The organism is Streptomyces sp. NPDC086554, assembly GCF_040686095.1.
Classification (GTDB): domain Bacteria; phylum Actinomycetota; class Actinomycetes; order Streptomycetales; family Streptomycetaceae; genus Streptomyces.
On sequence record NZ_JBFBJK010000020.1, the window covers coordinates 114,097 to 170,982 of the forward strand.

Annotated in this window: 53 protein-coding genes and 4 tRNA genes (2 of these 57 cut by a window edge); 24 read left to right on the forward strand and 33 right to left on the reverse strand. The window is 70.5% G+C overall.

Going from position 1 to position 56,886, the window contains the following annotated elements:
• The 10 genes from AB0O76_RS30040 to AB0O76_RS30085 form a co-directional block, all read right to left on the reverse strand.
• A protein-coding gene (locus tag AB0O76_RS30040) for a response regulator transcription factor (RefSeq protein ID WP_365497294.1) crosses the window boundary here: on the reverse strand, positions 1–253 show its 5' end (the start). It extends 509 nt beyond the left edge of the window; only the first 253 of its 762 coding nucleotides appear in the window; the start codon lies at positions 251–253; its stop codon lies beyond the left edge, outside the window.
• A gap of 72 nt (positions 254–325) precedes the next feature.
• Positions 326–1,222 (reverse strand): amidohydrolase family protein, encoded by an 897-nt coding sequence (locus tag AB0O76_RS30045; protein WP_365497296.1) that lies wholly within the window; start codon positions 1,220–1,222, stop codon positions 326–328.
• A complete protein-coding gene (locus AB0O76_RS30050) occupies positions 1,209–1,553 on the reverse strand; it encodes an antibiotic biosynthesis monooxygenase (RefSeq protein WP_365497298.1) in 345 nt (114 codons plus the stop codon). Before AB0O76_RS30050 ends, AB0O76_RS30045 begins: the two co-directional genes overlap by 14 nt.
• Positions 1,554–1,674: 121 nt before the next feature.
• Positions 1,675–2,529, reverse strand: coding sequence for a DUF2797 domain-containing protein (locus AB0O76_RS30055; protein WP_365497300.1), 855 nt, complete (start codon positions 2,527–2,529; stop codon positions 1,675–1,677).
• 102 nt (positions 2,530–2,631) lie between these two features.
• Positions 2,632–3,300, reverse strand: coding sequence for a hypothetical protein (locus AB0O76_RS30060; RefSeq protein WP_365497302.1), 669 nt, complete (start codon positions 3,298–3,300; stop codon positions 2,632–2,634).
• A complete protein-coding gene (locus AB0O76_RS30065; RefSeq protein WP_365497304.1) occupies positions 3,297–4,601 on the reverse strand; it encodes a hypothetical protein in 1,305 nt (434 codons plus the stop codon). Before AB0O76_RS30065 ends, AB0O76_RS30060 begins: the two co-directional genes overlap by 4 nt.
• Positions 4,601–5,413, reverse strand: a complete 813-nt coding sequence (locus tag AB0O76_RS30070; RefSeq protein WP_365497306.1) for an ATP-binding cassette domain-containing protein — start codon at positions 5,411–5,413, stop codon at positions 4,601–4,603. The genes AB0O76_RS30065 and AB0O76_RS30070 overlap by 1 nt, the downstream gene beginning before the upstream one ends.
• A gap of 38 nt (positions 5,414–5,451) precedes the next feature.
• On the reverse strand, positions 5,452–5,871 hold the full coding sequence (locus AB0O76_RS30075) for a hypothetical protein (protein ID WP_365497308.1): 420 nt from the start codon (positions 5,869–5,871) through the stop codon (positions 5,452–5,454).
• A gap of 194 nt (positions 5,872–6,065) precedes the next feature.
• A tRNA-Arg gene (locus AB0O76_RS30080) sits at positions 6,066–6,138 on the reverse strand.
• A 191-nt stretch (positions 6,139–6,329) separates the two neighbouring features.
• Positions 6,330–6,420: transfer RNA gene (locus tag AB0O76_RS30085), tRNA-Ser, on the reverse strand.
• A 212-nt stretch (positions 6,421–6,632) separates the two neighbouring features.
• On the opposite strand from AB0O76_RS30085, the gene AB0O76_RS30090 reads away from it, so the two are divergent.
• Together AB0O76_RS30090 and AB0O76_RS30095 are read left to right on the forward strand one after the other, a co-directional pair.
• Positions 6,633–7,076, forward strand: a complete 444-nt coding sequence (locus AB0O76_RS30090; RefSeq protein WP_365497310.1) for an SSI family serine proteinase inhibitor — start codon at positions 6,633–6,635, stop codon at positions 7,074–7,076.
• Positions 7,077–7,264: 188 nt separating this feature from the next.
• A complete protein-coding gene (locus AB0O76_RS30095; protein WP_365497312.1) occupies positions 7,265–11,692 on the forward strand; it encodes a PAS domain-containing protein in 4,428 nt (1,475 codons plus the stop codon).
• Positions 11,693–11,710: 18 nt separating this feature from the next.
• Here AB0O76_RS30095 and AB0O76_RS30100 read toward each other — a convergent pair whose 3' ends face one another.
• A complete protein-coding gene (locus AB0O76_RS30100) occupies positions 11,711–12,286 on the reverse strand; it encodes a TetR family transcriptional regulator (protein WP_365497314.1) in 576 nt (191 codons plus the stop codon).
• 128 nt (positions 12,287–12,414) lie between these two features.
• On the opposite strand from AB0O76_RS30100, the gene AB0O76_RS30105 reads away from it, so the two are divergent.
• Entirely contained in the window at positions 12,415–13,641 is a 1,227-nt protein-coding gene (locus AB0O76_RS30105) for an MFS transporter (RefSeq protein WP_365497316.1), read from the forward strand.
• Between the two features lie 44 nt (positions 13,642–13,685).
• Here the strand turns inward: AB0O76_RS30105 and AB0O76_RS30110 are convergent, their stop codons facing one another.
• From AB0O76_RS30110 to AB0O76_RS30150, 9 genes are all read right to left on the reverse strand, one after another.
• Positions 13,686–15,335 (reverse strand): long-chain fatty acid--CoA ligase, encoded by a 1,650-nt coding sequence (locus AB0O76_RS30110; RefSeq protein ID WP_365497318.1) that lies wholly within the window; start codon positions 15,333–15,335, stop codon positions 13,686–13,688.
• Between the two features lie 144 nt (positions 15,336–15,479).
• Positions 15,480–16,022: a SigE family RNA polymerase sigma factor gene (locus tag AB0O76_RS30115; RefSeq protein WP_365497430.1), complete on the reverse strand. Its 543-nt coding sequence runs from the start codon at positions 16,020–16,022 to the stop codon at positions 15,480–15,482.
• 172 nt (positions 16,023–16,194) lie between these two features.
• Complete coding sequence (locus tag AB0O76_RS30120) at positions 16,195–17,037, reverse strand: glycoside hydrolase domain-containing protein (protein ID WP_365497320.1); 843 nt, start codon at positions 17,035–17,037, stop codon at positions 16,195–16,197.
• Positions 17,038–17,088: 51 nt separating this feature from the next.
• Complete coding sequence (locus AB0O76_RS30125) at positions 17,089–18,255, reverse strand: lipid-transfer protein (protein WP_365497322.1); 1,167 nt, start codon at positions 18,253–18,255, stop codon at positions 17,089–17,091.
• Positions 18,252–18,689, reverse strand: a complete 438-nt coding sequence (locus AB0O76_RS30130) for a MaoC/PaaZ C-terminal domain-containing protein (protein ID WP_365497432.1) — start codon at positions 18,687–18,689, stop codon at positions 18,252–18,254. Before AB0O76_RS30130 ends, AB0O76_RS30125 begins: the two co-directional genes overlap by 4 nt.
• An 86-nt stretch (positions 18,690–18,775) precedes the next feature.
• On the reverse strand, positions 18,776–19,843 hold the full coding sequence (locus AB0O76_RS30135) for an acyl-CoA dehydrogenase family protein (protein WP_365497324.1): 1,068 nt from the start codon (positions 19,841–19,843) through the stop codon (positions 18,776–18,778).
• Position 19,844: 1 nt separating this feature from the next.
• Complete coding sequence (locus AB0O76_RS30140) at positions 19,845–20,753, reverse strand: bifunctional MaoC family dehydratase N-terminal/OB-fold nucleic acid binding domain-containing protein (protein ID WP_365497326.1); 909 nt, start codon at positions 20,751–20,753, stop codon at positions 19,845–19,847.
• Positions 20,750–21,940 carry an acyl-CoA dehydrogenase family protein gene (locus AB0O76_RS30145; RefSeq protein ID WP_365497328.1) on the reverse strand — a complete coding sequence of 397 codons (1,191 nt, stop codon included), beginning with the start codon at positions 21,938–21,940 and terminating at the stop codon, positions 20,750–20,752. The genes AB0O76_RS30140 and AB0O76_RS30145 overlap by 4 nt, the downstream gene beginning before the upstream one ends.
• Positions 21,941–22,165: 225 nt before the next feature.
• Positions 22,166–22,477, reverse strand: coding sequence for a hypothetical protein (locus tag AB0O76_RS30150; protein WP_365497330.1), 312 nt, complete (start codon positions 22,475–22,477; stop codon positions 22,166–22,168).
• Positions 22,478–22,848: 371 nt separating this feature from the next.
• On the opposite strand from AB0O76_RS30150, the gene AB0O76_RS30155 reads away from it, so the two are divergent.
• Entirely contained in the window at positions 22,849–23,715 is an 867-nt protein-coding gene (locus AB0O76_RS30155; RefSeq protein ID WP_365497332.1) for a bifunctional DNA primase/polymerase, read from the forward strand.
• Between the two features lie 211 nt (positions 23,716–23,926).
• On the opposite strand, the gene AB0O76_RS30160 is transcribed toward AB0O76_RS30155, so the two are convergent.
• The 3 genes from AB0O76_RS30160 to AB0O76_RS30170 all read right to left on the reverse strand — a co-directional run bounded on the left by AB0O76_RS30160 (position 23,927) and on the right by AB0O76_RS30170 (position 26,364).
• Positions 23,927–24,661 carry a sensor domain-containing protein gene (locus AB0O76_RS30160; protein WP_365497334.1) on the reverse strand — a complete coding sequence of 245 codons (735 nt, stop codon included), beginning with the start codon at positions 24,659–24,661 and terminating at the stop codon, positions 23,927–23,929.
• 199 nt (positions 24,662–24,860) lie between these two features.
• Positions 24,861–24,945 (reverse strand) — tRNA-Ser (locus tag AB0O76_RS30165).
• 42 nt (positions 24,946–24,987) lie between these two features.
• Entirely contained in the window at positions 24,988–26,364 is a 1,377-nt protein-coding gene (locus tag AB0O76_RS30170; RefSeq protein WP_365497336.1) for a trypsin-like peptidase domain-containing protein, read from the reverse strand.
• 185 nt (positions 26,365–26,549) lie between these two features.
• Here AB0O76_RS30170 and AB0O76_RS30175 point away from each other — a divergent pair, with 185 nt between their 5' ends.
• From AB0O76_RS30175 to AB0O76_RS30185, 3 genes are all read left to right on the forward strand, one after another.
• Positions 26,550–27,362, forward strand: a complete 813-nt coding sequence (locus AB0O76_RS30175) for a glycerophosphodiester phosphodiesterase (RefSeq protein WP_365497338.1) — start codon at positions 26,550–26,552, stop codon at positions 27,360–27,362.
• Between the two features lie 62 nt (positions 27,363–27,424).
• Positions 27,425–28,042, forward strand: coding sequence for an ATP-binding protein (locus AB0O76_RS30180; RefSeq protein ID WP_365497340.1), 618 nt, complete (start codon positions 27,425–27,427; stop codon positions 28,040–28,042).
• Positions 28,043–28,189: 147 nt separating this feature from the next.
• Positions 28,190–29,158, forward strand: coding sequence for a DUF5926 family protein (locus AB0O76_RS30185; RefSeq protein ID WP_365497342.1), 969 nt, complete (start codon positions 28,190–28,192; stop codon positions 29,156–29,158).
• Positions 29,159–29,363: 205 nt separating this feature from the next.
• Here AB0O76_RS30185 and AB0O76_RS30190 read toward each other — a convergent pair whose 3' ends face one another.
• Positions 29,364–29,912 (reverse strand): hypothetical protein, encoded by a 549-nt coding sequence (locus AB0O76_RS30190; RefSeq protein ID WP_365497344.1) that lies wholly within the window; start codon positions 29,910–29,912, stop codon positions 29,364–29,366.
• A 57-nt stretch (positions 29,913–29,969) separates the two neighbouring features.
• On the reverse strand, positions 29,970–30,683 hold the full coding sequence (locus tag AB0O76_RS30195) for a bifunctional DNA primase/polymerase (RefSeq protein WP_365497346.1): 714 nt from the start codon (positions 30,681–30,683) through the stop codon (positions 29,970–29,972).
• 538 nt (positions 30,684–31,221) lie between these two features.
• On the opposite strand from AB0O76_RS30195, the gene AB0O76_RS30200 reads away from it, so the two are divergent.
• Positions 31,222–32,664 carry a PP2C family protein-serine/threonine phosphatase gene (locus tag AB0O76_RS30200; protein ID WP_365497348.1) on the forward strand — a complete coding sequence of 481 codons (1,443 nt, stop codon included), beginning with the start codon at positions 31,222–31,224 and terminating at the stop codon, positions 32,662–32,664.
• 122 nt (positions 32,665–32,786) lie between these two features.
• Positions 32,787–34,283, forward strand: a complete 1,497-nt coding sequence (locus AB0O76_RS30205; RefSeq protein ID WP_365497350.1) for an aminopeptidase P family protein — start codon at positions 32,787–32,789, stop codon at positions 34,281–34,283.
• Between the two features lie 105 nt (positions 34,284–34,388).
• Here AB0O76_RS30205 and AB0O76_RS30210 read toward each other — a convergent pair whose 3' ends face one another.
• Positions 34,389–34,871 (reverse strand): carboxymuconolactone decarboxylase family protein, encoded by a 483-nt coding sequence (locus AB0O76_RS30210; protein ID WP_365497352.1) that lies wholly within the window; start codon positions 34,869–34,871, stop codon positions 34,389–34,391.
• A 41-nt stretch (positions 34,872–34,912) separates the two neighbouring features.
• On the opposite strand from AB0O76_RS30210, the gene AB0O76_RS30215 reads away from it, so the two are divergent.
• Positions 34,913–36,340: a PLP-dependent aminotransferase family protein gene (locus AB0O76_RS30215; RefSeq protein WP_365497354.1), complete on the forward strand. Its 1,428-nt coding sequence runs from the start codon at positions 34,913–34,915 to the stop codon at positions 36,338–36,340.
• Between the two features lie 11 nt (positions 36,341–36,351).
• Here the strand turns inward: AB0O76_RS30215 and AB0O76_RS30220 are convergent, their stop codons facing one another.
• Positions 36,352–36,792, reverse strand: a complete 441-nt coding sequence (locus AB0O76_RS30220) for an ATP-binding protein (RefSeq protein ID WP_365497356.1) — start codon at positions 36,790–36,792, stop codon at positions 36,352–36,354.
• A gap of 257 nt (positions 36,793–37,049) precedes the next feature.
• On the opposite strand from AB0O76_RS30220, the gene AB0O76_RS30225 reads away from it, so the two are divergent.
• From AB0O76_RS30225 to AB0O76_RS30265, 9 genes are all read left to right on the forward strand, one after another.
• Positions 37,050–37,856 (forward strand): hypothetical protein, encoded by an 807-nt coding sequence (locus AB0O76_RS30225; RefSeq protein ID WP_365497358.1) that lies wholly within the window; start codon positions 37,050–37,052, stop codon positions 37,854–37,856.
• A 161-nt stretch (positions 37,857–38,017) separates the two neighbouring features.
• The gene (locus AB0O76_RS30230) at positions 38,018–38,746 is read left to right on the forward strand and encodes a YcnI family protein (RefSeq protein WP_365497434.1); all 729 of its coding nucleotides are present in this window, start codon (positions 38,018–38,020) and stop codon (positions 38,744–38,746) included.
• 76 nt (positions 38,747–38,822) lie between these two features.
• Positions 38,823–39,473, forward strand: coding sequence for an SCO family protein (locus AB0O76_RS30235; RefSeq protein WP_365497360.1), 651 nt, complete (start codon positions 38,823–38,825; stop codon positions 39,471–39,473).
• Positions 39,470–39,973, forward strand: a complete 504-nt coding sequence (locus tag AB0O76_RS30240) for a copper chaperone PCu(A)C (protein ID WP_365497362.1) — start codon at positions 39,470–39,472, stop codon at positions 39,971–39,973. Before AB0O76_RS30235 ends, AB0O76_RS30240 begins: the two co-directional genes overlap by 4 nt.
• 14 nt (positions 39,974–39,987) lie before the next feature.
• Entirely contained in the window at positions 39,988–42,180 is a 2,193-nt protein-coding gene (locus AB0O76_RS30245; protein WP_365497364.1) for a copper resistance protein CopC, read from the forward strand.
• A gap of 6 nt (positions 42,181–42,186) precedes the next feature.
• On the forward strand, positions 42,187–43,458 hold the full coding sequence (gene efeB, locus AB0O76_RS30250) for an iron uptake transporter deferrochelatase/peroxidase subunit (protein ID WP_365497366.1): 1,272 nt from the start codon (positions 42,187–42,189) through the stop codon (positions 43,456–43,458).
• Positions 43,459–43,621: 163 nt separating this feature from the next.
• Complete coding sequence (gene pheA / locus AB0O76_RS30255) at positions 43,622–44,557, forward strand: prephenate dehydratase (protein WP_365497368.1); 936 nt, start codon at positions 43,622–43,624, stop codon at positions 44,555–44,557.
• Between the two features lie 608 nt (positions 44,558–45,165).
• Complete coding sequence (serS, locus tag AB0O76_RS30260; protein WP_365497370.1) at positions 45,166–46,443, forward strand: serine--tRNA ligase; 1,278 nt, start codon at positions 45,166–45,168, stop codon at positions 46,441–46,443.
• A complete protein-coding gene (locus tag AB0O76_RS30265; RefSeq protein WP_365497372.1) occupies positions 46,440–47,264 on the forward strand; it encodes an HAD family hydrolase in 825 nt (274 codons plus the stop codon). Before serS ends, AB0O76_RS30265 begins: the two co-directional genes overlap by 4 nt.
• Before the next feature lie 49 nt (positions 47,265–47,313).
• On the opposite strand, the gene AB0O76_RS30270 is transcribed toward AB0O76_RS30265, so the two are convergent.
• The 6 genes from AB0O76_RS30270 to AB0O76_RS30295 form a co-directional block, all read right to left on the reverse strand.
• Positions 47,314–47,403, reverse strand: a tRNA-Ser gene (locus tag AB0O76_RS30270).
• Between the two features lie 248 nt (positions 47,404–47,651).
• Positions 47,652–47,906 carry a hypothetical protein gene (locus AB0O76_RS30275; RefSeq protein WP_365497374.1) on the reverse strand — a complete coding sequence of 85 codons (255 nt, stop codon included), beginning with the start codon at positions 47,904–47,906 and terminating at the stop codon, positions 47,652–47,654.
• 84 nt (positions 47,907–47,990) lie between these two features.
• Entirely contained in the window at positions 47,991–48,710 is a 720-nt protein-coding gene (locus AB0O76_RS30280) for an ABC transporter permease (protein ID WP_365497376.1), read from the reverse strand.
• 11 nt (positions 48,711–48,721) lie between these two features.
• Positions 48,722–49,633, reverse strand: coding sequence for an ABC transporter ATP-binding protein (locus AB0O76_RS30285; RefSeq protein WP_365497378.1), 912 nt, complete (start codon positions 49,631–49,633; stop codon positions 48,722–48,724).
• Positions 49,630–50,535: an ABC transporter permease gene (locus AB0O76_RS30290; protein WP_365497380.1), complete on the reverse strand. Its 906-nt coding sequence runs from the start codon at positions 50,533–50,535 to the stop codon at positions 49,630–49,632. Before AB0O76_RS30290 ends, AB0O76_RS30285 begins: the two co-directional genes overlap by 4 nt.
• Positions 50,525–51,526 (reverse strand): ABC transporter ATP-binding protein, encoded by a 1,002-nt coding sequence (locus AB0O76_RS30295; RefSeq protein ID WP_365497436.1) that lies wholly within the window; start codon positions 51,524–51,526, stop codon positions 50,525–50,527. The genes AB0O76_RS30290 and AB0O76_RS30295 overlap by 11 nt, the downstream gene beginning before the upstream one ends.
• A gap of 260 nt (positions 51,527–51,786) precedes the next feature.
• Between AB0O76_RS30295 and AB0O76_RS30300 the strand changes: the two genes are divergently transcribed.
• From AB0O76_RS30300 to AB0O76_RS30320, 5 genes are all read left to right on the forward strand, one after another.
• The gene (locus tag AB0O76_RS30300; RefSeq protein ID WP_365497382.1) at positions 51,787–52,638 is read left to right on the forward strand and encodes a M24 family metallopeptidase; all 852 of its coding nucleotides are present in this window, start codon (positions 51,787–51,789) and stop codon (positions 52,636–52,638) included.
• A complete protein-coding gene (locus AB0O76_RS30305; RefSeq protein WP_365497384.1) occupies positions 52,635–54,428 on the forward strand; it encodes an SDR family oxidoreductase in 1,794 nt (597 codons plus the stop codon). Before AB0O76_RS30300 ends, AB0O76_RS30305 begins: the two co-directional genes overlap by 4 nt.
• Complete coding sequence (locus tag AB0O76_RS30310) at positions 54,425–55,357, forward strand: metal-dependent hydrolase (protein WP_365497386.1); 933 nt, start codon at positions 54,425–54,427, stop codon at positions 55,355–55,357. Before AB0O76_RS30305 ends, AB0O76_RS30310 begins: the two co-directional genes overlap by 4 nt.
• A 27-nt stretch (positions 55,358–55,384) precedes the next feature.
• Positions 55,385–56,320 carry a MerR family transcriptional regulator gene (locus AB0O76_RS30315; protein WP_365497388.1) on the forward strand — a complete coding sequence of 312 codons (936 nt, stop codon included), beginning with the start codon at positions 55,385–55,387 and terminating at the stop codon, positions 56,318–56,320.
• 175 nt (positions 56,321–56,495) lie between these two features.
• Positions 56,496–56,886 carry the 5' portion of an RNA 2'-phosphotransferase gene (locus AB0O76_RS30320; protein ID WP_365497438.1) on the forward strand. 173 nt of this gene lie beyond the right edge of the window, so 391 of the gene's 564 nt are visible here — the first part of the coding sequence; it begins with the start codon at positions 56,496–56,498; the stop codon falls past the right edge of the window.

Below are 56,886 nucleotides of genomic sequence, written 5' to 3' on the forward strand. Positions count from 1 at the left end.
GCCTGCCGAGCACGGCGAGGCCGTCCATGTCGGGCAGCATCATGTCGAGCACCACGGCGTCGGGCCTGAAGGACCGCGCGGTCCGCACCGCACCGGCCCCGTCGCCCGCGCTGCGTATCTGCCAGCCCTCGTAACGCAGGGCCATGGAGAGCAGCTCGGTCAGCGACACCTCGTCGTCCACGACGAGGACGCGTACGGGACTCCCGTCCGACCTGAGCAGTTCGGTACGCCCCTGGGGCGAGGTCGTAGTCATGGCTGACAGCCTGCGCCGCGCCCCTGAGAGACCTCTTGCCGGAACCTGTGAATTCCCTGAGAAACGGGTGGGCTACCGCTGAGTGGGCAGCCCGAAGAGCCGCGCCCCGTTCCCGTGGCAGACGGCCCGCAGCCAGTCGTCCCCCAGTCCGAGCCGTTCGAGGGCGTCGAGCTGATGGACGTACCCGTACGGAATGTTCGGGAAGTCCGTGCCCAGCAGGATCCGCTCCCCCAGATCCGCGAGCCGCGGCAGCTGCTCGCGCGGGAAGGGGTTGAGCCGCTCCGTGAAGTCGGTGAACACCATGGTCGTGTCCAGGCGGACCTCCGCGAAGCGCTCGGCGAGCGCCAGGAAGTCGGCGTACTCGGGCATCCCCATGTGCGCCACGATCAGCCGCAGCCGGGGATGCCGGGCGAGCAGCCTGCCGATGGGCTCGGGCCCGGTGTGCTTGCCCGGCGCGGGCCCCGAACCGCAGTGCGCCACGACGGGGATGCCGGCCTCGGCGAGCAGCCCCCAGACGGGATCGAGCAGCGGGTGGCCCGGGTCGTAACCCCCCACCTGTACATGGGACTTGAAGACCCGCGCACCGGCGTCGACGGCCTCGCGCACATACGCCTCGACGTCCGGCTCGGGAAAGAACGTCGCCGTGTGCAGGCAGTCGGGCGTCCGGCGGACGAACTCGGCCGCCCAGCCGTTGAGCCACCGCGCCATGCCCGCCTTGTGCGGGTAGATCATCGACGTGAAGGCCCGGACGCCGAACTCCCGGAGCAGCGCGATCCGTTGCTCCTCCTCGTGCCGGTAGATCACCGGCCACTTCATCCCGACGAGCGGCCCGGCCGCATCGAAGTACTCCCACACCTTCGCGAGGACCCGCTCGGGCATGAAGTGCGTGTGTACGTCGACGAGTCCGGGAAGACCGAGCCGCTCCCAGAAGCGGACGACCTGCGCGGCCTCGCGGTCATCGCCGCTCAAAGCCGTAGCTCCGCTCCACCTTGGCGACATGGACGGAGTACGTCTCGTACCACTCCTCGCGCCCCCGCCGCTGCGCCGTCCGGTGCTCCGCCACGGCGCGCCACTCCTTGATCGCGTCCTCGTCGCGGAAGTACCCGACGGTGATGCCGAGCCCGCCGGGTGTGTGCGCGGAGTCCATGCCCAGGAAGCCGGGGATCTTCGCGACCAGCTCTTCCATGTGCTCGGCGGTCTCGCCGTAGCCGTGATCGCCCTCGGTCCGCAGAGAGGTGAACACGACGGTGTAGTAAGGCGGTTCGAAGGGCGCGACAGGCGCGACAGGGTGATCACTCATGTCCCTCAGGCTCGGCCACGCGCCGCGCACTGTCCACCCCTTCCCCGCCTTCATTGCCGTACGGGAGACGAGACTTGACCCTCCGGTCAGCTTCGGCGGCGTACGGCGTACTGCGTGTGCCTCAGAACAGCCCGCCCTGCTCGACCGGCACCTCCCGCACCGGAACCGTCGTACGCGTCGTGCCCCGCACCCCTTCGAGCCGCCACCCCCGCAGCAGCCTGCTGTCGAGCACGACGAGGCGCCCCGCGTCGTCCAGACAGAGATCGGGCCCCGCCACGGCGACCAGCTCCCCCGAGACCACCCCGCCGTCGGCGAGCTCCGTCACCGCGTACCCACGGGTCCCCGCAAGCCGCTCCACCCCGAACGCCTCCCCGTGATCCACGATCCCCCCGGGCAGCCGCTCAAGGGATTCGGGCCACCCGTCGAGCGCGACGGCGAAGCCGTGCAGCCGCTCCAACTCGCCCCGCCGCTCCGCCTCCCCCGGCAGCGCGGACCTGACCGCGCGCTTCCTGGCGTACGAGATCCGGTCGGGCACCTTGAGCGCGACCCGCAGCAGCTCCTCGGCCCGCCGCGCCGCCATCAACGGCCCCCGGCCGAGCCAGGCGAACGCCACCGCCCCCTGCTCGAGCAGCCGCGCGGCGCCCCGCTCCTCCCTGGTGATCCCGACCTTCACCATCCCGGGCCCGAACCACGCCAGGTAGACCCGATAGGTCCGCGGATCATCGGCGATGGTGTCGGCGGCCACCGAGTGCGCCCGGTCGAGCCGCGCACACTCCGCACACCGGGCCTGCGTCGCCCGCCCCGCCACCACGGCGGCATCGGGGCACGGATTCCCCCGCGCCCCCACACACCGCCGCGGCCCACCGACCCGGAACCCGAGGTGCCGCCCCACGACCAGCGGGCTGACGCCACCCCGCTCCCACCCGAGCACGGGCGACCCGTCCGCCCAGCTCAAACCCGCACTACGCCACTCCATGGGGACAGTCTTGTCGAGAGCGCGCCCCCGAAGGGGCGCGGGGAACTGCGCGACCAGCCCCCACCGGCCCGCGGTGAAGAAACCGCATATCCAGCGGAGCACTCAGTGCTGTTCAGCCCGCTCCGTCTGCCGCGGGCGCCCCGTGGCAGCCGCGGCCACACCAATCACCCACAGCGCCGCAGCCACGACCGCGGCCGACGCACTGGACGACGCATGCAGTGACCAGGCCCAGGGCTCCGGGTTGTTGTCGCTGTCGACACCCAGCAGCAGCGTGGGCCCGAACATGCCGAGCGGAAGCAGCCAGGCGAGCCCGCTGCCGAAGAGCCTGGCGCTGATCATGCCGAGGCCGAGATAGCCGACGACATTGCGCGCCGCCGAGCCGAACACCTCGCCACTCGCCCCGGCGAGCAGCGGCAGCGCGCTCAGGCCGAGCGCGAGGGCGAGCAGCACCACCAGGTACAGGCCCCGGTGGCGGGTCATCGGCTGGGCCGCTGTCTGCTCCAGGTCCGCCATCGGCGAGAACAACGTGGTCGCGAGGATCACCGCGTGCGCCAGCGGCACGACCTCGGCAACCGGCACGCTGAAGTCGACCAGGTAGCGGAACTCGGGCACCGCCACCCGCTGCCCCGCGAACGCGGTCGCCGCCAGGGCGACGACCAGCGCGACGCCCGCGGCCCGGGGCAGGCCCCGGCAGCGTACGAAGGCGAGCACGGCCTGAGCCCCGGGACTACGAGGCGCGAGAAGACCCCGCACCGGGGTCACCGGGGTCACCGCGGCAGCTCCGGAAGCGCACGGCAGGCACGGATGTCCTGCGCCGCGGCCTCGATCCACTTGTCCTGCTCGGCGCGCGGGGCACTGGTGACCCGGTCGAGGGCCCGGCCGAACTTCTCTCCGTAGTAGTCGCTCGGAGCGCCGGCGCGGGCACGGATGACGGCTTCGAAGAGGAAGGTGCCCGGGTAGCCGCCGGTCTCCTTGAGCAACTGCGGCTCGCAGTCCGTGGATTCGGGCTGCGGAAGGGCAGCCGCGAACAGGGCGTCGGTCAGGTCCGCCTCGGTCTCCGCCGGCGTCATCAGGGACAGCTCGGCGCTGTGCCCCTTCTTGGGCCGGTCGAGGCCGGTCGCGTAGAAGGCGCGGTTGAGCCCGTTCAGGGAGCCGAGCCGCTCGTCGACGGTCCGCACGGCGGCCTTGGCCTGCGGCAGCAGATGGCGGTCGTCCGGCCACAGGCACACCTTCGTACGCCCACTGGCGGCGCAGAGCGGCTGCGCGGGCTGCTCCTTGCGCACCGCCCAATAGGAGTCGGGCACCGGCGTACGGAAGCCCACCAGTGTGCCGCCCGCGACGAGCGCGGCCACGGCTAGCGCCCCCAGGGCAAGGGGCCGCGGCGCGAGCGCGGCACGGCGCCGCAGCGCGGGCAGCGCGGTCAGGAGAAGACCGAAGGCCAGACACCAGGCGACGGCGATCAGCATGCGCGTGGTGTTCGGCTCGAACTCCGAGCTCCAGAACTCGTCGATCGCGGGAAAGAGCTTGTCGAGCGGAGTGTCCGGAACAAACGCCACAAAGACAAAGAGCCCGTACCAGAAGATCCCCGCGAAGGGCGCGACCACACGGGACGGCAGCGCCGAACCGATCGCGACCCCCACGGCGATCTCAAGGCCCAGCATCGCGGCCCCGAGCAACAACGGCGTCCACGAGGGCCCGCCGACCTCACTCACCCCCGCGGTCCGCGAGAACGCCACACCGATCAGCACGGCGTACGCGATCAGCGCCCACAGCCAGACCGCGAGCCAGAGCAGCAGCGCCTGCGCCCAGCCGCCGCGGGCCGCGGTGTCCGCCCAGACCCGCGTCCGGTGCCGGAAGGCGCGGCCCGCTCCCCAGGCGGCCGCGGCGCTCATCACCGAGCCCATCACGATCACCGCGTAGAGCTGGACCTGCAGGCTGGTCTGGGTCCACCAGCCGATCCAGTCGCTCTCGGCGGGGCTCTCGGCGGTGAAGTAGTACACGCCGATCGCGCCCATGAGCGCGGCGGCCCACTTGGCCTCGCCGCGCCGCATCTCGGTCAGCAGCACACGCATCAGGTCGCCACCGCTTCCGTCCCGGCCAGATGCAGATACCCGGCTTCCACGGCGCCCCCGTCGACGTCCTTGCCGTCCGCGTCCCCGTCCCCGTCCCCGTCCGGGAGTGCGCACAGCTCGCCGACGGTCCCCGCAAACCGGACCGAACCCTCAAGCAGCACGGCGACCCGATCACACACATGGGCGACGTCCTCGGCGAGGTGGGTGCTCATCACGACCGCGGACCGCTCGCCCAACTCCCGGATAAGGCCCCGGAATCCGACGCGCTGGGCCGGGTCGAGGCCGACGGTCGGTTCGTCGAGGAGCACCAGGGACGGTTCGTTGACCATGGCCTGGGCGATGCCGACGCGCCGCAGCATGCCGCCGGACAGGGCACCCATCTTCTTCTCTGCGTGCTTCTCCATCTCTACAAGACGCAGCGCATCGCGGGCCCGCTCACGGCGCCGGGCGGCGGGCACCTTGCGCAGCCAGGCCGCGTACTCGGTGAACTCCAGGACGGTGAATCGGGGATAGAACCCGAAGGACTGCGGAAGCACCCCGATCCGCTGTCTGATGTGCTGCACCCTGGCCCGCCCCGGCGCCTCGTCCCCGAGGAGGGTGACCGAGCCGGACTTGGGTCTGCGCGCCGTGCTCAGCAGCGACAACAGGGTGCTCTTCCCCGCCCCGTTGGGCCCGAGCAGTCCTGTGACCCCGGAGGGGAATTCGAGGGAGACGTCATCGAGGGCGACCGTGGACCCGTACCGGACGGTCACGGCCGCGACCGCCGCGACCGGCTGGGAGCCGGCCGCGGCAGCGCTCTTGCTACTGGTCACGTGATTCCTGATTCCTGATTCCTGATCCTGATTACTGATCAGTTCTGGGCGTTCACGTAACCGTAGGCGCGGCTGCCGGGGATCCCGGCCCAGGTGGCCTTGGTGTAGTACTTGCCACCCGTGCTGGTGCCCTTGTAGCCACCACAGCCGTACCCCTGCTTGTAGCTGCGGGAGGTGCTGGCGATCTGCGGGTCGGGGCGGAAGCTCTTGTCCTGGTAGATGTACGCGCTGAACGTCCGAGTGTCGTTCACCGGCACATCGCCACAGGCCTTGGCGTGACCGCTGCTCTTGCCCTTCCAGCGGTCACCGTCCTCCTTGTTCCCCGCGGTGGCTATGGAGAACGGAAGCCTGCTCCCGCTGATCTCCCCCGCGACCGCACCCACGGCGGGCAGTCCGATGGCCACAGCCGTCAGCGCCACGACCGCCAGCTTGCGCTTCCCCGTCAAAACCTTGCGCATCGATCCTCCAATAAAGCAGGACTTACTTGGTCGTTGATCACGCTATGTGCGGAATACGTGACTCCGCTGGCCATCGCTTCAGCTGTGCTGGCGATCACACCGACGATCGCGGGGGCGACGACTAGGCGACTCAGCCGACCTCCCGGGGCAACGCAAAAGGCCCCCGGATCATCTCCGGGGGCCTTTCGACTGTGTGCACTCGGCAGGATTCGAACCTGCAACCTTCTGATCCGTAGTCAGATGCTCTATCCGTTAAGCTACGAGTGCTTGATTTTTCTTTTGTCTGTCTTCGCTCCCCGGCCTTTCGGCCCGCTCGCGGCGACAGGAAGAACATTACATGACCGCCGCCGCCATGTGAAATCCGTTTGCCACACCCCTTGCGACCTGCGGAAACGTACTTCCTGGCAAGGAAGCACCGAAGCCCCGGTCCAGCAGGACCAGGGCTTCGGATCATGAAGCGGAGGCGGAGGGATTTGAACCCTCGATGGGATTTAGGTCCCAAACCGCATTAGCAGTGCGGCGCCATAGACCGGACTAGGCGACGCCTCCAGCTTGCACACCTGCGCGGACGCGGGGGTGCGTGCAGATGATGACACAGCCGAGCGGTGTGTCACCAATCGCGGACTCCACGGTACTAGTGGTCAGGCCCACAGGGCAAAGCGTCCCGCGCGCCCGCAACGTCGCGCGCCGGGCGGCGTTAGAAGCGGTAGAGCCCGTACGTGTTCGCGTACCCGGTACCCCGCACCCAGTGGAGCCCCGTCATGTTGCGCCGCATCGCCCTCACCGCCGCCGCGTCCGTCGCCGCGCTCTGCGCCGTGCCCGCCGCCGCCCACGCCGACACGGGTCCGCTGCACCTGTTGACGCCGCTCACGGAGCCGACCCCCGACCGGCTCACCGTGACGGTCACCGGCTCGGGGGGCGAGGGGGACGGGACGTACAAGCTGGAGTGCCACCCGGCGGGCGGCTCGCACCCGGACGCGCAGGAGGCGTGCGCGAAGCTCGATGAGGGGACGTGGGGGAGCGACAGGTTCGCACCCGTGCCGGCCGACTCGATCTGCACGATGCAGTACGGCGGCCCTGCCACCGCGCACATCACCGGGACCTGGAACGGGCGGCCCGTCGACGCGAAGTTCAACCGCAGCAACGGCTGCGAGATCGGGCGCTGGGACCGGCTCGTACCGGTGTTGCCCGAGGCCACGGCCTAGCTCAAGAGGGCCTTGCGTTCACCCGTCTTCATTCCCCGCTCACATCTTCTGCGTGCGACCTCCCTCTCATCCGGCCTCGCACGCACAACCACTCCCCGTAGACTCCCTCCCGTGACACGCCACGGGCCGAGGGGCAAGATGGCCTGAGCGGGTCGGCAAGCAGCGGTAATCAGGGAGGAAGCGTCGTCGTGAGCAGCAGGCCATCCCGAGGCGCTGCTCGCCTCGCAGCGATACTCGACGCGCTCCCGGACGCGCTGGTCCTCGTCAACGCCAACGGGACCGTCGTGAACGCGAACGCGATCGCGCTGGAGGCGTTCGAGGCGCCGGGCACCGCCCTCGTGGGGCGCGGACTGCTCGATCTGCTGCCGGAGTTCGACTCCCGGCTGATTCCCGGATCGATGCGCAGGCCCGACTCCATCGACGAGCGCGGCCGGACCAAGCCGAAGCGGATGACCGCGCGGCGCACGGACGGCAGCGAGTTCCCCGTCGAGGTCACCAGCTCGAACCTCGAGGACATCCGGGACGCCTACGACAATTACGGCTACACCGGGGACGAGTTGCTCATGCTCGTCGTCCGCGACCTTTCGGGCGCCGTGGACACCGAGGCCGAACTCGCGCGCTCGCAGCGGCAGACCGAGATGATCCTGCGGGCCGCCGCCGAGGGTGTCGTCGGTACGGATACCGAGGGGCGGGTCGTTCTCGTCAACCCCGCCGCCGCGCAGATACTGGGCTTCCGGGCCAGCGATCTGGGTGGGCAGGAGCTGCACAACCTGGTGCTGCACTCCCGCGCCGACGGCGAGCCCTTCCCGTACGACGAATCCCCGCTCGCCGACACACTCCGCTCGGGGCGCAAGCACCGGGTGCGCGGGCAGGTCCTGTGGTCCAAGAGCGGCGACCGGGTCGCGGTCGACCTGACGACGGCCCCGGTGCGGGACGGCGACCAGCTCGTCGGCGCGGTGATGACGTTCACCGACCGGCGGCCCTACGACGCGCTCGCCGAGGAGCACGAGGCCGCGCTCGCGCAGCACGCCGAGGAGATGCGGGCCGCGACCGAGCGGCGTACGGAGGAGCTCAAGGCCGCCACCGAGCGGCACGCCGGCGAACTGGCCGCCGCCGCCGAGCAGCGCGCCGAAGAGGCAGCCGCCGAGCAGGAGCGGTACGCGGCGCTCGCCGAGCGCGAGAAGGACCGGTTCGAGGCACTGACCGAGCGTGAGAAGGCGCGGTACGACGCTCTTGCCACGCGGCACGAGCAGCTGCTCGCCGTGCTCGGCTCGTCGTTGCGGGGTCCGCTGGACGAGCTGCGGCGCGAGCTTTCGGCCCTGGCTGCGGATGACGCCGGGCAGCTGTGGCCCGAGGCGAATCAGGTTCTTCATCATCTTTCCGCCGGGTACGCGCGGATCACCACGCTTGTCGACAATGTGCTGGGGTTCCAGCTGCTCGACTCCGGTGATCAGCAGCTTGCTTGTTCCAAGGTCATGCTCGACGCCGTCGTCGCGAGTGGCGTGGAGGGCGCGGTCGAGCTGATCGGGCCCGGGCGCGCGCAGTTCGCGGTGCACGCGCCGCCGCTGGAGGTCGAGGTCGACCCGGGGCGGCTCGCCACGGCACTGGCCCATCTGGTCGCGGATGTCGCGGGGATCGACGCCACGGGGAACGCGCGGGCGGGCGCGGGCTCTTCGGCCCCGACCGCCGGTGGGTACGTGGACTCGACGATCGTCGTGGCCGCGGCTCAGCGCGGTGAGGTCGTACGCATCGAGGTGCGGGGCCCCTACGCCGGCGGAGACCCGGTGCACGAGCCGATCGTGCGGGGCATCGTGCGGGCGCACGGAGGCGTGCTGCAGACGCATGAAGTGCCGGGCATGGGCGGCAGCGCCTATGTGCTCGAGGTGCCGATCGGGGCGGGGGCCGGGGCGGTTACCGCCGTCGCTCCCGAGGCCGCCGATGCCTCGGTGGGCGCCGGGGTCACCGTGCCGGAGCAGGCCTCGGCCACCACTTCCGGTGGCGGGCGGCGGCGGGCGCGGCGGGCTTCCGGGCCGTCGGTGGACGCGTTCTTGGAGAGCGGGGTTCCTGGGGACGGCACCTCGGGGGGAGCTTCCTCCGCAGGGGTGGCTGCCTCCGGTGGGACCGGCCGGCGTCGGGGGCGGCGTGCGGCCGAGGTCCCGCAGGATGTTGAGGCTGCCGCTGAGTCGGCCGAGGCGGCTGCTGCTTCTGAGGCAGCTGTTGCCTCTGAGGCGGCTGGTGCGAGTACCGGTGCTGGTGTGTCTGCTGCGCAGGCTGAGGGGGCACCTGCTTCGGGTGGTACGGGTTCTTCAGGTGGTACGGGCGGTACGGGTGCTTCGGGCGGTACCGGGCGGCGGCGTGGTCGGCCCAGTGCGGTGGAGGGCTCGGCGGGCGCCGGTGGCTCGGTCGCCGTGGGGGCCGTCGGCTCGGTGGTGACCGCTGCCGAGCATGCGGCCGGGTCCGCCGCGCAGGGGGATACGGTGCCGCCGCAGGGCGTTCCCGTTCCCGCGGGCGCGTCGGCTCCCGGGGCTGCGGCCGGTGCTTCGGGGCGGCGTGCACGGCGTAACAGTGATCAGTTGGCGTTGCCCGCGTTGCCTTCGGGTGGGGCGCAGGAGGCTGCTGAGGGGGCCGGGGCTGCCGGTACCGCTGTTGCCGTCACGGGTGCGCCTGCCGGTGAATCCGGCGAGGCCGCGCCGCGCCCGACCGGGCGTCGACGCCGTGCGCTGGCCGCCGCCAAGGAGCGGGCCGCCGCCGACGAGGCCCCCAGCGGGCGCGTGTTCGCGCTGCCGCCCGCCACGGCGGACCAGGACGACACCGGGCAGCACGAGGCGGCGCTGCACCACCCGGGCGACGACCACACCCCGCCGCAGCCGCACCCGGCGGAGGCGCCTACGGGACGTCGACGGTCGCGTCCGGCGTCGGCTGCCGCACCGGCTGCGGCTGGTTCGGGTGGGGCCGGTTCGGTTGCTCCCGCTGCGGCTGGTTCGACTGGGGCTGCATCGGCTGTTCCCGCTGCGGCTGCTCCCGCTTCGGCCGCGCCTGCCGGGGGTGCCGCCGCGCAGAGCGCCCCGCCCGCCGGTGTGCCCGCGCAGGCCACCACGTACGGCGAAGGAACTTCCGCTGCCGCCAAGGGTGTCCCGACGCCCGGCAGGGGCGTCGCGCTGCCGCCCGAGCGCGGGCCACAGGCGCGGGCCGCGCAGCCGCTGCCCGCCGAGGCCGCGCCCGGCGACCCCAACTCGACGCAGGGGCGCGCGATCAGCGTGCGTACGCTCGGGCAGGGCGTGCCGTTCGGCCAGCAGATCGCCGAGCAGCAGCGCAACCAGCCGGGGGCGGCGCAGGGCCAGGCCCAGCAGGCGTCGCCGCAGGGCCCGCAGAGTCCGCAGAGTCCGCGTATCCCGCAGGCACCGCTGCCGCCGCAGGCTTCCCAGGGGGCGGCTCCGGCTTCTCAGGGGTCGGCCAAGGCCGCGCCGGGGCAGGCCACGCAGGCGACCGGAGCTGCCGGGCCATTGCCGCCCCAGGCGCCGGCTCCGGCCACCGCCTCGGAAGCCCCGGCCGCCGGACCGCTTCCGGAGCAGGCTCCCGCGCAGCCCTCGGTCCAGGGGCACACCCTCGGCGGCTCCGGTCGTCGGCGCAGGCTGTCGACGCCTCCGGAGCCGACGGCCGATGAGCGCCCCGAGACCGCGGCGCGCCCGCATCCGCAGGCCGCTCCCGCTCCGGGCGCCGCTCCCGGTGCCCAGCCGCAGTCCCGTATCGGATCCGCCACCGAGGGCGCAGGCCGTGCGTACGCGATCGGCGCTCCGGACGAGGACGCCGACGAGGGGCCTGAGCCGCTGGACGGTCCCGGCGGCGCGGTCGAGGTCGCCAACCGGCCCCAGCCGCAGCCCATGGACGACGAACTGCCGCCCGAGCCGCTGGACAACCCCCGCAGGCTCCTCGTCTGGCCCGCGCCCGACGTCACCACCCAGCAGGCGCTCAGCGACCGCGGCTACCGTCCGGTCATCGTTCATTCGCGCGAAGAGGTCGACGCCCAGATCGCGGCCTTCCCTGCCGCGCTGTTCGTGGACCCGCTGACCGGCCCGATCACGCGTACGGCCCTGCAGTCGCTGCGCACGGCCGCCGTCGCCGCGGAAGTTCCCGTGCTCGTCACGGCGGGCCTTGGACAGGCGACGCGCGAAGCCGCGTACGGCGCCGATCCCGCCGTACTCCTGAAGGCCCTCGCACCGCGCGACAGCGAACAGCACCCGCCGCGTGTCCTGCTCATCGAGGAGCACGAGGAGATCGCGCTCGCCCTGACCGCGACGCTGGAGCGGCGCGGGATGCAGGTGGCGCGGGCCGAGAGCGACGCGGACGCGGTGACGCTCGCGGCGCAGATGCGGCCGAACCTGGTGGTGATGGACCTGATGCAGGTGCGTCGCCGCAGGGCCGGAATCATCGACTGGCTGCGCGCGAACGGCCAGTTGAACCGCACCCCGCTCGTCGTCTACACCGCGGCCGTCGACGAGACGGAGCTGCCGCGGCTCGCGGCGGGGGAGACGGTGCTGTTCCTCGCGGAGCGCTCGACGAGCGGTGAGGTGCAGGGCCGCATCGTGGATCTGCTGGCGAAGATCGGGACCAACTAGGCCTGGCCTCCGGGCTGTTCAGGCGGTGATGCGGCGTACCGCGGCCTTGATGGAGGCGCGCAGTCGTTCCTTGTCGGTGTCCTCGTCGCCGACAAGTATCCGCCGCATCTGCGGTACGGCCGTGGACCAGCCGGCCAGCGCGACCACCATGAACAGCAGGTGGGGGGCCGGGATCTCGTCGCTGATGACGCCTCGGGCCTGGGCGTCGGCGAGCACGGCGACCTTCCGGTCGTAGTGGTCGACCCGCTCGCGCTCGTCCGGGAGCTCGTCCGTGCCGTACTCGATGCCCTCCCAGAAGAGCAGTCGCAGCAGTTCGGGATGGGCGGCGTGGTAATCCATCAGCCGGTCCATCCAGCCGTCCATGTCGTCGGCGTCGACGGGGTTGCTGATCGCCATGTCGAGCATGCGCTTCTCGAGGACCTGCGTGAAGAGCTCGGCCTTGTTGCCGAAATAGGCGTAGATGAGCTGCTTGTTGGCCTTCGCCTCGGTCGCGATGCGGTCCATACGGGCGCCCGCGATGCCGTACCGCGCGAATTCGGCCACCGCCGCCTCGAAGATCCGGGCCTTGGTGGCCTCGGGGTCTCTCACTGCCATGGGGACAGGGTAGCCAATCCTTTCGGGTAACCAACTGGTTGGTTGCTTGACAGTGCGCCGGTCATGGGCGCAGACTTTTTCCAACCAACCAGTTGGTTGCCTCTTCGCGCAAGGAGTCATGACCCCTCATGTCGCCCTCAGAAACCAGAAGCCGGACACCGGTGACCGCCCGTGAACGGGAAGCGGACGCACCGCCCGGGAGCGCCGTCCCGCCCGGGCTTCTGCTCGCCGTCGTGGCGATCTGCACCGCGGTGACCGTCGCCAACATCTACCTCGCCGCGCCCCTGCTGCCCCTCATCGCCCACGGGTTCGGCAGCGAACCCTCCGCCCTGGCCTGGCTCGCCTCGGTCTCCCTTCTCGGGTACGCGGCGGGGCTGCTGTTCTTCGCCCCGCTCGGCGACACGGCCGACCGCCGCCGCCTCGTCGGCATACTTTCGGTCGCCGCCGCCCTGGCCATGGGCGCGGCCGCCGTCTGCCCGGGACCCGTCGCGCTCGCCTGCGCCCTTTTCGTGGCCGCCGCGGCGAGCGTCATACCGCAGTTGCTCGTGCCGCTCGTCGCCGAGCGCGCACCCGCCGACCGGCGGGCCCGGCATGTGGCCGCCGTGATCGCCGGGCTCTTCGCGGGGGTCGTCGCCGCGCGGGTGCTCGGCGGTCTCGTGGGGCAGGCGCACGGCTGGCGCGTCGTGTTCGTGGGCGCGGCCGCGCTGACCCTGGTGCTCGGTCTTGCCACCGCCGCCCTGCTGCCCGCCGAGACCAGGCCGCGGCACAGCGGTCCTGCCCTGGCGGGTCCGGCCCGGCTGCCCCGCGTCCTGAAGGAGTCACCCGAGCTGCGCCGTGCCTGCCTGCGCCAGGGCGGGATGTACGGGGCGTGGAGCGCGGTGTGGACCTCGCTCGCCCTGCTCCTCACGAGCGATGCGTACGACATGTCTACGGGCGCCGCGGGGCTCTTCGGCCTCCTCGGGCTCTCCGCGACCGTGGTCGCGCCGCTGGCCGGCGGTCTCGTCGACCGGTTCGGGGCGGCGCGCGTGACGGCGACCGCCTATGCGGGGGCGGCCGTCTGCCTGCCGCTGTTCTGGCTCGGCGGGCGGCAGTTGTGGGCACTGTGCGCGGCCGGGATCCTGATCCACGCGGCGCTCGTGGCGAGCCATGTCGCCAACCAGACCCTGGCGCTGACCACCACCAGCCTGCCCGCCACCGCCAACACCGCCTATGTGGTGGGCGGATTCGCGAGCGGCGCGCTGGCCTCGGCCCTCGCCGGAACGGCCTTCACGCACGGCGGCTGGGGTGGGGTGTGCGTCATCGCCACGGTGTGGCTGGCCCTGGGCTGGGTCACGGCGATACGCCGCTCTGCGTGAGAGCGGCGTATCGCTACCGAGGCACTCGGCGCCCGGCGCCCGGTTCAGAGCTGGGTGACGTCCAGCTCCCCCTCCGCGTACTGCCTGCGCAGCACCTTCTTGTCGAACTTGCCGACGCTCGTCTTCGGCACGGCCTGCACGATCGCCCAGCGCTCGGGCAGCTGCCACTTGGCGATGGTGCCCGCGAGGAAGTCGCGCAGGGCGAGGTAGTCGACGCTCGCGTTCTCCTTCAACACGACGGTGGCGAGCGGGCGTTCGCCCCACTTGTCGTCGGGGACGGCGACGACCGCCGCCTCCGCGACATCCGGGTGGGACATGATCGCGTTCTCCAGCTCGACGCTGGAGATCCACTCCCCGCCCGACTTGATGACGTCCTTGGCCCGGTCGGTGAGGGTCAGGAACCCGTCGGAGGTGATGACACCGACGTCGCCGGTCTTCAGCCAGCCGTCCGCGCTGAACTTGTCCTCGGGCTTGAGCACGTCCTCGCCGGCCCCGCCGTAGTACGCCGCCGCGATCCACGGGCCACGCACCTCGAGCTCACCCGCCGACTCGCCGTCCCACGGCAGATGTTCGCCGCCGGGGCCGACCAGGCGCGCCTCGACTCCGGCCGGGAAGCGGCCCTGGGTGAGGCGGTAGGCGAACTCCTCGTCGGTGCCGATGGCCTTGGCCGGCGGGCGGGCCACCGTGCCGAGCGGGGAGGTCTCCGTCATGCCCCAGGCGTGGCAGACCCGCATGCCCAGCTTGTCGAACGCCGCCATCAGCGAGGGCGGGCAGGCCGAGCCGCCGATGGTGACCTGACCGAGGGAGCTGACGTCACGCGGCTTCGCGGTGAGTTCGGCGAGCAGGCCCTGCCAGATGGTGGGGACGGCGGCCGCGTGCGTGGGCCGCTCCGACTCGATCATCTCGGCGAGCGGCGCGGGCTGCAGGAAGCGGTCCGGCATCAGCATGTTCACGCCCGCCATGAGCGTGGCGTGCGGCAAGCCCCAGGCGTTGACGTGGAACTGCGGCACGACGACGAGGGTGGTGTCCGCGTCCGTGAGCCCCATCGACTCGCTCATGTTGACCTGCATCGAGTGCAGATAGATGGAGCGGTGCGAGTAGACGACGCCCTTGGGGTCGCCGGTGGTGCCGGAGGTGTAGCACATGGCGGCGGCCCTGCGCTCGTCCAACTCGGGCCAGTCGTAGGCCGTGGGCTTACCGGCGATCAGGTCCTCGTACTCGTGCACCTGCGCGGTGATTCCGGCCAGCGGGGCGCGGTCGCCGGGGCCCGAGACCACCAGGTGCTCGACCGTCGGCAGCTGCGGAAGCAGGGGCGCGAGCAGGGGGATGAGGGAACCGTTGACGATGATGACGCGGTCGGCCGCGTGGTTCACGATCCAGGTCAACTGGTCGGCGGGCAGCCGGAGATTGAGGGTGTGCAGGACGGCTCCCATACAGGGGACCGCGAAGTAGGCCTCGACATGCTCGGCGTTGTTCCACATGAACGTGGCCACGCGCTCGTCGCCGTCGACCCCGAGGTCCTCGCGCAGCGCGTGCGCCAGCTGGGCCGAGCGTTCACCGATCTCGCGGAAGCTGCGGCGCTGTGGAGCGGCTTCGCCGGTCCATGTGCTGACCTGCGACGACCCGTGCACGGTCGTCCCGTGCCGAAGGATGCGGGTGACTGTCAGCGGTACGTCCTGCATCGTGCTCAGCACGGCGTCCTCCCGGTGGGCGCGCGGCATTCATCCGGGGCGGCTCCCGGATGACCTACCTGGCAGTAGGGCTCGCCAGATTCTTGCCGCATACCGGACGGTATGTCACTAGTCCGGGAGAAGAAAGGTCCGTCGGAGCGGCGTAGATCACCGGACGGGCGTCAGTTCCGGGTCCTCGCGCAGCTTGCCGAGCGCACGCGACACCGCGCTCTTGACAGTGCCTATGGACACCCCGAGCACCTCGGCCGTCTGCGCCTCGCTGAGATCCTCGTAGTACCGAAGGACGACCATCGCCCGCTGCCGCGCCGGCAGCTTCATGATCGCGCGCCACATGGCGTCCCGGAGCACCTGCTGCTCGGCCGGATCCCCGACCGGCGTCACCTCGGGCTCGGGCAGCTCATCGCACGCGAACTCGTCGACCTTGCGCTTGCGCCACTGCGAAGTACGGGTGTTCAGCAGGGCCCTGCGCACATAGCCGTCGAGGGCACGGTGGTCCTCGATGCGGTCCCATGCGACATACGTCTTGGTGAGAGCGGTCTGCAGCAGATCCTCTGCATCGCTCGGATTCGCGGTCAGCGAGCGTGCGGTGCGCAGCAGCACGGGCTGACGTGCCCGTACGTAGGACGCGAACGACGGATACGCCGAAGGACTCGCCGTCCGCGTCGCGGCCTTCGATGCGCCGGTGCACATGGGCACCATGGATACGGTCATGGCTCCACGCTAGAAGCGCCCCCTACTTCAGCGGATCGGCCGCAGGTCCCGAAGCGGTGTCCGCCTCAGGTTGTACGAAGGGTGGTAGCCCCACCTCCTGAAGGTGGAGGAGGCGGAGCGCACCCCTGAGGGTTCATCCCTGAGACGGTCTTCAGCGGATCCGCGCCACCGGAGCGTGCACAAGGTTCCGGTCGATCACCAGGGAACGTCCGCCGTGCCGCTCCTTCACGTTCCCCGCGAACTGGTGGATGCGCCACGCGGGGCGCCGGGCGTCCCGCCGCAGCACGCGCTCACGGTACAGATGTGGGCGTGTGTGCCAGCGTGCGAACCACATCACCGCCGGCAGGTCCCGCACCCCCGCACGCCGCGCCGTCTCGATGTGCCGCACCCCGGAGTCCGCGCTGCTGTAGAACCCCGGCACATACCCCTGCCTGCGCACCTCCCGGTCCCACGCCCGCACGAAGGCGAGCGTGGTGCGCGCGCACTTCTCGTTCCGGTAGCCGTACACCTCCATGTCCAGGTAGAGCGGACTGCCCCGCCGCATCCCGAGCGCCTTCGCCCTGCGGACCGCGTCGCGTCCCTCACCCGTCCCCTGCCTCCAAGCGTGCCGTCCGATGCGTACCCCCCACTTGTTCTTCGCGATGACACAGGGCGACTGCGACCCCACGTACAGCGGCAGCACCCGCCATCCCATCCCCCGCACCGCGCGCATCCAGTCGAGGCTCAGGTGGGGCTGCCGCTTGCAGGCCCGGCCCCGGCCTCCGAAGTAGACGCCCACTGCTTGGTAGTCGGATTTCAGCCAGCGGCGCATGGTGCCCACGGGCGGGGCGTAGCAGGTGTCGAAGGCCCACCCGTGGAAGGTCGACACCCCGGCAGATCTGCCACCGGATCTGCCGTCAGCTCTGCCCGCGGCGCCCGTCGGCACCGCGCACAGGGCCAGCGTGGTCAGGGCGAGAGCGAGGACAAGTCCCATGATCGCTTTTCGGCAGCGCATACGCCGAGTGAAGGGCCAAGGTCTCGCGCCCCGTCCGGGACACGCGCGCGTTCAGCCGTCCGACCCCAGAATCAGCCCCGATGTGGGGACGCCGGTGCCCGCGGTGACCAGGGTGCGCTCGGCGCCCGGTATCTGGTTCACGGACGTGCCGCGCACCTGCCGTACCGCCTCCGCTATCCCGTTCATCCCGTGCAGATACGCCTCCCCGAGCTGCCCCCCGTGTGTGTTCAGCGGCAGCCGCTCCTCCGCGACGAATCCGGCCGCCTCGCCCGGCCCGCAGAAACCGAACTCCTCCAGCTGCATCAGTACGAACGGTGTGAAGTGGTCGTAGAGAATGCCCACGTCTATGTCTCCGGGTGCCAGACCCGAGCCCCGCCACAACTGCCGTGCCACCACGCTCATTTCGGGCAGCCCGCTCAGATCGTCGCGGTAGAAACTGGTCATCTGCTCCTGCGCCCGCCCCGCACCCTGGGCCGCCGCCGTGATCACGGCCGGCGGGTGCGGCAGATCCCGGGCCCGCTCCACGCTCGTCACGACGATCGCCTGGCCGCCGTCGGTCTCCTGGCAGCAGTCCAGGAGCCGCAGGGGCTCGACGATCCAGCGGGACTCGGCGTGATCGGCGAGGGTGATCGGTTTGCCGTGGAAGTAGGCCGCGGGGTTCGTCGCCGCGTACTTCCGGTCGGTGACCGCGACATGGCCGAAGGCATCCGGGGTCAGGCCGTAGGTGTGGAGATAGCGCTGGGCCGCCATCGCCACCCATGACGCGGGGGTCAGCAGTCCGAACGGCAGGGACCAGCCGAGCGCCACGCCCTCCGCCGACGGCTCACGATGCTGCACCCCCGAGCCGAATCTGCGGCCCGAGCGTTCGTTGAACGCCCGGTAGCAGACCACCACTTCGGCCACTCCGCTCGCCACCGCGAGCGCCGCCTGCTGGACGGTCGCGCATGCCGCGCCGCCCCCGTAATGGACACGCGAGAAGAAGGAGAGCTCCCCGATCCCGGCCGCCTGCGCGACCGTGATCTCCGGATTGGTGTCCATCGTGAACGTGACCATGCCGTCGACATCGCCGGGCCCGAGTCCCGCGTCGTCGAGCGCCGCACCCACCGCCTCCACGGCGAGTCTGAGCTCGCTGCGCCCCGAGTCCTTGGAGAACTCGGTGGCCCCGATGCCGACGACTGCCGCCTTCCCGCCGAGCCGATCACGCGTCCGCACACTCATGCCGCACCCCCTGTCGGCACTCCATCCGAAGCCGAACCCGAAGCCGAAGCCGTGCCCGGCACCGTCACCGTGACCGTCCCGGTGACGTGCTTGCCGATGCCGTTGGCCCCGACCACCTTGACCGCGGCCGTGTCGCCCTCGACCTGCTCGACACAGCCCGTCAACACCATCGTGTCCCCTGGGTAGTTGGGCGCCCCGAGCCTTATCGCCACCTTGCGGAGCACGGCACCGGACCCGAAGTGATCGGTGACGTACCGTCCGACCAGGCCGTTCGTGGTCAGGATGTTCATGAAGATGTCGGGGGAGCCCTTCTCCTGTGCCGCCGCCACGTCGTGGTGCACGTCCTGGTAGTCCCGCGACGCGATCGCACCGGAGACGATCAGCGTCCGGGTGACCGGGATGACGAGCTCAGGCAGCCTGTCGCCCACCCTCAGCTTGTCGCCCACCTTCATCCCGCCGCCCGCCGCCATGCCGTCGCCCCCGCTCATCCCCGCGCCCCCACTCATCTCACCGCCTCCTCTCATACCGCCTCCTCCTCAGCGATCAAGTCGCCCAGCTCCGCGAGGACTTCGCTGCCGCACCCCAGATACGCGTCCAGCTGCCGCCCCCACAGGAAGTGCCGGTGCACGGGATGGTCGAGGTCGGCACCCATGCCTCCGTGCAGATGCTGGCCCGCGTGCACGACCCGCTTGCCCGCCTCCGACGCCCACCACGCGGCGGTCAGCGCATGCTCGCCGTACGCCAACGATTCGTCGCGCCGCCAGGCCGCCTCGTACGCCGTGACCCGTATCGCCTCGGTGTCCATATAGGCGTCTGCCGCCCGGAGTTGGACCCCTTGCTTGGCCGCGAGCGGCCGCCCGAACTGCTCCCGTTCGTTCGTGTGGGCGACCGCGCGGGCCAGCGATCCGGCGCACACGCCGGCCTGCAGCCCCGCGAAGGCCGTCCGCGCACTGGCCAGCACGTCGGCGTAGGCCCCGTCCCCGCCGATCCGCTCCCCGGGAGTCCCGTCGAGCACCAGACGCCCGGCCGCCCAGGGCGCCGTCAGCTCGACCGGCTCGGTCGCCACATCGGCCACCCGCACCATCCACAGGCTGTGGCCGCCCCGCCGTATGCGATCCGGCACGGCCACCAGGACGTGTGTGGCATCCCGCAGCCACGGCACCCACGGCACCGCTCCGGTCAGCGTCCCCGTCAGTCCTGGCTCCCCTTCCTGCGCGGCGGCCACCACACCACTGCCCGCGGGAAACGCCCCGGTAGCGACCGCCGTGCCGTCCCGCAGCCCCGGCAGCAGCCGCCCCCGCTGCTCCTCCGTGCCATGGACCGCCACGGCGAGCAGGCCGTAGACACAGCTCGCCGCCAGTGGCACCTGTGCCGTCACCCGCCCCTGCTCCTCGAGCAGCAGCACGAGCCCCAGCAGCCCGACGTCCTCCACCGCGCCCGGCAGCCCCGCAGCGCACAGCGCCTTCCACAGCTCGGCGTCCGATCCCGTCCCCGCCGCCACGAGCCGCTCGGGCGTGGACAGGTCCCCGAAGATCTCCGCCGCCAGCTCCCGCGCGGCCGTCTGCTCGTCCGTGGGTGTGAAGTCCATGTCAGACCCCGCCCCCTTCCATGGCCTCGACGGGCCGGAACACCGGAAGCTCCAACTCCTTGTCCACCCACCGGAATTCAAGCCGGACGGGCTGCCCGATCCGCACCTTGTCGCTGGGCACGCCCACCACATTGCTGACCATGCGCACGCCCTCCGCCAGGTCGATGAGCGCGACGGCGTACGGGGGATCGAAGGCGGGGAAGGGCGGGTGATGCATGACGACGTACGAGTAGACGGTGCCCCGGCCGCTCGCCTCGACCGTGTCCCACTCCAGCGATCCGCAGGCGTTGCAGCCCGGCAGCCAGGGGAAGCGCAGTGCCCGGCAGTCGCTGCAGCGCTGGATCAGGAGTTGGTGGCGCGCAACGCCCTCCCAGAACCCGGCGTTGTCCCTGTTGATGACCGGTCGGGGCAGTTTGCCCTGCGGTTTCCGCCGCGCGGGCGCGTACTTGAGGATCCGGAAGCGATGGGTCCCGGCCGGTTCGCCGCCCGCTCTGACATCCATCCGCGTCGTGACGAAGTGGCCCGTGCCCAGCTTCGTCGTCTTGCACTCCGAGACCGATTCGATGACCGCGTCGAAGGTGATCTCGTCCCCCGGTCGCAGCGGCCGCAGATACTCCTGCTCGCAGTCGGTGGCGACCACCGAGGTGTACCCCGCGCCGTCGAGCAGGGCGAACAGGTCGTCGTAGGCGGCCGAGCGCCCCTGGTGGCCGGAGAGTCCGCCCATCGTCCAGGCCTGGAGCATGGTCGGCGGTGCGATCGGATCCTCCCCGGAATAGGCGGAGTTGGCGTCCCCCATCGCCTCGCACCAGTGCCGGATCATCGGCTCGTTCACCGGGTCCTTGCCCACGCCCGAGGTCGCGGCCGCCCTGCCCTCGAAGACCTTCAGCGCCTCGTACGAAAGATCGCTCACCGCCGTCCCCTCCGCATCCCGAGTCGCATCGTCGCCACGATCTCCCGCTGCACCTCGCTCACCCCGCCGCCGAACGTGTTGATCTGCGCCGCCCTGTTCATCCGCTCCAACTCCCCCTCACCGCCCGTGCCGAGCGCCAGGGCCCCGGGCGATCCGGCCCTCACCAGACCCGCGCCGCCCGTGACTTCCTGACATATTCGGTACACCTCAACGGCCGATTCGGTTCCCATGAATTTCACGCCGCTCGCGTCACCGGGCGCCAGCCGGCCTGCCCCCACATCGCCCACCAAACGCCAGTTGACCAGGCGCGTTGCCGCGAGCCGTGCCCGTGCTTCGGCCAGTCTCGAACGGACCCACGGAGCGTCAATCCGGCGCTCGCCTGTCACCGGATCGGGTGTACGCGCGAAGGCGAGGGCCGCCGCGTAGAAGTCCTCGGCCTGCATGCCGATCGCGGCGAGTGCCACCCGCTCGTGGTTCAGCTGGTCGGTGATGAGCCCCCAGCCGCCGTTCTCCTCGCCGACGAGGTTCGCGGCGGGCACGCGTATCCCGTCGTAATACGTCGCCGTCGTGGTCAGCCCGCCCACGGTCTCGATCGGCGTCCAGGAGAATCCGGGCGCCGCCGTCGGCACGAGGATGATCGAGATGCCCTGGTGCTTGGGCGCCTGCGGGTCGGTGCGGCAGGCGAGCCAGATCCAGTCGGCGTTCTGCGCGTTCGACGTGAAGATCTTCTGCCCGTCGATGACCCACTCGTCGACGGATCCATCCGTGACGCGTACCGCCCGCGTACGCAGCGAGGCGAGGTCCGTCCCCGCCGACGGCTCGCTGTAGCCGATCGCGAAGACGAGATCGCCGCTGAGTATGCGCGGCAGGAAGGAGGCCTTCTGCTCCTCCGTGCCGTACTTCATGAGCGTCGGCCCGACGGTGTTCAGCGTGACCATCGATACGGGCGCGCCCGCGCGGTAGGCCTCGTCGAAGAAGACGAACTGCTCGTCGGCGCCGCGCCCCTGCCCGCCGTACTCGACGGGCCAGCCGAGGCCGAGCATGCCGTCGGCCCCGATGCGGCGCAGCAGGCGGCGTTGCCCCTCCAGATCGTCGCCTTCGGGCGGTCCTCCCGGCATCAGATCGCGGAAGTACGCGCGCAGTTCGGAGCGCAGCTGCTGCTGGCGTTCGGTGGGGGCGAGGTGCACGGCGGCGGCCTCTCCTTCGCGTACGGGCGTCGCACCGACAAGGGTTTCTGACTGTCCGTCAGAAACTGTGCGAGTGTCAAGAGATCACCCCGGATACGAAGGACGGGCCCCCGGCGGCAATGCGGGGCCGAACACGCCTGTGCGGCGGTGCACTCGCACCGCCGCACAGGCCGTCACACACCCCATCGAGCCGGCCCGAGGAGCAACCCCCAGACGGCCGTTACCTCACCAGAGTTCGCTGAAGTTGACCGCGACGTTCGCGTTCGACTGCTCGATCGCCGTGAACCCGGAGCCGTTCACCTGAGCATTGTTGTTCTGGTTCGAGGCTCCGTTGCCGACCGCCTGCTGCTGCGTCGTGTTCGAGTTGCCGCTGTTGTCGTCGCCGACGCCACTGCCGGTGACGGTGGCCACGCCCGCGTTCGATCCGTCGTCCGCGAAGGAGCCGTTGTCAGCCATCGCGACTCCGGAGAAGAGTGCGGCGGCCAAGGGCAGGGCCGCGGCGGCGGCGATGACGCGGGCGGTACGGATGCTTGCCATGTCAATTCCTCCAGAACGGGAGGTACGCACCGGCAATGTGCCGGGAGCACCGGAAGTACGGCTTGTTCCAAGGCAGTTGGCCGACCGCCTCGGGTTCTGCACGACGTCGCGAGTCCAGAGTTGCCCACCGAATCCCCGGCGAACCACCCCGGAAGCCCCGATTCCCCCGCAAGCGTGAGTACAAGTCGATAAACACGCCTCACGCCGTCAAAGCCCCAGCTCAGCCCCGCGCGACCCGCCAAGACCCAGGCGCCGCAAGCGCCGAAGCGTTCCGGCACCGCACGAAGAAGAGGGCTCCCATCCCCGCTTCCGGCGCGTGTCGCGGGCCTCCCCCTCTTCCCTTCTTCGAACACTCGTACGAAAATGGCGGCATGGCCACCATCGACCGCCATGCCACAGCGCTCGCACTCGCCCATGCCCTGTCCGCCGCCGAGCGCGGCCTCGCCGTCATCCCGCTCTCCCGCACCAAGCTGCCTGCCCTGCGCTCCCCCCACCACGAGCAGCCCGAACCGACGCCCTGCCACGGCGAATGCGGACGCCCCGGACACGGCGTGTACGACGCGTCGACCGACCCGCGCCGTATCCGCGAGCTCTTCGCCGCCGCCCCTTGGGCCAGCGGATACGGCATCGCCTGCGGACTGCCCCCACACCATCTGATCGGCATCGACCTGGACACCAAGTCCGGTACGGACGCCTCGGCCGCCCTGCGGGAACTGGCGCTGCGCCACCTGTTCACCATCCCGGCCACGGTCGTCGTGGTGACCCCGAGCGGCGGCCGCCACATCTGGCTGTCGGGCCCGCCCGACGCCGTCATCCCCAACTCCGCGGGCCGCCTCGCCCCCGGCATCGACATCCGGGGCGCGGGCGGCTATCTCGTCGGCCCCGGCTCACGCACCGAGCACGGCGTCTACAGCACCGTGCCCGGCACCGCGCAACTCCCGCCCGGCGCCTGCCCGCCCGCACTCCTGCGGCTGCTCATGCCGCCGGCCCGCGCACACCACGCCGGGCAGTCGAAGCCGCCGGTCCAGCACGGCCAAGGACTCGTCCAGTTCGTGCTCGCCGCGCACGAGGGCCAGCGCAACACCCGTCTCTTCTGGGCCGCTTGCCGGGCGTACGAGAACGGCATCGGCGCGGCCCTGGCGGGCGAACTCACCGATGCCGCACTCCGGGTCGGCCTGACGGAACGCGAGGCCCGCTCGACGATCGCGTCGGCGGCCCGGCTCACCGGGCACGCGTAGGAGCGCACCTACTGGGCTCGCCCTCTAGGGCCTGTCCGATGGGTCCTGCCGGGGTCGCGACCCCTGGCACGCACATCTGCGGCGTTGTCGTCGGTTGCCAACGCTCCGCGTTGTCGCCCTCCTCCGCCTTGCAGCTGCACGCACCAGGGCCCGCTCGGCCCTGATGAATCGGCACCCGGCGCGAAGACCGGCCTGACCCATCGGACAGGCCCTAACCGAGCAGCGAACGCACGGCCGCGCGGTCGATGTTCGTCAGCGCGCGGACCAGCTTCGGGGTGAAGAAGACGATGGCGAGGCCGAGCAGGGAGGCCCCGGCGATCTGCAACGGCGACTCCAGGTAGTACGCGTGGTGCTCGCCGCCCGAGGTGTAGTCGAACACCCGGTAGCCCGGCCAGTCGAGGTAGCGCGGGAACACCCAGGAGTACACCGGCAGCAGCGCGACCACCCAGCCGGTGACCAGGAACGTCACGGTGAGCACGAAGGACGTCACGCGCGCGGGGAACATCACGACCTGGAAGAGCAGCGCCCGCCAGCCCGCGGCGTCCGCGAGCCGGGCACGCATCGCGGCCCACGCCCCCTCTCCCGGCGAGGTCCGCACCGGGGCGGGCCCGGCGACCTCGAGCCCGAGCCGGGCCCGCGCCCGCGCCCGCTCGGCAGCACCGAGCCCCCGTGCTCCCGCCAACGCGGCGGCAAGGACCGGCAGTCCGAGCACGGTGACGAACAGCCCCATGCCGAGGGAGAACATCGTCACGGCGAAGGTGAAGCCGACGACGGCGATGGGCAGCGAGCCGACGGTGTAGCCGATCTCCCGGTAGGTGGCGGCGGCGAACGGCGCCCGCCAGAAGCCGGGGGACCGCGCAGGACCCGCGGCGGACGGAACGGAGGAAGCGGAGGAAGCGGAGGAAGCGGAGGAAGCGGCTGCGTACGGCAGGGTGCTTGTGCTCATGGCGGGGCCTCGGATCTTCGCGGTGAGGACGGTGGGGACGTGCCGTGCTGATGTCCTCAACGTTCGCGAATCCGCGCGCCCGCCGACATACGGCGACCCGGCCTCTTGGGGGTGTCGCCAGCACCACCCCCTGCGCGAAGAAGGGGCGCCCGGAAACTTCCGGACGCCCCTTCTCACCAGGCCCAACAGGCCCCGTAAGCGGTGGGTGTGGGATTTGAACCCACGGTGACTCGCGCCACGACGGTTTTCAAGACCGTTCCCTTAGGCCGCTCGGGCAACCCACCCCGCACCGCCGGTCAGGGCGGTGCGGGGTCAAGAGTAGCGGGTCAGCTCTCGCCCTTGCGCTGACCCAGGACCACGTCGACCGTGCGCTCCTTGCCGTCACGTTCGAACGTGATCTTGACCTTGTCGCCCGGCTTGTGGGTCCAGATCTGGCCGATCAGGGTCGGACCGCTGTCGATCACCGTGTCGTCCAGCTTCGTGATGACGTCGCCGGGCTTGAGGCCCGCCTGGTCCGCCGGGCCGTTCGGGGTGACCGCCTGCGAACCGCTCGTGCCCTCCTGGGAGATCTTGGCACCGCCCGTGTCCTCGCCCAGGGAGACCGAGGCGCCGATGACCGGGTAGACCGCCTGGCCATTCTTGATCAGCTGCTCGGCGACGTACTTGGCCTGGTTGACCGGGATCGCGAAGCCCAGGCCGATGGAACCGGACTGGCCGCCGCCACCGAGGCCGCCGCCGCTCTCCGCGGGCTTTATCGCGGAGTTGATGCCGATGACCGCCCCCCGCGAGTCGAGCAGCGGGCCTCCGGAGTTGCCCGGGTTGATGGAGGCGTCGGTCTGCAGGGCGCTCATGTACGAACTCTTGCTGGTCGCGCCGTCGCTGGAGGTCACCGGGCGGTCCTTGGCGCTGACGATGCCGGTCGTGACCGTGTTCGAGAGGCCGAAGGGGGCGCCGATGGCGATCGTCGAGTCGCCGACGGCCACCCGGTCCGAGTTGCCGAGGGGCAGCGGCTTCAGGTCCGCGGGCCGGCTCTTGAGCTTGATCACCGCCACGTCGTAGCCCTCGGCACGGCCGACCACCTCGGCGTCGTACTTCTTGCCGTTCGAGAACGTCGCCGCGAGCTTTCCGCCGTCGGCGGCGGAGGCCACCACGTGGTTGTTGGTCAGGATGTGGCCCTGCTTGTCGTAGACGAAGCCGGTGCCCGTGCCGCCCTCGCCGTTGCCCCCCTGGGCGTCGATGGTGACGACGCTGGGGAGCGCCTTGTTGGCGATGCCGGCGACCGAGCCGGGCTCACGCTTGAGGTCGGCCGGGGTGTCCGATGCGGAGACCGTGGTCGAGTCCGTGCCGTCGTCGTTGCGGTCGGCCGCCCAGAAGCCGATGCCGCCGCCGATTCCACCCGCGACCAGGGCGGCCACGAGCATCGCGGCGATCAGACCACCGCGCCGCCCCGCGGGCTTCGGCCCTTCGGGGTGCTGCGCCGCGTACGAGGCGCCCCACGTGGAGCCCGCTCCTGCGCCCTGCGCGTACGAAGGGACGGCGGGGGGCGGCGGCGGGGGCGGCCAGGCCCCGGCCGCGGCGTCCGGCGTGTGCGGGGGCGTGCCCGCGGGGGGCGCGGGATCGGCGGAAGCAGCGGGAGTGTCCACCGGCACGGGAGGTGCGGACGGGGCCTTGGGTACCTCGTTGCCCTCGTTCTCGGTGCTCACAGCTCTCTCCTCGGTCCACGCTGTCGTTCTCGGTCACGGCCTGGCTGTGGCCAACTGTGATTCTGTCTGCAGTCAGCTTTTCCCATGGCCTGTCAGGGCACCATAAGCCGATCCTGTGGATCCGGCGCTGCGTGCACCCACCCTCGGGCGAGCCTGTGCGTACCCCGTGATGGCACGATGACGCGGTGACCCTCGCACGACAGCAACAGATCCAGGTCGTCGCCCACCGCGGAGCCTCCGAAGACGCCCCCGAGCACACGCTGGCCGCGTACAAGAAGGCGGTCGAGGACGGTGCCGACGCCCTCGAATGCGATGTACGCCTGACCGCGGACGGCCATCTCGTCTGCGTCCACGACCGACGCGTCAACCGTACGTCGAACGGCCGAGGAGCCGTCTCCGCCCTGGAGCTCGCCGATCTCGCCACGCTGGACTTCGGCTCCTGGAAGAGAAACCACGCCGAGGCCGACGAAGGCCCCGACTGGGAGGACACCTCCGTCCTCACCCTGGAGCGGCTCCTGGAGCTGGTGGCCGACAGCAACGCCTCGGGGCGCAACGTCCAGCTGGCCATCGAGACGAAGCACCCCACGCGCTGGGCCGGCCAGGTCGAGGAAAGGCTGCTGCTTCTACTGAAGCGCTTCGGTCTGGATGCCCCACCCGCCGAGGGCCCGTCTCCCGTGCGCGTCATGAGCTTCTCCGCGCGCTCCCTGCACCGGGTGCGGGCCGCGTCCCCCACCCTGCCCACGGTCTACCTGATGCAGTTCGTCTCGCCGCGCCACCGCGACGGCCGCCTTCCCGAGGGCGTACGGATCGCGGGTCCCGGCATGCGGATCGTCCGCAACAACCCCTCCTACGTGGCCAAACTCAAGCGCGCGGGCCACCAGGTCCACGTGTGGACCGTGAACGAACCCGAGGACGTCGAGCTCTGCGCCGAACTCGGCGTCGACGCGATCATCACCAACCGCCCCAAGCAAGTGCTGTCCCAACTGGGCCGCGGCTAACGGGAGCCCCTTCGGTTACAGGGTGTGCACCGGCGCGTTCGGTCCGTATTCGATCGTTACGAGTGCGTCACCGCACAGGGATTGGCCGGTTTCCGGTCCAGTCCATTGGGGCATTCACACCGTGGCGTGGGGCGAAGGAGGTCTCGGGGGTGGCGTTGGTGGTGGCACGGGAGGTGCCCGCGTCGTCGAGCATGGCCGTACCCCATGGCCCGGCGGGCGTGGGGGAAGCAAGACACCGGATGCGCGATCAGTTGCGCAGGAGCGGGGTGTCGGAATCGGTCGTCGACGATGCCGTACTGATCCTTTCTGAACTGCTCAGCAATGCTTGCCGGCACGGCAGGCCGCTGGGCGAAGGGCTGGTCGGCGACGGTGATGTCCGGGCCGCCTGGCGCGTGGACGCGGCGGGCCGGCTGACGGTCGAGGTGACGGACGGCGGAGGACCGACCCGCCCCGTTCCGGCCACACCCTCGGTCACCGCGCACGGCGGCCGCGGGCTCAACATCATCACGGCCCTCGCCGAGGCCTGGGGCGTGCGCGACGACATCCACGGCGAGGTCACGGTGTGGGTCGTCGTACATGCCGGGCACCGCCATGAGGATTTCGCTACGCGCGTCGCGGCGCCGTCGGTCGCCGCGATACCCGACCTCGCGTACGCGGACCCGTTCGACGATCTCGACTGACGGCCCGCGACTCATCGGCGGGCCCCGGCCCGTGGACCCACTCCGGCTGAATCCCGACGCCTTGTCGGCGAGCGGCTAGGCTCGCGCCCGTACGCCCAAGACGTACGAAGAGCCACGCAAGAGAGCCGCATCCGGGAGACACCCAAGATGGCCAAGAAGCGCCCTCAGACCAAGGGCAAGCAGCAGCCGCAGCTGAAGGACGGCGAGGTTCCTGTCGTCGGCGCCCGCGAACCCTGCCCCTGCGGTTCGGGCCGCCGTTACAAGGCCTGTCACGGCCGGGCCGCGGCGCACGCGGTGACCGAGCTGGTGCACCGCCCCTTCGAGGGCCTGGCCGGCGAGGGCGACTGGGTGGCGCTGCGCGAGCTCGTCCCCGCGGCGACCGTCGAACTGCCGCTCAAGGGCGGGCTGCCCGACGGGGTGCCCTCCGTCTCCCTGGCGACGGTCCTGCCGATGGCCTGGCCCGCCCTGCGCCGTGATGACGGCTCGGTCCTGCTCGGCCTGCAGAACGACACCGCGTCCGGCGACATCAGCCGCGACCTCGCCGACACCCTCCAGCGCGCGCTCGCCGCCGAGCCGGGCTCGCCGGTCCAGGCCCGGCGCGCGCCCGCGGACGGTCCGCGTCTGCAGGACATCCTCGACCCCGATGGCACCTTCGAGCCGGTCGTGCACGAGGGCTTCGAGTTCTGGGTGCCGGATTCGGAGAATGCCTCCCCTGAGGTCTCCGCGTCCCTGGAGCGGGCGAACGCCGCCGCCATCCCGACCGTGAAGCTCTCCGGCGTGGAATCCGCCTACTGGTGCGAGACCCCGGAGAAGAATCACCTGCGCTGGGTCATGCCGCACCCCGAGGAGCAGCTCCTCGACGCGCTCGCCCGGCTGCACGCGGCCGGCACGTCCAGCCTCGGCGAGGGAACCCGCCTGGTCGGCTCCTTCCGAGCACACGGTCTGACCGTGCCGGTGTGGGACCTGCCGAGCGGGATGGGCGCCGAGGACATCGAGAAGCCCGCCGCCGAGTTCGCCGAGCGGCTTGCGGCGGCGCTCGCCACGGACGCCCCGCTGGCCCCGGAGGAGCGCAGGGCTCGCGGCGGTCTCACCAACCGCCAGGTGACCTTGAGCTGACCCACCAGTCAGTCGGAGGGGAATGGGTGACTCCTGTCACAACTCCCCGTCATCGCAGGTAAATCCCTGTCCGGATAACCGAGATCGAATTTGCTAAGAGCAGATCTCTTGTTACCGTTCAGGTAGCCCGGTTGCTGGTGCATCCCCCGTCGCCAGCAACCGGGCGCTTCCATGTCCGGCCCCGTATCGGGTCTGACCTGCGGTCTCAACTGACCTTCGGCCGCGCCGAGTTGCTCCCCGAGCGCAAGAGCAACGGCCCGCCACTCCCGTCAGCGAACTCCACCACCGCCGAATACGCCTCGGCATTCCCCGCAGTACGCTCCCGGGGCGTCTCGCACGCACCCGGCTCGTCTTCCGCGCTCACCGCGCAGTGCATCTGTACGGTGCGTCCGCCCGGGGCCATAACGCTCAGTACGGCGCTGAGCTCATCACCTGTCGCGTTGCGGTAGTACGTGCGCGCCCAGGTGTCGCTCCGCTGGGTCAGGACGCAGGTCTGGGCCTCGATGCCCTCCGGAGAGGTGAGCTCGGGGCCGCATTGCGCAGCGCTGCTGAGGCCGAGCCCGGAGAGGAGTGACGGCTCCTCCGTAGAGGGCGGTTTTGCGTCAGCGTCAGGACTCGGCGCCGGATCCGTCGGCCGCTCCGCATGCCCGGCGCCGGCGTCGTCGTCGCCCACGGGCCCCGCGGACGCGCCGGCGAACGGCAGGAGAACCGTGATGGCCACTACGCCCATGAGCGCGATCAGGCGGGGGTTCATGGGCCCTGACATTAACGACGATTGATGGGCGCACGGCTCGCCGCGCGCCCATTTCCCCTACAACTCGGGCGCGCTCACACCCGTACGAGTGAGCGCGTCCACCACGGCGTCCACCACGGCCTCGACGTCGGGCACCCACGGCGCCGCGGAGCCGGGCAGCGGAGCCCGCTCCCAGTGCACCGGCCCCTGTCCGGTCTCGGAGGGCGGCAGCGCGAGATATCCGCCCTCTCCGTGGAAGCGCAGGGAGCCGGGCACCCAGTCCTTGGCGTACAGGAGCTCGCCCAACTGCTCCATGGAGTACGGCGCGACGAGCAGGAAGAGCCGGGCCGGGGTCGCGACGACCGGGCCGAGCCTGATGCCCGCCTCGTCGAGTGCGGCCAGGGCGCGCGCGCCCGCGAGCGCGGGAAGGCTGACGGCGCACGGGGCGCCGGCGCCGGTGGCGAGCACGATGGGCGCGGCCGGGCGGTTCGTCCACCACCAGCGCACCATGCGCGCGTCGGTGGTCGCGGCCAGCAGGCCGGGCTCGAGCGGATGCGCTCCTGGCACCGTGCAGTCGGGGTCGGGGCAGGCGCAGCGGGTGCCGTCCTGCCGGTCGAGACCGACGCCCGGCAGCACCGGCCACTTCCATGCCGTCGCGAAGGTCAGGGCCGCGCCGATCAGACCGGGACTCTGGTCAGACTTCCTGCTGGTGAACCCAGTGAGCCCGGTGAACCCGGTGAGCCCAATGAGCCTGGACAGGAGCCTGCGTCGCCTTCCGAGGATCTCGCGCATGAGCGCTCGTTCCTTTCCGTTTACACGCCGAGGAACACGGCGGGCCACATCACACCATGTGTGGATCACTTCGCTGTGCGTAGAACTGGCGCATCACACCCCAGCCTGCGGCATGGGGAACCCCTATGGGCCGAGCGTTAACGTGGCGTGGGGTGGCGGTGCCTGGCGATTGCTGTCCCGCGTATTACTCGCCGCCTCCCCCACGGGAGGATGGGGCACGGTCGTCGTGAGTTAAGACGCCCGGGTCCGTCGCCAGGTTCCGGGCGGATCTCAACTGCCCCTGGTCATCACCGAGTACGTACCCAACACGGCCGCTGTGACGCGCCTCCCGTGCCTGAGGGCCGGGAGGTACCCCTTGCTGAACAATGCCAGTCGACCGCAATATGCCGTCACCTCAGGCACTTTTGAGCCAAGTTACCAAGATCGCTAGAACGCCACAGAATTCCCACGGACACCAGGAATCCCAGCTGGACAATGCTGGACATCCCCTCTCCAGTGCGTGTAGATGTGGAGAACATTGCTAGCGGCGCAGAATGACATGGGGGTTTGCGATGCTATTGAGCAATACGCACCGGCCGGAAAGCCGTCAGCCATGAACGCCCCGCACCTCCCGAAAGTGGCCGGAATCGATTCAACTGTTCCGCCACCAGCCCACACTGTCGCGCCTGTCCCGCACGCCCAAAGTGCCTCGGCCGCACCAACCGTCATGATCCAGGACCGGCTCGCGGGCTGGGTCTCCGATCTGACGACACTCCACGAACTCACCGAACGCCTGGGCCGCACGGCCACCCTCGACGAGGCCCTTCAGGAGCTCCTGCGGGCCGGCGCGGCCCTGGTCGGCGCCCGCCGCGGACTCATCGTCCTGGAGCCGTCCGACGGCCTCGGCCCCGACACCACGGTCGGCCTCGGCCTGGCCCGCGCCGACCTCGGCCACATCGAGACGGTGCCCCGCGGCGCCACATCCTTCGGGCGGCTGCTCGACGCCCCGCCCGCGCCGCCCGGCACCCAGACCGAGATCGTCGACACCGACCTGCTCGCCGACGACGCCCTCGACCCCCGGCACCGCGAGGTCGCCACCCGGCTCGGCTACGCCGCCAGCTACGCCCTGCCCCTGACCACCGAGGCCGCTGGCCGGGTCGGCGCCGCGGTCTGGCTGTACGACGAGCCCGCGGCGCCCGTCGAGCGCCAGCGCCACCTCATCGGCCTCTACACACGGCACGCCGCCGAGCACCTCGCCCGGCTGATCGAGCTGGACCGGGCCCGCACCACAGAGGCCACGCTGCGCGAGGAGCTGCTTCCCTCGCGGCTGCCGCGGGTCGCCGGGGTGCAGCTCGCCGCCCGGCACCGCACCAGCGCGCGCGGGGGCGGCGACTGGTTCGACGCGCTGCCGCTGCCCGACGCCGCGCTCGGCCTCGTGGTCGGGTCCGTCACCGGGTCCGGGCCGAGCGCCGTCGCCGCGATGGGGCGGCTGCGGGCTTCCTTGCGGGCGTACGCCGTGATGGAGGGCGAGGACCCCGTCGCCGTACTGTCCGATCTGGAGCTGCTGCTGCGCCTTACCGAGCCCGCCCGGTCGGCGACGGCCCTCTTCGCGTTCTGCGAGCCGGCCCTGCGCAAGATCGTCCTGGCCGGGGCCGGGCACAGCCCGCCGCTCGTGATCGGCGGGCGGCGCACGGAGTTCGTGGAGACCTCGCTCTCGGCGCCGCTCGGGATGCTCGCGTGCTGGGAGGCGCCGAGCGTGGAGATCCAGCCGGAGCCCGGAGAAACAGTGCTTCTTTATACGGACGGGCTTCTGCACCGCACCGGGGACCCCATGGACCGGGCCTTCGCACGGCTGCACGCGGCCGCGGCGAGTGTGCCGAGAGCCGTCCGCAACGACCCGGACGCGCTCGTCGACCATGTGCTGCGGACCGTCCTGCCGGACGGGCTCGACGCGGTCGAGAGCGACGAGGACGTGGTCCTCCTCGCGGCCCGGTTCGAGTGACGCCCGCACCGGGGTCACAGTGCCCCCGGCCATACGGCATGTAACAGGCCTTCCGGCCCTGGGCCCCCTTCCGTACGCCCGTACGATGGAGGGGGCCCAGTGTCGTACATAGGAGGCAGATCGTGTCGGAGGAGCTCATTCCGGAGTACCCGGAGACCCCGGAAACCCTGGAGATCGAGTCCGAAGAAGAGCCGATCAAGCAGCGCAAGAACGGTCTGTACCCGGGCGTCTCCGACGAGCTCGCCGAGAACATGAAGTCCGGCTGGGCCGACACTGAGCTGCACGATCTGCAGCCGATCGCCCAGGCCGCGCACACCGCTGCCCGCCGCGCCGCGCTCTCCGCGCGTTTCCCGGGCGAGCGTCTCGTCGTCCCCGCGGGCAACTTGAAGACCCGTTCCAACGACACGGAGTACGCGTTCCGCGCCTCTGTCGAGTACGCGTACCTGACCGGCAACCAGACGGAGGACGGCGTCCTCGTCATGGAGCCCACCGACTTCGCGGACGGGACGAGCGGCCACGAGGCCACCATCTACCTGCTGCCGCGCTCCAACCGCGAGAACGGCGAATTCTGGCTGGACGGCCAGGGCGAGCTGTGGGTCGGCCGCCGGCACTCCCTCACCGAGGCCGAGACGCTGTACGGCATCCCGGCGTCCGACGTGCGCGAGCTCGCCGGGGCGCTGCGCGAGGCGACCGGTTCCGTCCGGGTCGTCCGCGGCTACGACGCCGGCATCGAGGCCGCGCTGACCGACAAGGTCACCGCCGAGCGCGACGAAGAGCTGCGCGTCTTCCTCTCCGAGGTCCGTCTGGTCAAGGACGAGTTCGAGGTCGGCGAGCTGCAGAAGGCGTGCGACGCGACGGCCCGCGGCTTCGAGGACGTCGTCCGCGTCCTGGACAAGGCCGAGGCGACCAGCGAGCGCTACATCGAGGGCACGTTCTTCCTGCGCGCCCGCGTCGACGGCAACGACATCGGCTACGGCTCGATCTGCGCCGCGGGCCCGCACGCGACCACCCTGCACTGGGTGCGCAACGACGGCGCGGTGCGCTCCGGCGAACTGCTGCTGCTCGACGCGGGCGTGGAGACGCACACGTACTACACCGCCGACGTGACGCGGACGCTGCCGATCAACGGCCGCTTCAACGAGCTGCAGCGCAAGATCTACGACGCCGTGTACGAGGCCCAGGAGGCCGGCATCGCTGCGGTCAAGCCGGGTGGCAAGTACCGCGACTTCCACGACGCCGCGCAGCGCGTGCTCGCCGAGAAGCTCGTCGAGTGGGGCCTGGTGGAGGGTCCGGTCGAGCGCGTCCTGGAGCTGGGCCTGCAGCGCCGCTGGACCCTGCACGGCACCGGTCACATGCTCGGCATGGACGTCCACGACTGCGCGGTCGCGCGCCGCGAGACGTACGTGGACGGCGTCCTGGAGCCCGGCATGTGCCTGACCGTCGAGCCCGGTCTGTACTTCCAGGCGGACGACCTGACCGTGCCGGAGGAGTACCGCGGCATCGGCGTGCGGATCGAGGACGACATTCTCGTGACGGCGGACGGCAACAAGAACCTGTCCGCGGCGCTGCCGCGGCGTGCCGACGACGTCGAGGCGTGGATGGCTGAGCTCAAGGGCTGAGGGCTCAAGGGCTGAGGGTCTGCTTCTCAAACCGAGCGTCTTCTTAAGAAGGGGCCGGGCATCCTGTGGGGTGCCCGGCCCCTTCGCGTTGTCCCCCGGAGGCGCTCAGCGCTCGTCCTCGCCCGCGACCTTGCCGGTGCTCAGGGCGATGCGGTTCCAGGTGTTGATGGTGAAGATCAGGGCCAGGACGCGGGCCAGCTCCTCCTCGTCGAAGTGCTCGGCCGCGCGGGCGTAGACGTCGTCCGGGACGCCGCCCTGGGCGACGAGCGTGACGGACTCGGTCAGGGCGAGCGCCGCCTGCTCCTTCTCCGTGAAGAAGTTCCGGGCCTCGCGCCATACGCCGACCATGTGCAGGCGCGCCTCGTCCTCGCCCGCCTTGCGCGCGTCCGAGGTGTGCATGTGAAGGCAGTACGCGCAGCCGTTCAGGAGCGAGGCGCGGATCTGGATCAGCTCGACCAGGGCCGGGTCGAGACCGTCGCGGGCGGCGGCGTCGAAGCCGATGAGGGCCTTGAAGGCCTTCGGGGCGGCCTTGGCGAAGTTGATGCGGGTCAGGGTCTGCGTGGCGTTCTCGTTGTTCGTCATGACCATGAATCTACGGGCCGAATAGACCTTGGATAGGGTGCATTCCTGTGTCGGAATCATGGGTCAATTTGGCGGAGCGTCTCGGCAGTGATCTGCACCTGGAGCTCTCCGGGGCAGGGGGTCGCCGCGCCATCCTCATCCGCGCCCTGCGGGACGCCGTGCGCGAGGGACGGCTCGCTCCGGGGACACGGCTCCCGCCCTATCGCTCCCTCGCCGCCGATCTGGGCATCGCCCGCAACACCGTCGCCGACGCCTACGCCGAGCTCGTCGCCGAGGGCTGGCTGACCGCGCGGCAGGGTTCCGGTACGCAGGTGGCCGACCGCGCAACGCCGCCCCAGCGGACCCGGGTCCCCAAGCGAGCGCCCGCGCGGCCCGCCACACCGACGTACAACCTGCGCCAGGGCCAGCCGGACGCCGCGTCGTTCCCGCGCACCGCGTGGCTCGCCTCGGCCCGGCGCGCCCTCAACTCGGCGCCGAACGAGGCCTTCGGGCCCGGTGACCCGCAGGGGCGCATCGAGCTGCGCCGGGCGCTCACGGAATACCTGGGTCGCGCCCGCGGAGTGCGCACCGATCCGGAGCGGATCGTGGTCTGCTCCGGGTTCGCGCACGGCCTGCGACTGCTGTTCGGCAGCGGGGGAGGCGGGGTGCTGCGGGGGCCGCTGGCCGTGGAGTCGTACGGCCTCGGCTTCCATCGCTCGATCCTGGAGACCGCGGGCGTCCGCACGGTCCCGCTCGGCCTCGACGAACAGGGCGCCCGGATCGACGAACTGACCGAGGGACAGCGCGTCCGTGGAGTGCTGCTCACGCCCGCTCACCAGTTCCCCACCGGCGGCCCGCTGCACCCGGCCCGGCGCACGGCGGTCATCGACTGGGCGCGCACCCGGGGCGGCCTCGTCCTGGAGGACGACTACGACGGCGAGTTCCGCTACGACCGGGAGCCGGTGGGCGCCGTACAGGGTTTGGATTCCGAACGCGTCATCTACGTGGGCTCGGTCAGCAAAAGCCTCTCTCCAGGAGTGCGCCTGGGGTGGCTGGTTCTGCCCGAACACCTCATCGACGACGTACTCGCCGCCAAGGGGGAACGGGAGGCATGGGCCGGCGTGATCGACCAGCTGACCCTCGCCGATCTCATCGAGTCGGGCCACTACGACCGCCACATCCGCCGGATGCGGCAGCGCTACCGGCGGCGCCGCGACCAGCTCGTCGCCGCCCTGGCCGAGCACGCCCCGCACATCAGCCCGACCGGTGTCGCCGCGGGCCTGCACGCCGTCCTGCGGCTGCCACCGGGCACCGAACAGTCCACGACCAAGGCGGCCGCCTGGCAGGGCCTCGCACTGGACGGCCTCGCCGACTTCCGCCACCCGGACGCCACGATGTCCGCCCCGGACGGGCTGGTGGTCGGCTACTCGACGCCTCCTGAGCACACGTACGGCGCGGCACTCGAAGCGCTGTGCAGGGCGCTGCCGCCCGGCTGACCCCGGATGCCTCAGACGGTGACCAGTGGCGTGTCCTCGCGCCACTTCAGGATCTTGTCGAAGCTGATCACCGCGCCGCCCCTGCCCGGCTTGTTGCCGTAGTGCACATGATCGGCGAGCTCCTGGATGAGACACAGCCCCCGGCCGTGCTCGGCCGTCTCGGATGCGGGCAGCGTCACGGGGACGAACCCCGGGCCGGAATCGGCCACTTCGATACGGCACTTCTCGCCGTCCAGATACGCCGTGACCCGGTACGCGCCGGCCTGCCCCTCGGGGGCCGGCGCCCCGCCGTGCTCCACCGCGTTGGCACAGGCCTCGCTGAGAGCCACTGACAGGTCGTAGGAGACGTCCGGATCCACCCCCGCGGTCTCCATCGTGCCGATCAGCAGTCGACGGGCCAGCGGGACGCTCGCAGCTTCGCGCCGCAAATGGAGAGACCACCACATGCTCATGCTCCAGCCTCCTGGCCGCGGCTCGACATACCGATACGTATTGCCGCAAGCGCCCGTCAATAAGCGCGTAGTTGAAGTGATGCCGCCCATACGGCCGACGCGCGGACCGCGCGCAACGGTGTAGCCGGGTCACCCAAAGGTGCGCATTTCCGTCCTCATGTCCATCCATCGGAATCGAACGGTGCCGAACGGCATCCCCGGGAGCTTGTGGACCTGCCGTGTGCGGCGGGTGGGCCCAGTGCGATGATGGCCCGGCCATGACTGCCCCCCACCAGCGCGAAGCGCGCGCCGGATTCGACGTCCGGCTGCTGAGAGCCGCGGTGTTCGCCGTGCTCTGCGTCGTGCTGTCCGCCGGGGGCCATGTGCTCGCTTCCTGCGCGAGCGTCCCGCTGTGGACGCTCGGGGCGGGGTTCCTCGCCGTTCTCGCCGTCGCGGCCCCGCTGGCCGGGCGTGAGCGTTCGCTGCCCGGCATCGCCGCCGCGCTCGCGGCGGGCCAGGTGGGCCTGCACGCGCTGTTCGCGGTCGGCCAGCACGGCGGCACCGTGCCGCAGTCCGCCGACGCCTCCCTGGTGGAGCGGGCCGCGCGCCTTGTGTGCGGTGCGGGGGCGGCGACACTCAGCCCGGCCGAGGCCCAGCGGATACTGGCGACCGCCGGCGTGCAGGGCACCGGCCACTCCACGCACCCCGGCGCCGGAGCCACCGCGGACGCCGCGATGGGCTCGATGTCGCTGCTTCCTTCGCTGCCCATGCTGCTCGGGCACGTACTCGCCGCGGTCGCCGCCGGATGGCTGCTGCGCCGCGGCGACGTCGCGCTGCTGCGGCTCGTCCGGCTCTCGGCGGACGGGGCGCACGGAGTCGCCGAAGGAGCGCTCGTACGTTCCCTGCGCGGGGCCCTCGCTCTCGTGCGCGCCCTGCGGGCAGGCCTTCCCGGGGCGCCCGGAACGGGTCCCCTGACCCCGCGCACCGGACATCTCGTACCGCCGAAGCCGCACACCACGGCACTGCAGCACACGGTGATCAGGCGCGGCCCGCCGACGGCAGCCGCACTCGTACTCGCCGCCTGACGCGACGCACTCCACCGCAGTACTACGGAGAGGCGCATCGCGGCCGGTGGCCCCCACGCGCGCGTGCCCGCTCGCTTCGTCGCCGCGCGCACCTCCCCGACTGATCACCACTGCCGAAAGTGGAGTGTTCCGCCATGTCTGCTCTGTCTGCTCTGTCTTCCGTGAAGGCTTCCCGCGTCTCCGTCGTCGGTGGCGTCGCCGCCACCGCCGTCCTGCTGCTCTCCGTCCCCGCCTTCGCGCACGTCAGCGTCACCGCCGAGGGCGAGGCCGCCAAGGGCGGGTACGCCACGGTCAACTTCAAGGTGCCGAACGAGCAGGACGACGCCTCGACCAACAAGCTCGAGATCTCCTTCCCGAAGGACCACCCGCTCGCCTCCGTCATGACGCAGCCCGTCCCCGGCTGGACCGCGAAGGTCACCAAGACGAAGCTCGACAAGCCCCTTGAGATGCACGGCGAGAAGATCGACGAGGCCGTCTCCAAGGTCACCTGGACCGCCGACGGCAAGGGCGTCCAGCCGGGCACCTTCCAGAAGTTCCCGCTCTCCATCGGCGCGCTGCCCGAGGACGCGGACGAACTCGTCTTCAAGGCCGTCCAGACGTACGACAACAAGGACGTCGTCCGCTGGATCGAGCCCCAGCAGAAGGGCCAGGAGGAGCCGGAGTTCCCGGCTCCGGCCCTTGCGCTGGTCGCCGCGTCCGAGGGCGGCCACGGCGCCGCCGCATCGCACGACGACGCCAAGGAAGACGCGAAGTCGGACGACAAGAGCGAGACGGCGTCCGCCGACAGCAGCGACTCGACCGCCCGCGTCCTCGGCATCGTCGGCATCGTCGTCGGCGCCGCAGGCGTGGCCTTCGGAGTGCTCGCCGGACGCCGGCGCGCCAACAGCTGAGCCAACCCATCGGGCCGCACCGGGCGTTCGATCGCCCCGGTGCGGCCGGGCCCCCTCACATCTGGGACATTTTCGTATGCGTAAGAAGAAGCTGCTCGCCGCCGCCATGCTGGCCGCGGCCGCCCTCACCCTCTCCGCCTGCGGCGGCGGTGACGACGGCAAGAAGCCCGTCGCGGACGTCTCCGTCGAGTCCGACGGCGACAAGGCCGCGACCGTTCTCGACAAGCCCTTCGAGAAGCCGGACCTCGTCCTCACGGACACCCACGGCAAGAAGTACGACCTGCGCGCGCAGACCAAGGGCAAGCCGACGCTCGTCTACTTCGGCTACACCAACTGCCCCGACGTCTGCCCGCTGACGATGAACAACATCGCCGTCGCCAAGAAGAAGCTGCCCAAGGCGGAGCAGGACAAGCTCCAGGTCGTCTTCGTGACCACCGACCCCGAACGGGACACCCCCGCCGCCCTCGGCAAGTGGCTCAAGGCCCAGGACACCGACTTCATCGGCCTGTCCGGTGACTTCGACACCATCCAGGGCAGCGCCCGCACCCTCGGCATCAGCATCGAGCCCTCCAAGAAGGAGAAGGGCAAGATCGTCTCGATGCACGGCACGCAGGTCATCGCGTTCTCCCCGAAGACCGACGCGGGTTACGTCCTGTACGGCGAGGACGCTTCCGTGGATGACTACATCAAGGACCTCCCCAAGCTCATCAAGGGAGAGACCCCGTGAAGACCCCCTCGAACCGCCGTGCCCTCGTAGCCGGTGCCATAGCGCTGACGGCGGGGCTCACCCTCGCGGGCTGCTCGGACTCGTCCGCCGGCAAGGCATCGGTGTCGACGTCGGACAAGCCCGAGCTCCAGGTCAGCGGGGCCTTCGTGCCCGAGCCCACCATGGACACCATGGCCTCCGGCTTCTTCACCCTCACGAACAAGGGCGGCGCCGACAAGCTCGTCTCGGTGACCAGCCCCTTGGCGAAGAAGGTCACGCTGCACAGCACCACGAACAACGCGATGCGCGAGCAGAAGTCGTTCGACGTGCCGGCGAACGGCGAGCTCGACTTCGCCCGGGGCGGCAACCACCTCATGTTCGAGAAGCTCAAGCACAAGCCGAAGCAGGGCGAGAAGATCGCGCTGCTGCTGCGCTTCGAGAAGTCGGACCCGATCGAGGTTGAGGTTCCGGTGAAGGCCGCAACGTACAACCCCGAGCACGGCAAGCACTCGTCGCACTGAGGGACTGATCGTTGATGCGGACCATCGCTCCCCGCTTCGGAGCCCACTCCGGAGCTGTCTCCCGGCTCGGGATCACTCCGGGTGCCGGGCGGCTCCTGCTCGTCGTCGCCCTCTTCCTCGGCGCCCTGCTCGCCGCGGCGACGCCCGTCTCCGCGCATGCCGCGCTGACGGGCAGCGACCCCAAGCAGGGGGCGGTGGTCGACAAGGCGCCGGAGCGGGTGTCGCTGACCTTCTCCGAGAGCGTCGCCATGTCCGACGGCTCGGTGCGGGTGCTCGACCCGGCCGGCAAGCGCGTCGACTCGGGCAAGACCAGTGACCTCGGGTCCAACACGTACGGCGTGAAGCTGCGCAAGGGGCTGCCCGACGGCACCTTCACCGTCGCCTACCAAGTCGTCTCCGCCGACAGCCACCCGATCTCCGGGGCGTTCACCTTCTCCGTGGGCGCGCCGTCCGACACGAAGGTCGCGCTGCCGGACCAGGAGGTGGGCGGCGGATTCGTCGGCGGGCTCTACGGCTTCGCGCGCTACCTCTCGTACGCGGGATTCATCCTCGTCGTCGGCGGGGCGGCGTTCGTGCTCGGCTGCTGGCCGCGCGGCGCCGGGGTGCGGCCCGTGCAGCGCCTGGTGGTGTCCGGCTGGGTCACGCTCACCGCGTCGACCCTCGTGATGCTGCTGCTCCGCGCGCCCTACACCGGGTCGGGGAAGATCGCCGACGCCTTCGACATGGCCAAGCTCGGCGATGTGCTCCAGACGAAGACGGGCGCCGCGCTGGTCTCACGGCTGCTGCTGCTCGCCGCGGCCGCCCTCTTCATTGCCGTGCTCTTCGGTGCGTACGAGAAGCGAACCGACCCCAAGGAGCGCAAGGACCTCGCCTTCGGGCTCGGGATCGGCGGCACGGTCGTCGCCATCGGGCTCGGCGCGACCTGGGCGATGGCCGAGCATGCGTCGACCGGCATCCAGGCGGGGATCGCGATGCCCGTGGACGTCGTCCATCTGCTCGCCGTCGCCGCCTGGCTCGGCGGGCTCGCGGCCCTGGTCGTCGCCCTCTACTTCGCGCCGTCGGTGGACTCCGGGGCGGTGCGGCGCTTCTCGCGCGTGGCGTTCTGCAGCGTCGTCGCCCTGGCCGCGACCGGGCTCTACCAGTCCTGGCGGCAGGTCGGTTCGTGGTCGGCGCTCACCGGTACGTCGTACGGACAGCTGCTCCTCGTCAAGATCGGCCTGGTCGTCGTCCTTGTCGGCATCGCCTGGATCTCGCGGCGTTGGACGGCGCGTATCGCGGGCACCGCTGGCGGGATGGCGCCGGAGGCGGCGGCCGCCGCGGTGGTCGAGCAGCGGGCGCAGAAGAAGCCGGTGACGGTGCCTGTGGGGGGTGCCGGTGACTCCGGGGGTGCCGGTGACTCCGGGGCGGGGTCCAAGGAGGCTTCTTCCGAGGCCGCCTCTTCTAAGGGCTCGCCTTCTAAGGGCGCATCTTCTAAGGCGCTGTCTTCGGAGAGCGCGTCTTCGAAGGCGCCGTCTACGGAGAGCTCCTCCTCGAAGGCGCCGTCTACGGAGAGCACGTCTTCGGAGGGGACGTCTTCCGACGCCACGTCCTCCAAGACCGCGTCGAAGTCCTCCGGCAAGGAGGACAAGGACGCGCAGCGTGCCGCTCAGCTCGCCCGCCAGCAGGCCGCCATGAAGACCGCCCGCGAGAAGCGGATCCGCGACGCCGACCCGCTCCGTTCGGGCCTGCGCCGCTCCGTGCTCGCCGAGGCCGGCGTCGCCGTCGTCCTGCTCGCCGTGACCACGGCCCTCACCTCCACCGAACCCGGGCGCACGGAGGAGGAAGCGGCCGCCTCGAAGACGGCCGCCGAGGCCGCCCAGCGGTCCGGGCCGCTCATCCTCAACATCCCCTTCGACACGGGCGCCGAAGACGGCAAGGGCACGGTCCGGCTCGACCTCGACCCCGGCCGTACCGGCAGCAATGACTTCCGCCTCTACGTGAAGCGGCCCAACGGCAGCGCCTTCGACGTCCCGGAGGTGAAGGTCTCCTTCACTCTCAAGTCGAAGGACCTCGGCCCGCTGCCGGTCGCCCCCGACCGCGTCGCCACCGGACACTGGAGCGCGAGCGGCGTCCAGCTCCCGATGGCCGGCACATGGAAGGTCGCGGTGACCGTGCGGACCTCCGACATCGACCAAGTGACCGTGAACAAGAACGCGCAGATCGGCTGAACGACCATGGCGGACAACGAGACGGCCCGCGAGGCGGACCGCGTCGAGAACCACCGCGCCATCTCGCGGCGGCGGCTGCTCGGCACCGCGGGCGCCACCGGCCTCGCGCTCGGGGCGGCGGGCGGCGCGGCCGGATATGCCGCGGCGCCGTCGGACAACGCGTCCCGGGCGGCGGCGTTGACGTCGCTGGGTGCGGACGAGGTCGTGTTTCACGGGAAACATCAGCCGGGCATCACGACACCCAACCAGTCCCGGGGCCACCTCATCGCCTTCGACCTGAAGGCGGGCGCGGGCCGCAAGGAGGCGGCGGCCCTGCTGCGCCGCTGGTCGGCGACGGCCGAGCGGCTGATGGCGGGCGAGGCCGCCGCGAGCGACGACACGGATGTCGCGCGGGACGCGGGCCCCTCGTCCCTGACGGTCACCTTCGGCTTCGGCCGCAGCTTCTTCGGACGCACCGGCCTGGAGAAGCAGCGCCCGGCCGCGCTCGACCCGCTGCCGGACTTCTCCTCCGACCGTCTCGACAAGGCTCGCAGCGACGGCGACCTCTGGGTGCAGATCGGCGCGAACGACGCGCTCGTCGCCTTCCACGCCCTGCGCGCCGTCCAGAAGGACGCGGGCGACGCGGCCCGGATCCGCTGGCAGATGGACGGCTTCAACCGCTCGCCCGGCGCGACCGCGCAGCCGATGACGACCCGCAACCTGATGGGCCAGATTGACGGCACGAACAACCCGAAGCCGTCCGAGAAGGACTTCGACCAGCGGATCTATGTGCCGGGCGACGGGGACCCCGCGTGGATGGCCGACGGCTCCTACGCCGTCGTACGCCGTATCCGGATGCTCCTCGACGACTGGGAGAAGCTGGGCCTGAAGCATCAGGAGGCGGTCATCGGGCGGCACAAGTCCGACGGCTCACCGCTGACCGGGGGCACGGAGACGACCGAGCCGAAGCTGGAGAAGGCCGGCGCGGACGGCGAGTACGTCATCGCCCTCAACGCGCACGCCCGCATCACGCGGCCCGATCAGAACGGCGGCGCCGCCATGCTGCGCCGCCCCTTCTCGTACCACGACGGCTTCGGCAAGGACGGGGAGCCGGACGCCGGGCTGCTGTTCATCTGCTGGCAGGCCGACCCGCTCCGGGGTTTCGTGCCGGTGCAGCGGAAGCTCGACCGGGGGGACGCGCTCTCGGAGTTCATCCGGCACGAGGCGAGCGGACTCTTCGCGGTGCCGGGCGGCGCCGCGAAGGGCGAGTACGTGGGGCAGCGCCTGCTGGAGGCTTAGGCCTGCCCCCATGCGTACGTGGAGGCTTGGGCCTGCCCCTTTCGTACGTGAGAACGGATGCCGTTTCTCGTACGTGAAACGGGTGCCGTTTCTCGTACGTGAGACAGGTGCCGCTCCGTGAGACGCGTGAGCCGCGCCACCTGCAGGCCATTAGGGTGACGGTATGTCGGCGATGCGCTACACCTATCTCGGCCCCGAGGGCACCTTCACCGAGGCCGCCCTCCGCACGCTCCCGGAAGCCGCCACCCGGGAGCTCGTCCCGATGGTGTCCGTGCCGGCCGCGCTGGACGCTGTCCGTAACGGCGACGCGGCTGCCGCGCTGGTGCCGATCGAGAACTCCGTCGAGGGCGGCGTCACGACCACCGTCGACGAGCTCGCCAAGGGCGAGCCGCTGATGATCTACCGCGAGGTCGTGCTGCCGATCGCCTTCGCCCTGCTCGTGCGGCCCGGCACGCGGATCAAGGACATCAAGACGGTGACCGGCCACCCCGTGGCCCAGCCCCAGGTCCGCAACTGGCTCGCTGCGAACCTGCCGGACGCCCTGTGGGAGTCGGCGGCCTCGAACGCGGACGGCGCGCGCCTGGTCCAGGAGGGACGCTTCGACGCGGCCTTCGCGGGCGAGTTCGCGGCGGCGACGTACGGCCTGGAGCCGCTGGTCAGCGAGATCCACGACGCGGCGAACGCCGAGACCCGGTTCGTCCTGGTCGGCCGCCCGGCCCGGCCCGCGGCGCCGACCGGCGCGGACAAGACCTCGGTGGTCATCTGGCTCGGCGACGACCACCCGGGCGCCCTGCTCGAACTGCTCCAGGAGTTCGCCGTGCGCGGGGTCAACCTGATGCGGATCGAATCGCGGCCGACCGGTCAGGGCATCGGCAACTACTGCTTCTCCGTGGACGCCGAGGGGCACATCACGGACCGTCGCGTGGGCGAGGCCCTGATGGGCCTGAAGCGGATCTGCCCGCAGGTGCGCTTCCTCGGCTCGTACCCGCGTGCGGGGGTCGCACCCGACGACGTACGGACGCTGCGGCCCGGTACGTCCGACAGCGAGTTCCTGGCGGCGTCGGACTGGCTGACGCAGTGCCAGGACGGCCGGTTCTGACCGGACCATCCCTCCGTCGTCGTCCGGTCTTACCTGCAGATTTACGTTGTCCACAAAGTTATCCACAGGGTGGGTTCTCGACCTGGGGACAAGTCGACAACGATCCACGACATGGTCGACAAATCGCCCTACGCCCCACAAGTCCATCCACAGCCGAGCACGTCACCCCTCGTCCACTCTTTTCCTTTGATCAACTCTTTGGAGTGAAGCATTTCCACTCGAAAGTGGGTGTGGAGATGGTTTGGAACGGGAATCCTTCGTCGCACATGCGGCTTTCGGAATGATCACTTCCGGCATCCACAGATCTTTCGCACACCCTGTGGATAACTTTTCCGGAGCGCCCATTCCTGTGGACAACGACCCCCTCAAGTCCCGCTTCCCACAAGGGGATCGAGTCAAGGCGGTGCGCCTCCTCTGCCCCGTTTCGGGGAATGGCGCCCTTTTTATTGACCAGCGCCCGACCGGCACCCGATCGACACTTGTCGCCCCATGGCGAACCATTCCAGCCTCACCTCTCTCCGGAATTCACACTCCGGCAAATGGGACATAACGCCACGGAGGGGAATATCGAGTCGTGGGCCGGAAGCGGGCACCGGTAGCCTTGTGGGGTGATTGACCTTCGCCTGCTCCGTGAGGACCCCGACCGTGTTCGCGCCTCCCAGCGCGCCCGTGGAGAGGACGTCGCGCTCGTCGACGCCCTGCTCTCCGCCGACGAGCGGCGCAGGTCGTCCGGGCTCCGCTTCGACGAGCTCCGTTCCGAGCAGAAGGCGCTCGGCAAGCTGATCCCCAAGGCCTCGGGTGACGAGAAGGCCGAGCTCCTGAAGAAGGCCGGCGAGCTCTCCGCCGCCGTCAAGGCGGCCGACGCCGCCCAGGACGAGGCCGACGAGGAGACCAAGCGCCTCCTTCAGCAGCTGGGCAACATCGTCCACCCGGACGTCCCGGTCGGCGGCGAGGAGGACTTCGTCGTCCTCGACACCATCGGCACCCCGCGCGACTTCGCGGCAGAGGGCTTCGAGCCGAAGGACCACCTGGAGCTCGGCGAGGCGCTCGGCGCGATCGACGTCGAGCGCGGCGCGAAGGTCTCCGGATCGCGCTTCTACTACCTGACCGGTGTCGGCGCCCTGCTCGAGCTGGCCCTGGTCAACGCGGCGATCGCGCAGGCCACGGAGGCCGGGTTCATCCCGATGCTGACGCCCTCGCTGGTCCGCCCGCGCGCCATGGAGGGCACGGGCTTCCTCGGCCAGGCCGCGGAGAACGTGTACCACCTGGAGAAGGACGACTACTACCTGGTCGGCACCTCCGAGGTCCCGCTCGCGGCGTACCACATGGACGAGATCATCGACGCCGACAAGCTGCCCCTGCGGTACGCGGGCTTCTCGCCCTGCTACCGCCGCGAGGCCGGCACGTACGGCAAGGACACCCGCGGCATCTTCCGCGTGCACCAGTTCGACAAGGTCGAGATGTTCTCGTACGTCGACCCGGCGGACGCGGAGAACGAGCACAAGCGGCTCCTGGAGTGGGAGAAGCAGTGGCTCACCGGTCTCGGCCTGCCCTTCCAGGTGATCGATGTCGCCACCGGTGACCTCGGTTCCTCGGCGTCGCGCAAGTACGACTGCGAGGCGTGGATCCCCACCCAGGGCAAGTACCGCGAGCTGACCTCCGCCTCGAACTGCGACGGCTTCCAGGCCCGCCGCCTCTCGATCCGGGTCCGCGACGGCAAGAAGGTGCAGCCGCTCTCGACGCTGAACGGCACGCTCTGCGCCGTCCCGCGCACCATCGTCGCCATCCTGGAGAATCACCAGCAGGCCGACGGCTCCGTGTGGGTGCCCGAGGTACTGCGTCCGTACCTGGGGGGACGAGAGATCCTGGAGCCCATCAACAAGTGAGCCACCCTGCTCCCGACGGCCCGTCCTTCCCGTACAAGCTCGTCGCGACCGACCTCGACGGAACGCTCCTGCGCTCCGACGACACGGTCTCGGCCCGCACGCGCGACGCGCTCACCGCGGCCACCGCGGCGGGCGCCGCGCACATCATCGTCACCGGCCGTGCGGTGCCCTGGACCCGGCACATCCTGGACGACCTGGGCTATGAGGGCCTGGCCGTGTGCGGGCAGGGCGCGCAGGTCTACCACGCGGGCGAGCACCGCCTGCTGACGTCGGTCACGCTCGACCGGCAGCTGGCGGGCCTCGCCCTGGCCAAGATAGAGGCGGAGATCGGCCCGCTGGCGCTGGCCGCGAGCCGTGACGGCCTCGACGGCGAGGTGATCGTCGGTCCCGGGTACGCGGTCCAGGACGGCCCGCTGCCCGCCGTACCGTTCACCGATGTCGCCGAGCTGTGGGCGGCTCCTCTGAACAAGGTGTACGTCCAGCATCCGGGCCTGAGCGATGACGCGCTCGCGACGGTGGCGCGGGAGGTGGCAGGCGGTCTGGTCGGCGTGACGATGGCCGGCGAGGGCATCGTCGAGCTGCTCCCGCTCGGCCTCTCCAAGGCGACCGGCCTCTCCCTGGCGGCCCGCCGCCTGGGCGCGAAGGCCGCGGACACGATCGCCTTCGGCGACATGCCCAACGACATCCCGATGTTCGGCTGGTCAGCACATGGCGTGGCCATGGCCAACGCCCACGAGGAACTCAAGGCGGTGGCGGACGAGGTGACGGACTCCAACGAGGACGACGGAATCGCGGCGGTGCTGGAACGGATGTTGGGCTGAGGGGTTTCACCCCGGGCGCCTTGATGGGGCCCAAGCCCAGTGCAACGCCTGGCGGAGGATGCGCGGATCGAACGCGCGCAGGGCGTCAACCCTGACGACGGCTTAGCAAGCCGCTGCCTTACCACTCGGCCAATCCTCCGGGTGGGCGGCCCGCGCAGCGAAGTGCGCGCTCGAAGCGGCCGCCCCGGGCATCTCCCCCGTGGGCGGGGCTCTACGGAGTGAGTAACTACTCCGAAGCCTGCCGCGGGCTGCCCTGCTGGGAACTCGACGGACTACTACTGATGGACACGTCGGCTCCTCTCCCAGAAGGTGGGCGCCAGGCTGTGGCGCGGTGACATCAACTACTCTGCCCGCGCCGGAAGTTCACCGCCACCGAATTAATCCGCCCTAGCGGCGCCGCCGACGCCACCGCCGCCGCGCCCGGCTGAAGAACCACCCCGCGGGCGGCTCGTCGGACCGCCACGGCTGCGGCTCGGGAGCGCCGCTCCTACGCCATCGCGCACTGAGCATCCGGGCCCGCGCCGACGGCTCCGCGGCCTCCGCGGAACGTATGAAGTTCTCGTCCAGGACGGTCTCGTCCCAGTCCTTTGACGGGGCCTTTGACGGGGCCTTTGAGGGGTCCTTTGAAGGCTCCGATGCCATCACGGCACCTCCCTGGAAACAGCGCACCCTCCCACCAGTGTCCTGGCAGGAGGGTGAAGACGCCGTCAAGAGCGGACCGGGCTGCTACTCCTCCCCGGCCAGCGTCAGCGACCGCAGCTTCTGTCCCGCGTACCAGGTGGCGAGCACCGTGACGCCGACGAGGAGGACCGTGGCGACGGGCAGGCCGACGTCCGAGGTGACAAGATCGCCCGTCGCGGTCTTCTGCGCGACGGCGAGGGACCACTGCTGAACGCTGAGCGTGCGCGCCCCGGAGACCAGCGACCCGAAGACGGCCTCCCAGACGAGGGCGTAGACAAGGCCGAAGACCACCGCGTGCCGGGTGATCGTGCCGAGGAGCAGGAACATCGCCGCGTACGCGATGGAGGCGACCAGGGCGGCGATGGTGTACGCCACGGCGATCTGCTGGCCGTTGCCGTTCAGGATCATGCCCGCGATGAAGGTGGGGATCGCGGAGAAGGCCATGGTCACGGCGATGGCGACGATCAGCTTCGTGAAGATGATCGTCGGTCGCTTGACGGGCTTGGACAGGAGATACACAACGGAGCCGTCGTCGATCTCGGGACCGATCGCGCCGGTGCCCGCGATGACGCCGATGATCGGCACCATCGTGGCGAGCGCGAAGCCGCCCAGGAGGTCGACGGCGACCTGGTCGTCGGCGCCGCTGAATCCGCGGACCGCCGCGGCGATCACGATCAGCAGGACGGGCAGGGCGAAGAGGATCAGAGCCCGGCGGCGGCCGAGCAGGGCCCGGTAGGTGAGCCGGGCGACAGTGGGGTCGTACACGGTGGCTCCCTTCAGGCCGCGACGAGATAGGAGAAGACCGACTCGAGGGACTCGTCCGAGGGCGAGACCGTGAGGAGCCGGATGTCGTGATCGCGGGCGATGCGTGGCAACAGGGCGGTGAAACGGCCGAAGTCGACGGCCTGGATGCGCAACGCGCCTTCCTTGACGTCGACTTCGATGCCGGCGGTCGACGGGTCGGCGATCAGCGCGGCGGCCAGGGCACGGTCGTCGCTTGAACGGACAAGGTAGCGGTGCGGGCGGTCCGTCATCAGGCGGCGGATCTTGCGGAAGTCGCCGCTCGCCGCATGCCGTCCGGCCACGATCACCTCGATGTGGGAGGCCAGTTGCTCGACCTCTTCGAGGATGTGCGACGAGAACAGGACCGTGCGGCCCTCGTCCCCCATGCGCCGCAGGAGGTCCATCAGCTGCATGCGCTGACGGGGGTCCATGCCGTTGAACGGCTCGTCGAGCAGCAGCACGGACGGGTCGTGGACCAGGGCGGACGCCATCTTCACGCGCTGGCGCATGCCCTTGCTGTACGTCGAGATCTTGCGGTCCTGCGCGTACTCCATCTCCACCGTGGCGAGCGCCCGGTGGGCGGCGCGCTCGTCCAGACCGTGCAACTCGGCGTTGGCGACGACGAATTCGCGGCCCGTGAGGAAGTCGTACATCGCCTCGCGCTCGGGGACGATGCCGATGTCCTTGTAGATCTGTTCGTTGCGCCAGATCGGCGTGGCGTCGAGCGTGACGCTGCCGGTGGAGGGGGCGAGGAAGCCACCCATCATGTTGATGAGGGTGGACTTCCCCGCGCCGTTCGGACCGAGGAGGCCGGTGACGCCCGGGCCCACGTCCATCGTGATGTCGTTGACCGCCACCACGTTGCCGAACCAGCGCGAGGTGTGATCGATGTTGATGGTGCTCACAGTCCGACCTTCCGGTAGCGGCGCATCATCGCGCCGTAGCAGCCCGCGATGAGGGCGAGGACGACGATCACATAGACCACGCCCGTGCCGGACGAAGGGCCTTCCCCTCCGGGGAAGGCGGAGGTCGCGCCGAGGAATGCGGTCTGTACGCCGTCGATGAGCGTGATCGGCGAGAAGAGGCCGAGCCAGGCGATGGCGTCGGTGCTGCCCTGTTCGAAGGCGATCGCCTGGACCGTGGACACCGCTCCGTAGGAGATGGTCAGTACGGCGATGACCGCGGCGATCCCGAAGCCGCGGCGGGGGGTGATCGCCGAGATGACCAGGGCGATGCCGGCGAAGAGGAGCGAGAGCAGGGCCACGGAGACGAGTCCCTGGGCGAAGCCCTTCGTCTGGTCCGCGAAGTCGAGCTTGGCGAGCAGCGCCCCTACGTAGAGCACGAGCAGCGGCGCGGCCGTGAGGATGAAGAGGGCCGATGCCATCGCCGCGAACTTGGCGCGTACGTAGTCACTGTGATCGATGGGCCGGGAGAAGTAGAGCGGGACGGTCTTGAAGCGCAGGTCGCGGGAGACGGTCTGCGGGGCCTGGGCCGCCAGGTAGAGGCTGATGACGGCCTGCAGCACGATCGCGTAGCGCGTGTAGTCGAGGGGGAGGTCATTGGCCTTGGTGGTCACGGCGACCGCCACCATGATCGCGGCGGGGACGCACATCACCGCGAAGAGGATCATGGGCAGGACCTTGGACTTGGCGGAGCGGCCCAGGCCGTACGCGCCGCGCAGGCTCTGCGAGAAGAGCGAGCGGCGGGCGTAGGCGCGGCCGAGGCGCGGACCGTCGTAGTTGCGATACCCGATGTTGTGGATCCGGGTCTGTTCACCGGCGCGTGCCGGGGTCTGCTCAACCGCCATGGCGGACCGCCTCCTTCCCCTCTGCTTCGTGATCGGCGTGATCGGCGTCGTCGGCTTGATCGGACTGACCGGAGTGGAAGACCTCCGCGATGTGGTGCCTGCGCTGTTCCATCCGGACAAGGCCGAGGCCGAGGTCCGCGACGAGGTCGCGCACCAGGTCGTACGTCTCCTCGCCCTCCGCTTCGAGCAGCACGGTGTGCCCGGCGCCGGGGAGGGTGCCGCCCTCGTGGGTGGCGACCCCGCGTCCCTTCAATGCCTCGCGCAACGCACTCGTGCCGTCCAGGTGTTCGTCGGTGTCCGTCACCTCGACCGCCAGCGTCGTGGTGGTCTGGGTGAAGTCGGTGGTGGAGCTGGAGCGCAGCAGCTTGCCGCCGTCGATGACGACGACGTGGTCACAGGTGCGCTCCAGCTCGCCGAGGAGGTGCGAGGTAACCAGGACGGAGATGCCGAAGTCCGTGTGGACCCGGCGGATGAGGCCCAGCATCTCGTCACGGCCCACGGGATCGAGGCCGTTGGTCGGCTCGTCCAGGAAGACCAGATCGGGGTCGTGCACGAGCGCCTGCGCGAGTTTCACTCGCTGCTTCATGCCCGTCGAATAGCCCCCGATGGGGCGGTAGCGCTCCTCGTACAGACCCACGTGCCGCAAGGTGTCCGCCGTGCGCTCGCGGGCCGCGGCGGGCGGCAGCCCCGACATGCGCGCCATGTGGACGACGAACTCGGTGGCCGACACGTCGGGCGGCAGGCAGTCGTGCTCGGGCATGTAGCCGACGCGCTCACGGATCTGGCCGCCGCGCGTTGCGACGTCGAGTCCGAGCACGGCGGCCGTGCCCTCCGTGGCGGGGGACAGACCCAGCAGGATCTTGATCAGTGTGGACTTGCCGGCTCCATTGGCTCCGACGAGTCCGGTCACACCGGGCCCGATATCCATGGAGAGCCGGTCAAGCGCGGTCACCCTCGGGAACCGCTTGCTCAGGCTTTCGGTCGCGATCACAGTCACGCATTCGACGGTAGTGGCGCAGACCACACCAGTCGTCAGACCACGGGCTTGCCCTGCCCTCACTCTGGAGTATTACGGGCCCGTAAGGGTCGTCCTGAAGTCGACCCCTGGGGGATCTTCCGGACCTGTCCCGCAGGCTTGTGCAGAACTATTGACGCAGCCGCTGAGCATTGTCACATTCATCAGTGTCAAGTTACGACCGCGTACGGCGATGGACCGGACACGGGTGGACCGGACACGGGACGGACGGTGGCATGACCTCAGCAGTGGCAGGCGAACTCTCGGCGGAACTGCGGGGGTTCAGGGAAGTGCAGACCCTCGCGTATGCATGCGCGGAGGCGGTCGCGGGGCAGCTCAAGCCGGGGGTGACCGAGCGCGAGGCGGCGCGGATGCAGCGTGAGTGGCTGCGCGAGCGGGGCGTGCGGGACTGGTTCCACCTGCCTTTCGCCTGGTTCGGGGACCGCACGGCGTTCGTGAACTTCCGGATACCGCTGCAGTTCTTCCCCACCAACCGCAGGCTGGAGCCGGGGATGCCCTTCATCCTCGACATGGCCCCGGTCTACAAGGGATATACGGCCGATATCGGCTACTCGGGCTGTCTCGGCCTCAACCCCGTGCACGACAAGCTGCTCGCGGACCTCGAGGCGCACCGCGAGCTGATCCTGCGCGAGGTGCGCGAGCGCCGCCCGCTGCGCGAGATCTATGAGGACGTGGACCGCCTCATGGTCCGCCAGGGGTACGCCAACCGCCACCGCGCGTATCCCTTCGGCGTCATCGCGCACAAGGTCGACCGTGTGAAGGAGCGGCGCCTGACGCCGCATGTCTTTGGCTTCGGCACCCAGTCCCTCAAGGGCCTGGCGAGCGACGCGATCCATGGCCACCGGGACGGCTGGTCGCCGCTCTGGTCGCCGTACAAGTTCTCCGACCACCCGCCCCAGAAGGGGCTGTGGGCGGTCGAGCCGCACCTCGGGTTCCGGGGCACGGGCGCGAAGTTCGAGGAGATCCTGGTCGTCACCGACTCCAAGGACCCCGAGCAGAGCGCTTTCTGGCTGGACGACGATCTGCCGCATGTGCGGCGCTGGGCTGAGGAAAGGGCCGTCGCATGAGCGCGGGGGGATTCAACAACGGACTCGCCAAGGGACTCAACGGCGCGCGCGAGCGCTGGGTGCATACGGGCGGAGTGGAGCTGTGCGTCGCCGAGCTCGGCGACCCGACACAGCCCACGGTGCTGCTCGTGCACGGCTATCCGGACTCCAAGGAGGTGTGGTCGGAGGTCGCCGAGCGTCTCGCCGACCGCTTCCATGTCGTCCTGTACGACGTGCGCGGACACGGCAGGTCGACGGCTCCGAAGCCGCTGCGCGGCGGCTTCACCCTGGAGAAGCTGACCGACGACTTCCTGGCCGTCGCCGACGCGGTGAGCCCGGACAAGCCGGTGCACCTGGTCGGGCACGACTGGGGTTCGGTGCAGTCCTGGGAGTTCGTCACGGTCAAGCGCACGGAGGGGCGGATCGCGTCCTTCACCTCGATGTCGGGGCCCTCGCTCGATCACTTCGGGCACTGGATCAAGAAGCGGATGTCCCGGCCGACGCCGCGCAAGGTCGGTCAACTGCTGGGCCAGGGAGCCAAGTCCTGGTATGTGTACATGCTGCACACGCCGGTGCTCCCCGAGCTGGCCTGGCGCGGGCCGCTCGGCAAGCAGTGGCCGAAGATCCTCCAGCGCGTGGAGAAGGTCCCGGCGGGCGACTATCCGACGCCGTCGCTGCCCTCGGACGCCGCGCACGGCGCCTGGCTCTACCGGGACAACGTCCGCGCCCGGTTGCGCAGGCCCCGCGCGGACGCCTACGCGCACGCGCCCGTGCAGCTCATCACGCCGTCCGGGGACATCTTTCTCTCGGAGCGGCTCTATGACGAACTGGAGCTGTGGGCCCCGCAGTTGGTGCGCCGCAGCCTGCCCGCCAAGCACTGGGTGCCGCGCACCCGGCCGGATCAACTGGCGGCCTGGATCAGCGAGTTCGTGACGACCAACGAGGACGGCGTGCCCGCCAACGACAGTGTGGCCACGGGGAAGCACGCCGACCGCTTCGGCGGCCAGCTGGTCCTGGTCACGGGCGCGGGCAGCGGCATCGGCCGGGCCACCGCCTTCGCGTTCGCCGAGGCGGGAGCGCGCGTGGTGGCCGTCGACCGGGACGCGGAGAGCGCGGCACGCACGGCGGAGATGTCCCGGCTCATCGGCGCCCCGCAGGCCTGGGGCGAGACGGTCGACGTCAGCGACGAGCAGGCCATGGAGAAGCTCGCCGAGAAGGTCGCCAGGGAGTACGGCATCGTCGACGTCCTGGTGAACAACGCGGGCATAGGCCTCTCCGGCTCGTTCCTCGACACGAGCGCCGAGGACTGGAAGAAGGTCCTCGACGTCAATCTGTGGGGCGTGATCCACGGCTGCCGGCTCTTCGGCAGGCAGATGGCCGAGCGCGGCCAGGGCGGTCACATCGTGAACACCGCGTCCGCGGCGGCGTACCAGCCGTCCAAGGCGCTGCCCGCCTACAGCACGTCCAAGGCGGCGGTCCTGATGCTCAGCGAGTGCCTGCGCGCCGAGCTCGCGGGCCAGGGCATCGGGGTCTCCGCGATATGCCCGGGCTTCGTGAACACGAACATCACGGCGACGTCCCGCTTCGTCGGTGTCGACACCGACGAGGAGAAGCGCCGCCAGAAGAAGTCGTCGCGGCTGTACGGCCTGCGCAACTACCCGCCGGAGAAGGTCGCCGACGCGGTCCTGCGCGCGGTCGTCAAGAACCAGGCGGTGGTCCCGGTCACCCCGGAGGCCCGCGGCGCCCACCTCATGTCCCGCTTCACTCCCAAGGCCCTGCGTGCGATCGCCCGATTGGAGCCACCGTTGTGAGCACGGAGAAGAACGCCGAGACGAACACCGAGGAGCACTACACGATCGTTCCGCGCCGGGTCTCCTTCAACTGGGAAGAGACCCCGCTGCACTGGATACCGGACGAGCCCACCGCCACCCACGTCATCAACGTGCTGCATCTGCTCCTGCCGGCGGGGGAGCGGTGGTTCGTGAAGGTCTTCAAGGAAGGCCTTCCCCTGGTCACCGATCCGGTGCTGCTCAAGGACGTCAAAGGGTTCATGGGCCAGGAGGCCACGCACAGCGTGCAGCACGCGCATGTGCTCGACCACCTGGCGGCGCAGCGGCTCGACACCGCGGCATTCACCAAGTACGTCGACTTGCTCTTCGAGAAGATCCTCGGCGAGAAGCCGCCGCTCGGGGCGCCGATACCGACGCAGGAGTGGCTGCGCTACCGCCTGGCGGTGGTCGCGGCGATCGAGCAGTTCACCGCCGTACTGGGGAACTGGGTGCTGCACGCCGAGGGCCTTGACCACGCGGACGCCGACGAGGTCATGCTCGACCTGCTGCGCTGGCACGGCGCGGAGGAGGTCGAGCACCGCTCGGTCGCCTTCGACATGTACCAGCACTGCGGCGGCGATGGCCTGCCCCGCTACGCCCGTCGTATCGCGGGCATGGCGGTCACGGCGCCCGTGATGCTGTACCTGTGGGTCTGGGGCACGGCCTATCTGATGCGCCGCGACCCTCAGCTCGCGGGACGCCTGCGCTACTCCCTGGCCGAGCACAACAGGGCGGTGCGGAAGGGCCTGCTGCCCACGTGGCGTGAGCTGGGTGCGGCGATACCCCGCTATCTGCGGCGGTCGTACCATCCCTCGCAGGAGGGCTCCCTGCGCAGGGCCGTGGAATATCTGGCCGAGTCACCCGCGGCGCGGGCCGCGGCGGCCGCCGTCGGCAGGGCTGCCATCGCCTAGCACAAGGGTTCATGGAGGGGTGGGGGCGTGGACGAGCAGTCGGGCGCCGGTCGCAGACCGGTGGAGTACCGCATCGAGGACCTGGCGCATCACAGCGGCGCCACGGTGCGCACGATCCGCGCCTACCAGGACCGAGGGCTGCTCCCCCGGCCCGAGCGGCGCGGCCGGGCCAATGTGTACGGCGACGCGCATCTGGCGCGGTTGCGACAGATCGCCGATCTGCTCGACCGCGGCTACACCCTGGCCTCCATCAAGGAGCTCCTTGAGGCCTGGGACGCGGGCCGGGGTCTCAGCGGTGTGCTGGGGCTCGCCGCGGAGGTCGACGGTCCGTGGACGGACGAGAAGGCCGACCGGATCACGCGGGCGGAGCTGGACGCGGCGTTCGGCGGCAAGCCGGACGACGCGGCGGTCGCCGACGCGATCGCGCTCGGCGTGCTCGAGCCGATGCCGGGGCGGGACGACGAGTACCTGGTTCCGAGTCCTCAAGAGCTCGCTGTGGCCGTTGAGTTGCACGCGGCGGGAGTTCCGCTCCTGGCAATCTCCGGCCATCTGCGGGAGTTGAGGGGGCAGGTGGAGCACATAGCCGCCCGTTTCCTCGAGTTCACGACCGAGCATGTCTTCGCGCGCTATCTCGGTCATCACCCGCCGACCGATGCGGACGCCGCGGAGGCGGCCTCGCTCGTCCGTCGGCTGCGGCCACTGGCGCAGCAGTCGGTCGACGCCGAACTGGCCCGAGCCATGCGCCTGTTCGCCACACGTCACCTCCAGCAGCACCTCACATCGGGGCAACCGGCATCCCGTACGGATGAGGCGCTTTCTGTGGCTCTGCCCGTGTCGACAACCCGGGCCGTGGAGGCGTTGGTTGGTCGGGAGAACGTCGCGGCGTTCATCGCGGCAGCTACCGAACGTGAGCTACAGGCCAGGACATTGGAATCACTTGCCGCAACACATAGCAATACATGATCTTTTGCCCAAAGCGCCTAAATGGTCTGTGTGTTGTCCACAGAATCGCCAATTCCCCTGTGGATAACTGGACTTGGCTGTGGATCAAACCTGTGGATGCAAATCGACCGATGAAAAGTCGGTGGACGAAAATCAAGTGCGGGGAGAACGGCCCGTGCGCGACTCTGACCGGGTGATTGGAGAACCCCCCACCGACGAACGACGCACCGTGAAGGTGTCGAAATACCTGTCGAAACACCTGCGCCATCAGCCCGAGCGGATCGGTCTCACACTCGACGAGAGCGGCTGGGTGGAGATCGACGCCCTGATCGCCGCGGCCGCACGGCACGGTTTCCGCTTCACCCGCGCCGAGCTCGACCATGTGGTGGCCGCCAACGACAAACAGCGCTTCGCCGTCGAGAACGGCCGGATCCGCGCAAGCCAGGGCCACTCGATCGACGTGGACCTCAAGCTGCCGCCGGCGACCCCGCCCGCGTATCTCTTCCACGGCACCGTGGCCCGCAATGTCGCCGCGATCCGCGCCGAGGGCCTGCGGCCCATGAACCGCCATGCCGTGCATCTCTCGG

Bases quoted from the DNA above. Each gene is read 5' to 3' on its own strand.
- AB0O76_RS30050 (WP_365497298.1), bottom strand. From the start codon at position 1,553: ATGAGTGATCACCCTGTCGCGCCTGTCGCGCCCTTCGAACCGCCTTAC.
- AB0O76_RS30055 (WP_365497300.1), bottom strand. From the start codon at position 2,529: ATGGAGTGGCGTAGTGCGGGTTTGAGCTGGGCGGACGGGTCGCCCGTG.
- AB0O76_RS30065 (WP_365497304.1), bottom strand. From the start codon at position 4,601: ATGCGTGTGCTGCTGACCGAGATGCGGCGCGGCGAGGCCAAGTGGGCC.
- AB0O76_RS30075 (WP_365497308.1), bottom strand. From the start codon at position 5,871: ATGCGCAAGGTTTTGACGGGGAAGCGCAAGCTGGCGGTCGTGGCGCTG.
- AB0O76_RS30090 (WP_365497310.1), top strand. From the start codon at position 6,633: ATGTTGCGCCGCATCGCCCTCACCGCCGCCGCGTCCGTCGCCGCGCTC.
- AB0O76_RS30100 (WP_365497314.1), bottom strand. From the start codon at position 12,286: ATGGCAGTGAGAGACCCCGAGGCCACCAAGGCCCGGATCTTCGAGGCG.
- AB0O76_RS30105 (WP_365497316.1), top strand. From the start codon at position 12,415: ATGTCGCCCTCAGAAACCAGAAGCCGGACACCGGTGACCGCCCGTGAA.
- AB0O76_RS30115 (WP_365497430.1), bottom strand. From the start codon at position 16,022: ATGTGCACCGGCGCATCGAAGGCCGCGACGCGGACGGCGAGTCCTTCG.
- AB0O76_RS30120 (WP_365497320.1), bottom strand. From the start codon at position 17,037: ATGCGCTGCCGAAAAGCGATCATGGGACTTGTCCTCGCTCTCGCCCTG.
- AB0O76_RS30125 (WP_365497322.1), bottom strand. From the start codon at position 18,255: ATGAGTGTGCGGACGCGTGATCGGCTCGGCGGGAAGGCGGCAGTCGTC.
- AB0O76_RS30135 (WP_365497324.1), bottom strand. From the start codon at position 19,843: ATGGACTTCACACCCACGGACGAGCAGACGGCCGCGCGGGAGCTGGCG.
- AB0O76_RS30150 (WP_365497330.1), bottom strand. From the start codon at position 22,477: ATGGCAAGCATCCGTACCGCCCGCGTCATCGCCGCCGCCGCGGCCCTG.
- AB0O76_RS30155 (WP_365497332.1), top strand. From the start codon at position 22,849: ATGGCCACCATCGACCGCCATGCCACAGCGCTCGCACTCGCCCATGCC.
- AB0O76_RS30160 (WP_365497334.1), bottom strand. From the start codon at position 24,661: ATGAGCACAAGCACCCTGCCGTACGCAGCCGCTTCCTCCGCTTCCTCC.
- AB0O76_RS30185 (WP_365497342.1), top strand. From the start codon at position 28,190: ATGGCCAAGAAGCGCCCTCAGACCAAGGGCAAGCAGCAGCCGCAGCTG.
- AB0O76_RS30190 (WP_365497344.1), bottom strand. From the start codon at position 29,912: ATGAACCCCCGCCTGATCGCGCTCATGGGCGTAGTGGCCATCACGGTT.
- AB0O76_RS30195 (WP_365497346.1), bottom strand. From the start codon at position 30,683: ATGCGCGAGATCCTCGGAAGGCGACGCAGGCTCCTGTCCAGGCTCATT.
- AB0O76_RS30200 (WP_365497348.1), top strand. From the start codon at position 31,222: ATGGGGGTTTGCGATGCTATTGAGCAATACGCACCGGCCGGAAAGCCG.
- AB0O76_RS30210 (WP_365497352.1), bottom strand. From the start codon at position 34,871: ATGGTCATGACGAACAACGAGAACGCCACGCAGACCCTGACCCGCATC.
- AB0O76_RS30220 (WP_365497356.1), bottom strand. From the start codon at position 36,792: ATGAGCATGTGGTGGTCTCTCCATTTGCGGCGCGAAGCTGCGAGCGTC.
- AB0O76_RS30225 (WP_365497358.1), top strand. From the start codon at position 37,050: ATGACTGCCCCCCACCAGCGCGAAGCGCGCGCCGGATTCGACGTCCGG.
- AB0O76_RS30235 (WP_365497360.1), top strand. From the start codon at position 38,823: ATGCGTAAGAAGAAGCTGCTCGCCGCCGCCATGCTGGCCGCGGCCGCC.
- AB0O76_RS30245 (WP_365497364.1), top strand. From the start codon at position 39,988: ATGCGGACCATCGCTCCCCGCTTCGGAGCCCACTCCGGAGCTGTCTCC.
- efeB (WP_365497366.1), top strand. From the start codon at position 42,187: ATGGCGGACAACGAGACGGCCCGCGAGGCGGACCGCGTCGAGAACCAC.
- pheA (WP_365497368.1), top strand. From the start codon at position 43,622: ATGTCGGCGATGCGCTACACCTATCTCGGCCCCGAGGGCACCTTCACC.
- AB0O76_RS30275 (WP_365497374.1), bottom strand. From the start codon at position 47,906: ATGGCATCGGAGCCTTCAAAGGACCCCTCAAAGGCCCCGTCAAAGGCC.
- AB0O76_RS30290 (WP_365497380.1), bottom strand. From the start codon at position 50,535: ATGGCGGTTGAGCAGACCCCGGCACGCGCCGGTGAACAGACCCGGATC.
- AB0O76_RS30300 (WP_365497382.1), top strand. From the start codon at position 51,787: ATGACCTCAGCAGTGGCAGGCGAACTCTCGGCGGAACTGCGGGGGTTC.
- AB0O76_RS30305 (WP_365497384.1), top strand. From the start codon at position 52,635: ATGAGCGCGGGGGGATTCAACAACGGACTCGCCAAGGGACTCAACGGC.